This window comes from Rickettsia sp. Tenjiku01 (assembly GCF_001653015.1).
Lineage (GTDB): Bacteria > Pseudomonadota > Alphaproteobacteria > Rickettsiales > Rickettsiaceae > Rickettsia > Rickettsia rickettsii.
In genome coordinates this window covers 1-57671 of sequence record NZ_BCMR01000005.1, presented here as the reverse complement: position 1 = coordinate 57671, position 57671 = coordinate 1, and the positions used below count along the sequence as shown (strand labels likewise).

Here is a 57671-nt window from a genome sequence, read left to right as displayed (position 1 = left end):
AGCCAACGAGAAATAATAGGTGAAGTTCCGCCGAATATTGCTATTGCAAAATTGTAGCTGAAAGCAACACCGGTAAATCTTTGTTCTGCCGTAAACAAGGATATAACGAGTATATAAGCTGTACCTGCTATGCTTCCTGCAAGCATACCAAGCATTGTAAGAGCTATAATTTGTTGCCACATCTCTTCTGTCGACATAAGTAACATGGTCGGTAAAATCAATATCAAGATAGCAATACCAACAAGCATTGCCATTTTAAATTTTCCGATAATATCGGCAGTACCGCCGGCAAGCGGCATCGCTATCATCGCAATAAACGAACTATACGCTAAATATGATAAAGCAATAGTATTACTAAGATGCATTACATTATAATAGAAAACATTTATATATGTTTTTACTAAATACATAACGCTGCTAGCGATGGCACCTATACACATAGTTAAAAACATCGATCTCCAAGCAGTTCTAATTACATTGGAAAAAGGTGCTTTAAGAATTTGTTTCTTTTTCTCAAGCATTTTAAAAATCGGTGTTTCCGATACGCGCAATCGCAAGTAAAATCCTGCAAGACCCATAAATCCGCCAAGCAGAAAAGCAAAACGCCAAGCAAAATCTATATGAGAGAAATAACGTTCTATTATAATACCGATAAATGTTGCAATTAAGGTACCGGCGATATTTGAACCATGTACAAAACCTGCCGTAAAACCCGGTCTTAAATTTTGACGATGTTCAAGGATAAAAATAGCCGCTCCTGTTCCTTCACCGCTAATACATAAACCTTGAATAAGCCGCATTATAACTAGAGTTATAGGGGCATAAATCCCAATACTTGCATATGAGGGTATGAGACCCATAATAAAGGTCGGAATAGTCATACCTAGCATCGAGATTATTAAAGCGATACGTCTACCGTATCTATCACCGATATAACCGAATAATATGCCTCCTATCGGTCTTGTCAGAAAGCCAACCGCAAATACTCCAAGGCTTAGAAGAATTCTAATGAATTCTGATTTGTCTGGAAAAAAAACTTGTCCAATAATCAGCGAAAAAACTGAATATACCGTAAAGTCATAATATTCGAGTACATTACCTGAAATAGCAGATAAAAAAATGAACTTAGACCTATTATTCATCGAGCTTTAAATAACTTAATTACTATAATTAGTTATTATAGACAAGTTACATCATTTATAAAGTGTAATTTATAATATTTAATTGTCGGCATTTTAATTCTTGTGGTGATAGTAATATGTTTTTGTGGTTATAAGTTCTTGTTTAATAAACAACCTGAATCAGTTGCAAATGATTTTGAAAAAGAATTAGCAGAATGTGATAAAGCTATAAAACAAAATCCGAATGATGCATACTGGGACTTAGATTTCTTGAAAAATATGAGTTGGTCCTTGAAGTTTATAACAAAGCAATTGCACTAAACCCTAATCATTTTCAGGCTTATCTTAATAAAGGAGCGGTATTAATTCAGTTGGGAAAATACGATTTAGCTTTAGAAGCTTATAATAAGGTAATCGAAGTAGATCCAAGTCATCCTTATGCTTATAACAATAAAGCAGAAATATTAAGAAAGCTTGAAAAATACGAACTAACACTTGAAGCATACAATAAAGCAATTGAAATTGATCCTAATTATTCCGATGCTTATTTTAATAAGAGTAAATTATTCGATGAACTTGGAAATTACGAAGCAGCTCTTGAGGCATATGATAGAGCACTCACATATAGGCATGATGACGATTTAGATTATTCTGACATATATTATAATATAGGAACAATTTTGAGTAGGCTTCAAAAATATGATTTAGCTGTTAAAATGTATAATAAAACAATACAGCTTAATCCTGATGATTTTAGAGTTTACATGAATAAAGGAATAGTTTTAGGAATTCTTAAAAATATAATTTAGCATTAAAATGATGCAGCACTTAAATTAAATATCAATGATTATAAAGCACTTCTTAATAAAGGCCTTACTTTGAAAAAATTAGGCAAATACGATTGATCTCTTGAATCATACAACAAAGCATTAGAATTAGAGCCAAATGACTTTGAGACACAAGCTCAAATACAAACATTAGACATGCAAAAGGCTAAATAATAGTCATAATTTATTATGACTATTATAACGTACATATTAATTTGGTCATTATTATTATAATATACACGTTATAATGGTCAAGCACTTATAACTAGTTATCCTCTAGTGGTACCGGAATTCCTACTTTTGTAAGTTTAGCTCCTTTTGGCTTTTTAATTCCTGCAAATTTCTGTTCTTCTTGTTGTTTTCGTAGTTTTTTCCTATTTTTGCAGCTTCTCTGCTACCTTTAAGAGCACTTTTTACGGGCTTTGTGTTAATATTCGTAACACCTTTTGAAGTCTTAATACTTCAAATCTTTATCAAAATATTTTACGTCTGTAGCAATACTTAAATGGTAAACTCCGATACCTTTTTGTATAAACTGATTTTGTAAAGCTTTACCTTCTAAATAAAATCACCTACTTCTCCAACTTTTGTACCACTAAGATCATATGCGTAAAGTTTTTCTTCATGGAAATCTAGGTTGTTTAAAAAGTTCTCTATAGAATTCTTATCATTAGTAAAATTGCCTAATTCATGGGTGCCTATAATTTTCTCTTCTTTGCTTACTACTTTTTAATAATTCCAAGATAGGCTAGAGCTTTTTTAAACTTACCCAAATTACGCTTTACCTCAACTTCTACGGGTCTAGAAAATTCTTTTTCTTTTACTTCTTCAACTTCTCCTATAACTAATTGCCCATCTATGGGGCTGCCCAGTTCATCTTTAAAATGAATTAATTTGGCATTTTACTCTATTTAATTCAGTTTCTTCAGTTTAAAAATGTAGATGTTTTTTTCTGGCATAAATTCCTCCTTGAATAAATTGTGGTTTATTTCAAGTGTAAAAGAGTAAATTAAATTTTTGCAAGAAGTTTTTATTGTTTGTTATTTCTCAATAAATAACAAATATTAAGAATTAAAAACTACTGTGCCATCTAGCCGCCATCTATCAAGAGTCCACTACCTGTTATTAATGATGCTTTTTTGTCACATAAGAATATTACTAAGTTTGCTATTTCATTAGCTTCTACTTTTTTCGTAGCTTGAGATTTAAGGATTACATCCCTTAACGCTGATTCTTCACTGATATGTCTAGTTTTAGCAGTATCTGCTATTTGATTCCTTACTAATGGTGTGTTGACGTAACCGGGACAGATAGCATTAACTGTAATATTATTCTCAGCCACTTCTAAAGCAACGGTTTTGGTAAGCCCAAGGATACCGTACTTTACTGCTACATATGCCGACTTGAAAGGTGATGCGACATATGCATGAGTAGAAGCGATATTAACAATTCGCCTGAAGCCGTTTTTTTCATAATCTGTATTGCGTATTTTGTAGTATAGAAAGATGCTATTAAATCTATACGCAAAATTTGCTCCCATTTATCTTCAGGAAATTCATCGATGCATTATTTACTAATATTTCTATTTTACCGAATTCTTTTATTATCCTCTCAAACATAGAATGAATTTCATCAGGTTTTTCCAAATTTATTCCTTGATAAAATACAGCCCTTGCCCCAAGTTCTTTCAATTCTGTTGAAATTGTGGCTACTTCATCTTCTTTTGCAAAACCGTTTTTGCAAAATGTTTTGCTATCTCAAGCCCGATGCCGCTAGTAGAACCGGTAATAACTGCTACTTTGTCTTTCATTTTTATCTCCTTATAAAATATGCACTGTCATACCGTGGCTTGTACCAGCCAGCTAAATCGTCATTGCGAGCAGAGCCATAGGCTGCTTGGCAATCTCAGAACTTTGGCACTAGATTGCTTCGTCAATTACTTACGTAATTTCCTCGCAATGACAAGAAAATTAGAACCATGCAACAAAGCTGATCAAGTCACGGGATGACATATTTAATCAAGTAATATTTGTCTTTTATTTAAAAGTAACTTATATTAGATTACATTTAAAGAAATAATGTATAAATCTATGGAAATTGTTAATAGCGTTGATGCATCTGTATCTTGCCAGGGCAAAGAACCTCCATATGACCATCCGAAAGTTTATTTAGAGATAGATAAAAAAAAAAAGGAAGTTATCTGCCCATATTGTAGTAAGAAATTTAAACTAGTAACAAAATGACTATAAAATTTCTGTCAGAAAGTACTATCAACCAAATTGCTGCCGGTGAGGTTATAGAAAGGCCCGCATCGGTAGTAAAGGAATTAGTTGAAAATGCTGTTGATGCAAGTAGTACTAAAATAGATATTATTTTAGAACGTGCCGGTAAAAATCTAATCATTATTTCCGATGACGGTATCGGTATGACTGATAAGGAATTAGAAATTGCTGTTGAACGTCATACAACTTCTAAGTTTGATGAAAGCGATTTTCTAAATATTAATACTTTTGGTTTTAGGGGTGAAGCACTGCCGTCTATTGCTGCTATTAGCAAAATGCTAATTACTTCTAAAAAACGAGATGCCGACAAAGCATTTCAGATTAAGTTAATCGGTGGCAATGAAAAACAAGTTACTATTTCTGTGCATAATGAAGGTACTAAAATAGAGATACGTGATTTATTTTTTGCAACACCTGCACGTTTAAAATTTCTTAGAGCCGATAAAACAGAACTTGCAGCAACTGTAGATGTGGTTAAGAAAATCGCTCTAGCACATCCTAAAATTTCTTTTAGTTTAACACATGACGGCAAGAATTTATTAAAATTAAAGGGACAAAATAAAGATGCTGAAACTAACCTAAAACAGCGTATAATTGATGTAATAGGTGATGATTTTATCAAAAACACCGCTTATATAGACTTCAAAACACCTGATTTCTCTATTTGCGGCTATACTAGTAGCCCGACATATAATAGAGCTTCAAGTGAAGATCAGTTTTTATTTATTAATAATAGACCAGTAAAAGATAAATTATTACAGGTAGCTTTAAGGGTAGCATATCAAGATTATTTAGCTCGTGATCGTTATCCGCTATGTGCTATATTCTTACAAATCGATCCGCAACTTGTTGACGTTAACGTACATCCGGCAAAAGCAGAGGTTAGGTTTCATGACCCGAATTATGTGCGAAACTTATTAATAGAAGCAATTAAAAATGCTTTAACAAATAAAAGCCATGTTACTTCTACTACTATCGCCTCTGATGCTCTTGAGTTATTTAAAAATCCTTTAGTTAACAAACAATCGCCAGTAAGTAAAGTTATAAATGTTAATAGTAAATCGGCAGATTATAGACCTACTACTCATTCTACACTTAATACAGTTCCTCAAAATCATGTTTGTCAAAAATTAATCGATACATTATCACATGCTAAAATAGAACAAGAAGTAGAAATTTGTATAGAACATGAACAGCAAACCCATAAACAATATAAACTTGGGGTAGCTAAAACACAACTTCATACGACTTATATTATTTCACAAACCGAAGATAGTATAGTGATTACCGACCAACATGCAGTACACGAACGTTTAGGGTATGAAAAAATAAAAGATTACCTTAAAACGGAAGAGTTAATCAAACAGCGTTTGCTTATCCCTGAGATAGTAGAACTGCCAAATGAAAAAAAAGCAGATTGTTTATATGACCATAGAGAAAAACTATATAAACTTGGTTTAACTCTAGAAAAATTCGGCGAAAAATCTATTATAGTAACTGAAATTCCAAATATCCTTGGAGATGTAAACGTACAAAAGTTAATTCAGGATCTCGCCGATCATTTATCGGATTTTGGCAAGAATATAGCTTTGACAGAGTTAATCGAGCATGTAACGGAAACTTATGCCTGTCATTACTCTATTAGAGCAGGACGAAAATTATCGGCAGATGAAATGAATGCCTTACTGCGTCAAATGGAAAATACGCCGCTTTCAGGTCAATGTAATCACGGCAGACCTACTTATATTGAGTTGAAGCTTAAGGATATCGAACGCTTATTTGGACGGTAACTTGTTTAATTTGAAAAATTGGCGTCATTGCGAACGACTAAAAGGAGTGCGGCAATCTCGTGAAATTAAAACTAGATTGCCACGCTCCTTTTAGTCGCTCGCAATGACGTATCTCTCTTTATTTTGCAATGCCTAGTTTTTACTTGACTATTTTTCAATTTCGTTTTATTCTACTTTTCTTAGAATTATAAAATAATATCTTGATTTAAGGTGTCAGCTAATGGCAAAGAAAAATAAAAATGTTTTGGTAAGGCTAGTAAGTACTGCCGGCACAGGTGTTTTTTGGGTAAAGAAACGTAATCCGAAGACCCAAACCGAGAAGCTTTCTTTTCGTAAGTATGATAAAGTAGTTAGAAAACATGTTCTTTTTAAAGAAGAAAAAATAAAATAATTGTAAGTAATATATATGGCAGTAAAAATTCGTTTAGCTAGAGGCGGTGCTAAAAAGCGTCCTTTTTACCGTGTAGTAGTAGCTAACGCAACAGCACCTCGTGACGGTGACTTTTTAGAAAAAGTCGGAACTTATGATCCAATGCTTGCTTCAGATAATAGTGAGCGTGTTGTTTTAAAAAAAGATCGTATAGAATATTGGCTTGGCACCGGTGCTAAACCAACTGAGCGAGTCGCAAAATTTATTGAGCAAGCGGGTGTTACTCTTCCTGAGAAAGTTAAAAAGGAAATGGAAGTGAAAGCAAAAAACCGCAAAGCTAGACTAAGTAAAAAGGAAGCTAAAGAAGCTTAGTTTATAGTGTATTTTCGTCATTGCGAGCAGGCATTGACTGTGTGGATCAATTCAGCCCCTGTCATCTCCCGCTATTTGATTGCGGGATTTAGTAAATTTGACTATTACAAGTTATTTTTCTAGATATTGTGGTCAAGCCACGGGTATGACAGCACATATCTCTTCTCTATAATCATATTAATATGCCGGATTAGCTCAGTGGTAGAGCAACCGCCTTGTAAGCGGTAGGTCATCAGTTCAAATCCGATATCCGGCACCATCAAAATTTTTCTTGTCATACTGGGACTATCTTTAATATAGATACCAAATCGTCATTGCGAGTAGCTGTAGGCTGTGTGGCAATCTCATGAAATAATAACAAACTTCCTGAGATTGCTTTGTCGAATTACTGTGTAATTCTTCTCGCAATGACGATTTACCGATCCATGCAAGCAAGCTTTCACAAGAATTATATAGAAAAAACATACAATAGGTGACATCCTTTAAAATTTTTATATATGATAGTAATCGATAAAACATCTTATAGAGCTGTGGGATTTGATAAACGTATTAAATTCCTAGTGCTACATTATACACAGTGTGATTTTAAGCAGTCTTTAGATTTTCTAACCGGTGAAAAGTTAAGTAGCCATTATTTAATAAACAATGAAAACCCTGAACATATATTTCAATTAGTAGAAGAGCGTGATAGAGCATGGCATGCTGGAGTAAGTTACTGGCAAGGTCATGAGCGTATTAATGATACATCAATCGGTATTGAAATCGTAAATCCTGCTTTTGAAGTAAATGCAAAAAACAATGATATAGTTTGGCTACCCTATTCGGAAAGGCAAATTAATAGTGTTATAAGTTTGTGTAAACAGATTATTGCTAGATATGATATTAAACCTACTAGAGTAGTTGGGCATTCTGATATTGCTCCAGGTAGAAAACAGGACCCTGGCCCGTTATTTCCTTGGAAACTATTATATGATAACGATATTGGAGCTTGGTATGATGAACAGGTGTTTAACGATCTATTGCCGCAAGTCGACATAACCGATATTGCAGCAATTCAGCAAAAATTTATTACATACGGTTATAAACTTGAAGTTACCGAAATTTTAGACTCTAAAATGAAAGATATTATAATTTCGTTTCAAATGCATTTTCGTCCTAGTAATTTTTCTGGCGATTTGGATGCTGAAACCATAGCAATTTTAGATGCATTAATATTGAAATATAAATCTGAATTAATATGATAAGATTTATAACTATACCAGATTTTGCGGATTATCAAGTTACTTTGAAATTAATGGAAGATTACGTTAACAAAGTAATTAGTGATCATGAGCCGGAAATTATTTATTTAGTTGAACATTCGGAAGTATATACAGCCGGTACTAATTATAAACAAGAAGAATTATTAAATTACGGTGATATTCCGGTAATTTACACAGGACGTGGCGGTAAATTTACTTTTCATGGACCGGGTCAGCGTGTTATTTATCCAATTCTTAATTTAGCTTCACCAAATCGACACAAAGATTTAAAGCTATATATAAAAATGCTTGAAGAATGGATTATAAATAGCTTAAATTATTTTGGAATTAAAGCATATATTATTAAAGATAAAGTAGGAATTTGGGTAAAAGTAAGGAAAGATGAATTTGCTAAAATTGCTGCAATAGGTGTTAGAGTAAGAAAATGGGTTACATATCACGGTGTAGCTATAAATATTTCAACAGATTTAAGTAAGTTTAGTGGGATTATTCCTTGTGGACTTGAAAATTCTTTAGTAACATCTTTAAATCAGTTAGGGATTCATATTGAAATGTCTGAATTTGATAAAATTATTCAAATTGAATTTAATAAAATATTTAAATGATCAGAAAATGTTTACTCACAATTTTTGCTCTTTGGGTTGGTGGTTTTGGTTATTATTTATATTTAATAAATTCTTATAAGCTTAATAGTAATACCACTAATGCAATAATAGTATTTGCAGGAGGAGGACATAAAATTGAAACCGGTATTGCTTGGCTTAAGGCAGGTTATGCACCTATATTATTTATTACTGGTATAGAATCTACAGAGCAATTAAAAATTTTGTTAAAGGAACGTAATGTTATAGAACAGCAGGTAATATTTGCTTCAAATAAAATAATGTCTGAAGAAGATAATATTAAGAAAGTGGTTGATTTTATTGTAACTTACAATCTTACTTCAATAATTTTAGTAGAGCATAATTATAATATGCCTTTTATGCTAAATAAGCTTGAAAAAGCGATTCATTCTTCTAATACTATCTATATAGTACCATATCCTGTTTTTTCCAAACAAAAATATGATGTGTTATTAAAATCCTATCATCGTTATTTAATGAGTATACTCGTTTAATTTGCTTCTTTACTCTTTTCCAGTTCAATATTTTAGAACGACTACGCCAAATAATGCAGAAATTAAGAGCCTATTATTACTGCAGCTCTCATAGAGTTTGAAGGGCAGCTGCTCTCAAACGTAAAATACTACCTATAAATAAACTTAGGGTAAATCCAATCCCTTCAAGTATAGCTATAGAATAAAATTTTAACCATGAAGTATCACTTGGTAAATTACAGAGTTTAAATTTTACAAATGGATATGAAAATAGCATAATACCTAATTGCTTACCTACAAATAAACCAAATATTATCCCATAAATTAAAGCAAGTATTGAGTTGGAACAAATGCCTTTAAATGCAAAATATTCTAAAAGGATACCGGAATTCATAAATACAAAAAGCGGTAAAATAAGGTAATTTACAAAAGGACAAGTTAAGTTTTCAAGTTTTTTAAAAGAAGTGTTAAATTCTCCTTTTATATTAACAGGTATAAAAAGTGCTATAATGGCTCTGCATAAGGTATCGTGAATACCTGACTCCACCATACTAATCTATAATAATAAACCTACAATTATATAATAAAATAATTGTTTAACTTGTCGATAATTCAATATAAACAAGATGAATATAATTATAGAGGAAATTAATAGTGCCGGAGTATTGATTGTTTTAGTATAAAACAAAGCTAGTATAATTAACTCAAAAGCATAGTCAATTAATGAGAAACCTATAATAAAAGCTCGTAATTCTAAAGATATATGTCGGCTGAAAAAAGATAACATACCAAGAACAAAAGTAGTATCAGTTGCGATAGGAATAGCCCATCCTTTTATTAATCCCGGTTTATCGTAATTAAAAAACATGTATATTAAGACAGGAATTACCACACCTCCAAGGGTTGCCGCTGCAGGCAATATTATATTTTTATGTTCACCTTCTACTAGGTGAAATTTCATCTCTAAACCTATTAATAAAAGAAGAAAGTCATGAGACCGTCATTAACTAACTCTATAAAAGTTGTTTTTTGTACTTTTATAAGCTTGTATAATAAGTGTAAGAAGATATAATTATTAATTACAAAAAAATATCTAAGCAATTCTTATGTTAGCAGAACAGCAAACCGAATGGATTATCAGCAATAACCTTGTAAATAAGGGATGGCATATAGATAATGATACTAAAAAGAATGTTTATTTCCAAAAACCAAAATCAAAAACAGAACAGAAAGATTAAAAGGAAAAAGACCGGATCATATCTTATATGAAAGTAATAATGATAAACCTATTGCAATAATAGAAGCAAAAAAACAGGAGTGGATTTAAGGCAAGCTTTAGATCAAGCAACGGAATATGCAAAATTGCTTGATGTACCTATAGTGTTCGCAATGAATGGAGCTTACTGCGAAGCTCGTTTTGTTGCTAATAATAAAGAGCTTATATTAAACGGTGATGAAGTAAGGGAATTACTAAATGAAAAAAAATTATTATCTGCTTTTTTAGAAGCAAGCAGTAATGAAATTTGGACTATACCGAAAGAAATTAAAGTATCACGTGAAGAATTAATATCGATATTTAAAAACTTGAATAATCTTTTAAGAAATGAAGGGCTCCGAGCAGAAATAGAAAGGTTTAGCGAATTTGCAAATATATTATTCTTAAAATTATTAAGTGAAAACAACGAAAAATCCTGGTGGAATAATATCAAAGCACAATCAAACGATGATATTATCGGTTACATTAATAGCTATGTTATAGAACAAATTAAGAATAAATACGGTGATGATGTTTTTACGCCTATTTCTCTAGGCAATTACATTACTCTCCGCCACATTATCGATGCAATTGATCCTCTTATTTTATCTACGATAGATACAGATATAAAAGGCGACGTATTCGAGTATTTCTTAGAAAAAACTACATCAACGGAAAAATGATTTAGGCGAATATTTTATACCGAGAAATATCGTTAAAACCATTATTAATTTGGTTGATCCTAAATTTAAAGAAACAATTTATGATCCTTTTTTGGTACCGGTGGGTTCTTAACTGAAGCTTTTAATTATATCAAAGAAAATAATATAATTAATACCGATGAAGATTTAGAAAAATTAAGATTTAATACATTATATGGGCGAGAGTTAACCAAAACCGCTAGAATCGCTAAGATGAATATGATTTTGCATGGTGACGGACATAGCGGAATTCAGTAAATAAATAGTCTTGAGAACCCTAATGATGTTAAACCCTTAACTGATCAGCAGTTAAAGTGTGATGTAATTGTTACTAATTGCCATTTTCTCAAACTTTTACTAAAAAAACTAGCAAAAACGGCAAAACTATAACAGAATATCATATAACTTCTCTTTTTAATAAAGGCATTGCAAAAAATAACGGTGATGCTGCTTGTGTTTTGCATTGCCTGCAAAATTTAAAAGAGGGTGGTAGAATGGCATTGGTAGTACCTGAAGGGTTCCTATTCAGAAAAGACACCGCTGCTGTTCGTCAATTTTTACTATCAAAAGCAAAGCTGTAACTCGTTATCTCTCTACCGCAAGGTACTTTTTTACCTTATACAGGAGTAAAAACGTCAATACTTTATTTTATCGATGTACATAAACCGAATAATCAAAAAGAATATTGGTTTTATGAGGTTAAGAATATCGGCGTTACGTCTAGACAATAAAAAAAGAAAAGTTGTCGGTATAAATGATTTAAACAGGCGCGGATGGAAAATTAAATTTATCTAAAATTCCTTTTATAGATCTCGATTTTTATCAAATAGCTAAAAAAGGATTGGTGAAAAACAATGATATTTTAATGTGTAAAGACGGAGCATTAACGGGTAAAGTGTGTTTTGTAGATGATAAAATTTTACCGCAAATAGAAGTAATGGTTAATGAACATGTTTATATTTTTAGAGGTTATACATCAATCTTATTTATTTTATTGTTTAAATAGCGATATAATTCAAAATCAAATTAATAAGAACTTAGCTTATAATAAAGGTGCTCAGCCTGGTTTAAATAGAGAACATATAAACTCAATTTATATTCCTCTTCTGTCTCTAGGAAAACAACAGAAAATTATTGAAGAATTGAATAGCTATCAAAAGATAATATAGGGGGTAAAACAGATAATAGATAATTGGCATCCTTATTTTGAAATAAATAAACAATGGGAAATTGTTAAATTTGGCGATATCGTTATCAATAAATTAAAAAGTAATATTTTATCTCTTGAGCATAAGGGGTATACAACATTAATAGTAGGTAAAAAAGGTAAAATGATTAACATTAATACTGCAATTAAGCGGGATATTCCAGTAATAGCAGCTGGTCGGGTTAGTCCTTATTCACATAATCAATATAATTTTAACGGTAACATAATCATTATTTCTTCATCGGGAGCATATGCTGGATATATTTGGTATCATAATTCACCAATGTGGACTTCAGATTGTAACGTAATTTATTCAATTAATGAAAAACTATTGTTAACTAAATATCTATATTTTATTTTAAAATCTCAGCAAAATATAATATACCAAAAGCAAGCTGGATCAGGTCAACCTCACGTTTATTTGAAAGATTTAGAGGATTTACAAATTCCTATCCCGCCTCTTGAAGAACAGCAAAAAATGGTAACAGAGCTTGATAATAATCAAAGTAAGATTGACAACCTTAAAAACTATATAAAACAATTTGAAAACAAACTAAAAACCACATTAAATTCTCGGCAATAATTGATGTACATTAACTACTTAAAAGATTTGATTGGTTTTAAGTCTGTAACTCCTAAGAGCGATGGGGCTATTGAGTATATTAATGATTTGCTTAAACAACACGGCTTTAAGACCGAAATAAAAATATTCGGTGATTCTAAAAGTGAGCAAGTCACTAATCTTTATGCTGTTTTCGGTAGCAATGAGCCTAATATTTGCTTTGTTGGTCATGTAGATGTAGTGTTGGCAGGCAATCATGAGCTTTGGCATAATGCGAGGCCATTTAAAGTTAGCCAGCAAGATGGTAAGATATATGGCAGAGGTGCGGTGGATATGAAAGGGGCTATAGCGTGCTTTCTAGCTGCCAGTTTAGATTTTATAAAAAATAATACCGATTTTAAAGGTTCCATTAGTTTCTTACTTACTAGTGATGAAGAGGGAAAAGCAAAGCATGGTACTAAAGAAATGCTGCAATATATTTATGATCAAGGATATAAGATAAATTTTGCTATTGTCGGTGAACCTACTTGTGAAAAAGAAATAGGCGATGCAATTAAGATTGGCAGAAGAGGAAGTGTTAACTTTAAATTAAATATAGAAGGCTTAAGCGGGCATGTAGCTTATCCTCATAAAGCAAATAACCCATTGCCTTGCTTAATAATAATATTGAATGAGTTAACAAATATAAAACTTGATGAAGGTACTGAATTTTTTCAACGTTCAAATCTTGAAGTAACGAATATCGAGGTCAGTAATAATACTTCAAATGTAATTCCGGCAAGTACGGAAGCATCTTTCAATATACGTTTTAATAATTTACATAGTGCAGAAACTTTAGCAAAACAGGTAGAAGAAATTATTAAACAGCATTGTAAAGAATATAAAGTAGATTATAAATTAGAATATAGTAGTTCTGCTGAAAGTTTTATTCAGAACCCTAGCGATAAAATAAAAGAATTTGCTAAAGTAGTAGAGCATACACTTAAAATAAAGCCTGAATTCTCTACAAGTGGCGGTACGTCGGATGCAAGATTCGTCAAAAATTATTGTCCGTTAGTAGAGTTTGGTTTATTATCCGAAACGGCACATAAAATAAACGAATACACAAAAATTAGCGATTTACAAAAATTATATGATGTGTATTATAACTTTTTGATGGAAATACTTTGATGTCATTCCCGCATAGGCAGGAATGACATAGAATCCATGCAACAAGGCCACCCTTTTACAGGAATGGCATTACCATACGCGGATGTGATGGAACTGGTAGACATGCAAGATTTAGGTTCTTGTGCCGTGAGGCGTGGGGGTTCAAGTCCCTTCATCCGTACCACTTAAATTTTCTCATAAAAAATAACATAAAATTTTTATGCAGCAATTTAGTATTTATCAAACAAGCGATGAATTGCTTCTAAAATCGATATTGCTTCTGATAGAAAAATGCTATCACTCTGATCTTAAAAGTGTGATATTAACTGCAGATGCAGATCAACAAGAAATGCTCAATAAAAATCTTTGGACTTATTCACGTAAGCAATTTATACCTCACGGTAGTAAACTTGACCCGCAGCCTGAAAAACAGCCGATTTATATTACCGATGAGTTACAAAATCCTAATAATGCTAGTGTGCTTGTTATTATTTCGCCTACAGATACAGGAAAAATTTTACAAGCAAAAGAGTATATAAGAGTTTTCAAAAGGATAATTATAATAACTGATTTACCGGAAGATTTAAAAGAATTAACAGTTAAAATAAATAAATTTACCGGACAGGAAAACAAAATAGATTGTTTTACTCAAAATCCTCGTGGAGCTTGGAATAAAGTAGTCTAATAAATTTATATTCTTTTACGTACAAATAAATATAATCCTATCGTTAAAGCAATAACCAAATTGAAATAACAAGCAAAAATAAAATCTAGATTTTTTGAAGCAAAATTTTGTAATATAAAATGAATTGAAGTAACTAGCAATACTGTTAAGGTAGAAAATAATACCGGCATAAACGTTGTTTTTTTGCTATAAGGATATCTCAAAAAAACTGCAAGTGCTACAAAAGGTAATACAAAATTGTATAAAGGCCAAATTATTCTTTGATGTGCTTCAGCAATTAATTTAATTTTTTTAGTAATGGCTAAATCATGAGGAGGGGCAAGTAATTCGCTTATATAATATTCGTTTGCTTCTTTATTATGTTTAGTTCTTTGCGATACTAAAGGATTATCATTTTGCAGTTTTATCATTAAAGAATCGAAAGTTAACTGAGTTAAATTACCGTTTACGTCATATTCTTGTCTTATGCCTTTATTAAGTTCAAAAATCGGGCTATTATCATATATATTAAGAGTACCTGAACCCGCAAATACTACTGATGGGTTATCAGCGTTGCGATTATCAAATATTATTACGCCGTTCATAATATTTCCTGCTGATTTTTTATCTATAAAAACAGTGATATCTTTCGTTACTTTATTAAAAGTTTTCTCTTCAATCATACTTGAGATATAATTATTCTTTATAAAGTTTAAACGTGATTTTAAGTTTATATGAGATAACGGCAGGATGTTAGAAGATATATAATAAGCAAGTAGCATAACTATTAATGCGACATATAAAGCAGGCAGTGCTAGCTGTACATTATTAACTCCTGAAGCTTGTAATATAATTAATTGTCGCTCGACTTTTAAATTATTATAGATATAGATCACGGTAATAACGATTATTACCGGTAACAGAATAAATAATAAAGTAGGAAGTACTAAAACTATTAAACTGAAGAAGTCCATAACTTTTATACCTTTATCAAATAAATATAAAAGTTTTAATATTTGCGTTATCCATACTATACTAGTCACTGAAAAAGTAACGACTATAAGCAGCGGTAAGATATTTTTTATAAAGTATTTTTGGTATAGTAGCATAATGTTTGTTTGGTTTTTTGATGTCATTCTCGTTTTTAGCTAGGAGCGATATCAAACGCTTTTCAAAAACTGTCCAGTACTATGGATGGTTAGATGGTTTTTGGGGGAACTCGTTCCCGGTTCATTTCAAAATAATTAAAAACCAAGTGTACTGTGTGAATCTAATTGTATTAACTCCAATGTGTCAGCATCGGGTTTTCTATAAATTAATACTAAATCCGGTTTAATATGACAATCTCTACAATCTTTCCAATTACCTATAAGGGCATGATCTCTCATATGTATAGATCATGTTATATCAGCAACCAAGTATCTAACTGCTTTCAGTAAAATATCATCCAAATTTATTCCACATTTAAACTGTGCAGTACATTTAATCGTTCTCATTTAAATCAGATAACAAATTATTGATATTACCAACATGAACTCATTTGCCGCTTCTTGCAGCTTTCATAGCTTTAATTGTTTCATCATTTGGGATAAGTGGCTCAAACGGCAATGCTTTTTCACGAGCAACACGAAATAACAGCATACGAACAGCATCAGATAAAGTAAGTCCCATAGCAGCAAGCACTAAAGCTGCTTCTTCTTTCACGTCTTCATTAATACGGGCTCGCACAATAGAATCAGCAGACATAAAAATCTTCTTTCAATAATGTAGCTACATTGTAGCGTGCATATTAAAAACTTTCAAGATTAAAAAACAAGTTTTTTATATGTTTTTTCTTAATTACTGCCTCATTAATAGACAATCCCCGATCTTTCTTATTATATGATTTGCAAAGATGTGATAAGTTAACTTACCTATCAGTATTGTTATAAATGCAATAATAATGCCGTAGATTATATCACTTGGGTAATGCATAGCAAGGCTTATGCGAGATAAAGACACGAGCATAATAACACAAATCATTAAGATTTTTAATGGTAATTTTGTATAATTCCAAGCAAAATACGTTACTAACACGCTAAGAGCTGCGTGGCTGCTTGGAAAGCTTGAAAAGCATCTTTCGTTTGCAGTATTTATTATGGTCATGAAACTATCTACAGGAAGACTGCAATAAGGGCGAGGGAAATTAACTGAAAATTTAAGAGCGGTAAAAATTAAACCGAATACCCCATATATTATACCGATTTCAACTAACTTATTATAATTGTGCCAGAATTTATTTTGCCGCTTCTTATCATTTTTGGTTTTCTTTAATTGAATATAAAAATATATACAGTATAAAATATATATTAAAGCGAAATTAGCGATATTAAAACAAAACGAAATTATTTTAAAAAAATAAGGTATAAAGCCGATATTAGTAATTTTATTCAAAAATAAGAATATTTCTTGATTTAAGCCGCAAAAATTATAAAAAACTTCAAACATTATTTTAAATATTTATGTTACAAGTAACAATACTTGGGTGTGGAGCATCTATAGGCGTACCGGTGATCGGGTGCGATTGTAGTACTTGCACATCTCCTTCAAAGTACAATAAAAGGACTAGATCAGCAATATATATTAACGATGAAAATAGTCAAATATTAGTTGATTTCGGTTTTGATATTAGAAATCAACTATTACGAGAAAAGATAAATAAGCTCGATTGTGCTATATTAACACATTATCATTCCGATCACGTTAACGGCATCGATGATTTACGAGTATTTACTTTTATGCAAGGCAAGCCATTTGAAATCTATACAGATCACGATAGTACGGCAAAGCTCTATACAAAATTTGATTATCTATTTAACAATAATTTATTTAAGCTTGGGCGACTGTTCACAACTCAATCTGTTAGTTTTTTTGATAAAATTAAGATTAATACTATCGAAATACAATTTTTTAGACAGCATCACGGTCCTATAGATAGCTTGGGCTTACGTATAGGTGATTTCGTTTATTCGCCCGATTTAATCGATTTTCCTCCTGAATCAGATAAATTTTTAAAAGATATAAAAATATGGATATTAGATTGTATGGATTATAAATCAAATCCGAATCATGCAGGGCTTGATAAAGTTCTAGAATGGCGTGAAAAATATAAACCTGAGCAGATATTATTAACCAATATGAGACACACAATAGATTATCATGAGATTACGAAAATACTTCCAAATAACGTTAAGCCGCTTTATGACGGTTATAAATTTACGGTCTAGTTTATGATTATTTTAGAAAAAGTTTGTAAGCGTTATGGCAAGAATTACGCAATTAAGAATATTGATTTAAGTTTTACTACTAAGGAAACTACTGTAATAATCGGTCCTTCGGGAAGCGGTAAAACTACTCTGCTTAGAATTTTAAATAATTTAGAAGAACCAAGTAGCGGTACTTTTTTGGTAGACGGGAAGAAGCTACTGCTTAAAGATAGAAGAAAGCTTCTTTTAAAAGTTGGTATGGTTTTTCAAAATTTTAATCTATTTCCGCATTTAACGGTAGGAGAAAACCTAATCTATACGCCGGTAAATGTTTTAAATTTGCCAAAAGAACAGGCAATTTCTATGGCAAAGGAATTGCTTGCAAAATTTAAGCTAACGCAAAAATTTGACTCATATCCGGCAAGCCTATCAGGAGGGCAAAAGCAACGCACCGCAATAGCAAGGGCTTTAATGATGAAGCCGAAAATTTTGTTATTCGACGAACCGACTTCGGCACTCGATCCTGAAAATATTAAAGATGTTATAGAGAATATAAATTTATTAAAAGCTCAAATGAGCATGGTAGTGGTCACGCACCATTTGAAGTTTGCAAAATTAATAGCGGATCGTGTTATTTTTATGGATCAAGGACAGATTTTAGCAAATCAGCCTGCCGAGGATTTTTTTAATAAACCGGCATCGCATCGAGCTAGGTTGTTTTTAGAGAATATCGGCGATTTAAGGTGATTTTCTTGATAAAGATAAAATGATAGCCTATAATTAGTATTAATTATAGGTATCCTCAATGAACTTAAAAAACTGGCTACGTCGTCTAAATAAGTTCGCAGGTAGCCACGTATTAAGGATACGCTCCGTTCCTAGTCTTGCAGACTCCTTGCTCTTTTCCAAGTTGATCTTCGTATAACTTTCTTCGTTTACTTGGAGTCAATAATGGAACATATTTATGCAAATCTAGCAGTTAGTATATCAGAATTTAAAAAAAGCCCTACTGCATTATTGGATAAGGCAAGTGGTGAGCCTGTTGCCTTATTAAATCATAATAAACCGACTGCTTATCTAATTCCAGCTGAATTATATGAGCAAATTATTGAAGCTTTAGATGACTAATATTTATTAGAGCTTGCTACTATTAGATTAAAAGATAAAGAAAAGGCAATAGCGGTTAATTAGTATATAATTTGTTTAGAAAGCTGGATTCCTGCTTTCGCAGGAATGACATAGAATCAATAAATAATATCGCCATATGAATAAAAAGCTTATCCTATTTTTTAGTATAATGTTACTATTATCACATCGTACATTTTTGGCATAGACATGAGTAGAATGACCGCAAAAACTAAAAAGCTTGAATTACAAGGAGGAGCAATTGCAATTTTATACACAGGTGAAGTTATTTATAAAACAACGTTTGGAAATCAGAAAGGTAATAGTGGAGTTATTTATGGATAAAACTTTATTTCCTTTAGCATCGGTTTCAAAAGCTGTTTCAGCAACGGCAATTGCATTAATGGTAGATCAAGAAAGTTGAGATTTTGATGAAAAATTCAAATTACCATACCTAAAAATGCTATTAGTCTTAATAATATTTTAAGCCATACAACAGGTTATCAATTCTCAGGAAATATTGAAATTGAGCAACGTTGCTAAAAAAACAACAAGCTAGTTGTAAACCCGGGCAATGCTATAAGTATAGTAACATATTTTAGTTTACTTGAAGAAGTTTTAAATTGTAAAAAATCAAGTTTAAATGCTGCAATAGATAATTTGCGTACAACGCTTAAAACGCAAGATATATAAATATTACCGCTAGGGCCAAATGTACAACTTATCCGCATTCTAAAGCAATAATAGACGGACAGGAGGTAATAACATTGCTGCCGTTTCCGCCTTATTACCCAAAGACGGTACCTGCATCTGTCGGTATTTTTGCATCGATAGATGGAATGATTGAAATATTCACACTTAGTTTTGGTTATAAACCGAATCTTATTGCTAAAAGTACTTTAGATCGTATGTGTAAAATAGTAAAATCAAACAAAGATGTTTTTGGATTTAAAATGGTAACCGATTTGGCCTATTGATCAAAAAATGATTGAGTCATATTATGTTCTTGGATGGCGTATTCTTAAAGTAAAAGGATGCTCAAATAAGGATTTAATTTTTCACTCAGGCTATATAATTAACGGTATTAATTCTTTTATTGGCTTTATACCGTCAGAAGAACTTGGAATTATTATTCTAGTGAACCAAGAAGGTAGTTTTCCACTTAAAAATGGGCTGGGACTTTGGTTTGATTATATAGATTTAAATTTATATACTCAGATAGAACTTCGTATACCTATTCTTTATTTACTTGTAGTATATTATATGAATAAAAAACTCATAAAACTTATTTTTATCATTTGTAGCACCGTAATTGTAACCGGTTTATTATACAAATATATCAATCAACATTATCCAAAATTTTTTAAAGCACCACAAAATATAGGGAGTTTTTGTGCGTCATTATTAATATTATTTAGTATAATTTACAGTACTATTAGCCAAAATGAAATACGCAGATTTTGTTTGCAATTAGCAATGTGGGCAGTAATTTTCTTAGTTATAATAACCGGTTATGCTTTTAGGTTTGAGCTGAACTACGCTTATCATAGAGTAATGTCTGCTTTAATTCCATCATATAAATGGTCTACTGAAGTCGGAGAAATTATTATAGCCCGTAGCAGAGACGGGCATTTTTATATCAATGCTTTTGTAAATAACGTTAAAATAAAATTTATGGTAGATACAGGGGCAAGTGATATAGCTTTAACTAAAGAAGATGCTCAAAAATTAGGCTTTGACTTAACTAAATTAAAATATACTAGAACTTATCTAACAGCTAACGGCGAAAATAAAGCCGCCCCTATAACCTTAAATAGTGTAGTAATCGGTACGGAATTTAAGAACATCAAAGGACATGTAGGTCTTGGTGACCTTGATATTTCGCTTCTTGGTATGTCGCTACTTGAGCGTTTCAAAGGTTTCAGGATTGATAAGGATTTATTGATCTTGAATTATTAAACTTCTTGCATAACTTGCTTCTAAAGGCAATTTGTACGTCGATCCTAATCCCTAATCTTCACGTATGTCTATATATGCTGCAGCGGCCAGTGCTTCCGTGTATCCTTTAAATTCCTCTCTATAAACTGCTTTGGAAAGATGTCTATTTTTTACAAATTTCCTTTTTATTAAGAAGTAGTTAAATTATTAATTATTTCTTGGCCTTTATATCAAAAAGTGCTAACATGCCTTTTTTTAATAAAAGGGGTTTTGTGTATAAATCTAAATATGACGAAATCAATTTGTTTAATGCTATTTACAATGAAGACATTAAGAAGATCAAAGAACTTGTCAATAATAAGATTATAATATTGATTTTGTTAAACTTTATCTACAAGATGCTTGTAATTTGAAAAAATTTTTAGAAACCGGTAAAAAAGAGCTAACAGAAGAGCAAAAAGAAAAATTAGAGCAAAAATTAGATAAACTAAACGATATGATTATCCCTTCTCTTAAGGATAAAATAGGGATAAAACGCTATTGAAATATAAAGAAATATATAATGATGACAACAATGAAGAATATCAAATATTAAAAGAGAAACTTAAAGTTTTGCCTGAGATAGTGCAAACAGAGCTTAATGAGATGTTGGGGATAATACATCTTATTGTGATGATATTTTGTGAATAAATATGGATACCAAATCGTCACGAGCTAAGCGACTAAAGACGTTGTTGCGTGGAGCAGTTTTTCCGTCATTGCGAGGAATTTTACAATAGTAAATTAACTAAGCAATCTTGGGAAGAATTCCTGAGATTGCCACGCTCACTAACGTTCGTGTGTAATGACGACTTGTATCCACTCAACACGATCTTTGCAAGAATGACATAAGAGCAGTGTTAAAACGGCATTTTAAAGCCTGGTGGTAATCTCATACCGTTTAAAGCTCCTGATAAAGAATTTTGAGAATCTTCATCACATTTTTGTTGAGCATCATTAAAGGCAACTTTAATTAAATCCTCAAGCATTTCTTTTTCTTCTGCTTTTAATAAAGATTCATCAATTGAAATCTTTTCAACTTCGCCTTTACCGGTTGCAATAACCTCAACAAGTCCGCCGCCGGCTTTACCGGTATATCTTGCATTTGCCATTTGTTCTTGAGCTTCTTGCATTTTCTGTTGCATTGATTGGGCTTGTTTTAAAAACTGATTAAAATTTACCATAATTCTATCCTATATATTTTTAGCTTTTAAGTAAAATATCCGAAATTGTTATATTTGGGAAATGTTTTTTAATTAAACCAAAATCGTTACTTGCTTCAATCTTACCAATTAACTGATTCTTTAAGGTTTGCTTGTTCTGCTCTTTTATTATTACTATCTCAAACTTTTCATTAGTAAAAGCAGATAACAAATCATCTATTTGTCTTTTTATTTTGCTTGTAACTTCAAGACTTACGAACTCTAATCTATTATTACTGAGATTTTTAAGTTCCGTATGATTGAGCAGGAAATAATATATATCTATCTCATTATTTTTATATAAATATTCAAGAAAATCTACAATTTCAAAATTTTTTTTTATTTCCGGATTAATTGATTGATTTAAATTTTGATTATTACCGTCAAAATCTGTAAGCAAGGGTAGCGACGTCGAATATATAGATTTTATAACTAACATTTCCGTTTCTGTTAGTTGGTTATAGGAAATTTTTATTTCCCCTACTCCCTTATTATATATTTGCCATAAGATTGATAAGTGCGGCAAGCTGGTTTTATCTAATATGTTTTTAGTTCTATCATTAAATGATTCATATATAGGCAAACTATAATTAGGTAATATTTTTACTTTATTAAGATAAGCAATAAAATCTGATGCCGATTCTATAAAAATCTCAAGATTAACCGAAGAACCGTAAAGTTTATTTATTAAATTTATAGCGTTTTCCGTCTCTCTGTGGATAATACATTCGACAAATTCTATTATAACCGAACTATCGACAAGCCCAAGCATTTGATTAATTACTTGAGGACTAATTATATTGTCAGATTTCACCGACATACTAGCTGCTTGATCTAAAATAGAGACTGCATCACGTGCCGATCCTTCCGATTTGTAAGCTATAATTCTTAGTGCTTCTATATCGGTTTTTAAATTTTCTTGCTTAGTTATATATTCAAGTAGCTTAAAAATCTCTTCAAAACTCAACCGCCTTAAATCATAACGTTGACATCTTGAGATAATAGTTGCAGGTATCTTTTGTACTTCCGTCGTTGCAAAGATAAATATTATATGAGGTGGTGGTTCTTCCAGTGTCTTAAGAAGTGCATTAAATGCCCCTTTAGAGAGCATATGCACCTCATCAATAATGAAGATTTTATGCTTACCTTGTAGGGGCTTATACTCGGCAGATTCTATAATTCTACGTATGTCATCTACGCTAGTTTTACTTGCCGCATCAATTTCGATTATATCAGGGTGATTATGATTATTAAAGCTGATGCAATTCGTACATTCCTCGCATGTTTTAATAGTCGTATTTTCGGTAATTAAAGCAGAACAGTTGACGGCTTTAGCAATAATTCGGGCGGAAGTAGTTTTACCGACTCCTCTAATACCTGTTAAAAGATAGCCTCCGGCGAGCCTATCGTTTAAAATAGTATAGCTTAAAACTTTGACTAATACCTCTTGCCCCTGAAGCTCGGCAAAGTTACTAGGACGATATTTCCTTGCAAAAGGAATATATTGATTTGATGAATTTATATCTAGCACGATAGTTATAAGACTTTATATAAAATTTATTTTGTATATGTTTTACTGAGAATTCCTACTTTCGCGGGAATGACATAAAACGAGCCGCCTTGCTGTAGAAATGACATCAAAATTAGAATAATGCTAGTAATGACCCATCGAATCCCACTCTGGCTGCTTCCTTTCAGACCTGACCGACTAAACAGGTACAATGCCCACTACTAGCATAATTAACATAACCTGTTTATTGTCAAGAAACAATATATTTTTTTTCTATTTCCGATTTTGTTAATCTTTTAGGAGGACCGAATATTTCAGGGTTTTTTATTTTAAACAAATCATCGGAAAATTTTTGTACTTTAGCTATTTTATCAAAAGTAATAGTGACTATATTATTATCTTCAAATATTTTTAATGCTTCAATTTGTTGAGTAGCTTTATTAAAAGTAATTTCGCTACGTTTTTCCGTTAGAGTATGATAGATAGTAATTTTAGAAATATTTCTTGCGTTAATTACCGCTTCAAAAACAAAATCCTTGTCAAAATGCTCATTATCTTCTAATAAAAAATTAAATGTATTTTCGCTTCTATTAATACGGCTTACTTGCTCCATATCATAATCATACATCGATACGAAATTTTTAGTACCTATTATAACTAAAGGGAAAGGAGGATAATAATTACATCTAAAATTATAAGGTTTATGGATCAGTAATTTTCCTTTAACTATTTTACCGTACGAATCTTCTTGAGTAAAATCTATCGCAACCGATTTTATCGTACGTAGATAAGTTTTTAGCTCCGAAATAGCTGTTTTATCATCTGCCCCAAATGCTAAGCTTGAATTCACAAAAAGATAAATAATGATTAGAAAAAATATTTTTTTCATTTTCGTTGTTTTATATTTTAAATTATGTTTAAAATACCTTATGTATTCAGTTAATGCAAAATATAATTAGTATTTATGAAAATCGTTGCTTTAAAAGAAAAAGCCAAGCATGAAACACGAGCCGTGATAACTCCTGAAGTAGCAGGATTGCTAGTCAAAAAAGGCTATACGGTTATGGTAGAAAAAGATATAGGGCTTCATGCCGGTTTTCTTGATGAAGAATATGTTGCTCTAGGTGCTAAAATATCTTCGGTACCACTCGAAATTATTTCTGATGCTGATATTATATTAAAGGTGCAACCTTCATCCGTTACGGATAAATATAGTGAGCTTGAACTTGCAAAAAAAGGAGCAATTATTGTAGGATTATTATCGCCTTATTTAAATCATGAATATATAAAAGCGGCAGCTAAAAAAAACCTTACGACTTTTGCTATGGAGTTTGTGCCGAGAATTACTAAAGCTCAAAATATGGACGCTTTATCTTCTCAAAGTAACTTAGTAGGCTATAGAGCGGTAATTGAAGCAAGCTATCATTATACAAGGGCTTTTCCTATGATGATGACGGCAGCAGGGACGATTTCACCGTGTAAAACTTTAGTGCTTGGTATCGGTGTTGCCGGTCTTCAAGCTATTGCAACGGCAAAAAGGCTTGGTAGCATTGTTGCAGGATATGATGTAAGAGCTGCTACCAAAGAGCAGGTAGAAAGCTTAGGAGCTAAGTTTGTTTCACCGGAATTACAGGAGGATTTACAAGATAAATCAGGCTATGCTCACGAGAGTTCGGAAGATTATAAAGCTAAACAAGAAGAATTTTTAGCAAAAATTATTAAAGGATATGATATAGTGATTACTACTGCACAAATTCCGGGAAAAAAAGCACCTCTGCTTGTTACGGAAAAAATGCTAGAATCTATGAAGCGCGGCTCAGTGATTGTTGATATAGCGACTAGTACAGGCGGGAACGTGGAAGATTCAGAACCGGATAAGATCGTTACTAAGCACGGAGTTACCATAATAGGTTTATCAAACCTTGCTACTAAAATTGCTACCGACAGCTCAAAATTATATGCTAAGAATTTGTATAATTTTCTAACCTATGCATTGCAAGATGGTAAGTTTAATATGGATGATGCGTTAGTACGTGAGATGTTGATTACTAAAGACGGAAAAATTGTGAGTGAGAAATTAATATATGAATCAATTACCGACGATGGCTAAACAGGCTGCTGAAATTGCCCATAATACTCAAGAATTATCAGATAAATTAAAAGATTTGGTAATAGATACTAGTTGGCAAACAAACACAAGTACTATAGATCCGCTAGTATTTGCTATAACTATTTTTGTATTAGCTTCTTTTGTGGGCTATTATGTTGTGTGGAAAGTAACTCCTGCACTTCATACTCCGCTTATGTCTATTACTAACGCTATTTCAGGTATTATAGTTCTTAGTTCTATGATTGCTGCAAGTAGCTCTGCTTTTGGGTTTCCCGGTCTACTAGGGTATTTTGCAACGCTGCTTGCTTCTATAAATATCTTCGGCGGATTTATAGTAACAAAAAGAATGCTCGAGATGTTTAAGAAGAAGTAATTAATAATGTCGTACCTGCGTTGTTGATACCCAAATCGTCATTGTGCAGGGGTTGTTGCATGGATCGAAAAACCTACTCGATGTTGTCCCTGCGTAGGCGGAAATGACATAACGAGCCATACGGTTAACGTTTATAGTGACAAAAAAATCAAATTAAAGTTCTAGTTCTTTATATTCAACGGTAACTACTTCGTATGATTTAGATCCTTTCGGTGTTGTAACTTCTACAAAATCACCTACCGATTTTCCAATCAAAGCTTTTGCTATAGGAGAAGCGATTGAAACTCTTTTTCTAGTTATATCGGCTTCATATTCTCCTACAATAATATATGTTACTTCTTCTTCAGTATCGTCGTCGATCAAAGTAACCATAGCCCCGAATTTTATGTTATCTCCCGATAATTTACCAATATCAATAATTTCCGCTCTTGCCGTCATATCTTCAAGCTCTTTAATACGCCCTTCTATAAATGCTTGTTTCTCACGTGCCGCTTCATATTCCGCATTCTCGGATAAATCGCCGTGTTCTCGTGCTTCGGCTATATCTGCACTAATTTTTTTACGTTCTACATGTTTTAAATGTTTAAGCTCGTGTTCTAATTTTTCAAAACCTTTAGCGGTGATAGGAAATTTTGTATTCATAATTATATTGTATAGATTTAGTAATTTTAGTATACTATTTTCAATAATATAGATTTCAGCAAGTATATTTGTAATAGTGAAATTTGTCAAATAAGCCTTTTTAATTATTTGGCATTGCTTAAATATCGTCATTGCAAGTAGTCCTTGTCTAAGCGGATTCTGTTATGTCATTCCTGCTTTTACAGGAATGACATCGAATACTGCTCGCAATGATGTTGGCATTATTTCTCATATAACAATAGCAACAAATTAGTAATCTTATGGAAATTAAAGATTTTGACTTTGAGAAAAAGCGTAAAATTTTCCACTTATCGGCTATAATATTTCCGCTGCTTTATTTATTTATTCCAAGAACCGCTATTACGTTATTATTATTTATAATAACGGCTATTACATTATATTTAGATGTATCACGTCATAATAATGCAAAAATTAGCGAATTTGTAACTAGATTTTTTTCAAAAGTTATAAGGCTTGAAGAAAATAACGGTTCTTTTGCTTTAAGCGGCGTTAGCTTTATGATGCTCGGTTTTTTCTTAACTGCTCTTCTTTTTCCTAAAAATTTAGTGATTTGTTCGTGGTTGATTTTAATTATTTCAGATTGTTTAGCGGCTCTTGTCGGCGTTAAAATAGGAAATAGCTTAGGTAACGGTAAATCTATAGCCGGTTCTATTACCTTTTTAGCTTCTGCAATTTTTATAAGTATATTAGTGTATTTCTATTTAGGATATAATACAAGTTTTATTATTATTATTATAAGCTGCATAGGGGCTTCAGTAGCTGAATTTTATTCAAAAGATTTAAGAATTAACGATAATTTGTCTATACCGCTTTCTTATTGTCTTTCTACAGCTATTCTTTCCTACATATTGTAATATAATGAGAGTTGCACCGGAATTTTATGAGTTCTTAAGAAACCGTATTAACATATCGGATGTAGTGCGGCAAAAAGTAGCTTTAACTAGAAAATCCGGTAACTATGTAGGTTTATGTCCCTTCCATCAAGAAAAGACCCCATCTTTTACGGTTAGTAATAGTAAGAGATTTTTCTATTGTTTTGGTTGTAAAGCAGCCGGTGACGTTATAAAATTTACTTCTAATATTAGCGGTTTATCTTATAATGAGTCTGCTATAAAGCTTGCAATCGATTACGGTATAGAGATACCGAAATTAACTGCAAAACAGAAAGAATTTTATGAAGAATCCGATGAAATTCTAAATATTTTAGAACTCGCCAATAAGTTTTTCAGGACACAATTAACACCTGAAATATTACATTATCTACACGAAAGGGGTATTACCGAAGAAACAGTAAAAGAGTTTTCAATAGGCTTTGCCCCGAAGAATAATAAATTTGAAAAATTTTTTCACGATAAAAATATAGATATTATAAAGCTTGGTAAAGCAGGGCTAATCGGCAAGCGAGAAAACGGTGAAATATATAATTTATTTTCTAACCGTATTACTATTCCAATTAGAAATATTTACAATAAAATTGTAGGCTTTGGCGGTAGAGTACTAGGGGAGGGGCTGCCTAAATACTTAAATTCACCTGAAACTACAGTATTTCAGAAAAGTGAAACTCTATACGGTGAGCATAAAGCGATAAGCAGTAGCTATAAAAAAAATCATTCGATTTTAGTAGAAGGTTATTTTGATGTTATAGCACTACATCAAGCAGGTTTTAGTGAAACGGTTGCGAGTCTCGGTACTAGCGTTACCGAGAATCACTTACATAAATTATGGCGTGCTGGCGATGAAATTATATTATGTCTTGACGGAGATAATGCAGGCATAAAAGCTAGCATAAGAACTATTAACTTAGCATTACCGCTTATTAATAGTGAAAAGAAAATTTCTTTTATTAGGTTACCAAGTGGACTTGATCCCGACGATGCAGTAAATAAAAACGGTACTAATTTTTTTGCAAAGCTTATAGATAAAAGAATAAGCTTATCAGAAATGATTTGGCATATTGAGTATAGCGGCAAGAGTTTTAAAACTGCCGAAGAAAAAGCTAATTTAGAAAAAAATTTAAAAAATTATTGCAGCAAAATATCGGATAGTGATTTAAAAGCAAGTTATTACAGGTTTTTTAAAGATCAAATATGGCAAAATTTAGTTACAACGCAGAAGAAAGCTACAACTAAAAACTTAAATTTGGCTCCTATAATTTCAAGTCACGGCTATTCGGAGCTTGAAATACTAGAACACGCTTTTTGTGCTTTGTTGGTTAAATTTCCTATAATTCTTGAAGAAAAAGAGATTAGAGATTTCATCTTAAATTTAAATTTTAATAATAAATCGCTTGAAGAATTCCGTAATTGGTATTTAAACGAGATTATAGATAATAACGTAGAAGCAAGTGAAATTACTGCAATTGTGGAAAAAACTAGCTTTTTTGATATTTTTTTATTATTATCAAAAACGGATAATTTGTTTTTAGATAGCTCATTTAATAAAAATAATATCAGACTGGATTTATTATGGCAGTGGCTACATAAGAAATATTATCTAATAAATTTACAACAAGAATATGCTATTACCATAAACAGTAATGACAATCACGACTTTGAAAAAGTTTTACTATATAAAAAAGAAATTCTGAAGATTGCAAATGAACTGCAAGTTTTAAACGAATCTTTTATTAATCACACGATAACTTAATTATTTCAAACTTCTTTTAAAAGAAAAAAGCATATAGGTATTTAATGAGCAATAGCAATATAGACAATGATCTAGATAAAATAGATAGTTTACTTAAAAAAGCTAAATCTAAAAAGATACCGGTCACTTATGATGATATAAACAACGCTCTTCCTCTTAATAAAAATCCTTCAATAAGACAATTAGAGGAAGCTATATTAAAATTTTCCGATGCAGGAGTAGATATTTTAGAATCTAATGAAGATGATGAAATTAAGCTTGATATCGGAATGGATGAAGAATTTAAGCTATCTACCAATGTTGATAATGAACCTGAGGATGAGGTAGAAGAAGAAAATATAGGTATTACCGATGATCCTGTAAGATTATATCTTAAGGATATGGGGGGAGTCGATCTTTTAACTCGTGAACATGAAGTAGAAATAGCAAAAAGGATTGAGGAAGGACATAAAACAATGACTGCTTCCTTATGTAAAAGCCCTATTGCTATGCGTTGTTTTATAGTATGGTATGAAGATTTAGTTAATGAAAAAATGTTACTACGTGATCTGATAGATTTAGAAGCTAACATGTTACATGACGAAACACCCGAAAATGATGAAGAACATAGTAGTGAGACCGAAGGAGAAGAGCATGAGGATAATCATTTATCTATGTCTAGAGTAGAAACGCAGATATTACCTAATATTATAGAGCGTATGAAAAAGATTGCTTTTATCTGCGAAGAGCTACTCATTGAAGCTAAAAAATGTTATGAGAAATCTTTTGAGCCGAAGGTTTTACAAAATAGCAAAAAATATAATAATTTGGAATTATTAATAAATGAAGTTTCGGAAATACATTTTAATTCTAAAAGAACGGAAGAAATTTTAGGTAAGATGTATGGAATAAATCGTGATTTAATTAATAAAGAAACAGCTTTTTTAAAACTTGCTGAAAAATATGGGGTAACTCGCCAAAATTTCCTTGATGAATATATAGGATCGGTTATCAATGCAGCATGGAAAGAAAAAATGCTGAAAAATAAAAAAGTCGCTTGGAAAGAGTTAATGACTAAAGAATCGGATTATATAGATCAAATGATTGCTGAATTATCGGTTATAGAATCTAAAACCGGTCTTTTAGTTAATGATTTTAAAAAACTAGTGAATACTATACAAAAAAGCGAGAGACAAACGCTACAAGCAAAAAAAGATATGATAGAAGCGAATTTACGTTTAGTTATATCTATCGCTAAAAAATACGCTAATAGAGGATTGCAGTTTTTAGATTTAATTCAAGAAGGTAATATAGGACTTATGAAAGCGGTGGATAAATTTGAATATCGCCGTGGTTATAAATTCTCTACCTATGCTACGTGGTGGATTAGACAAGCTATAACAAGAGCTATTGCCGATCAAGCAAGGACTATACGTATTCCTGTGCATATGATTGAAACAATTAATAAGATACTACGTACTTCAAGACAAATGCTTAATGAACTCGGATACGAACCAACAGCAACGGAAATCGCTAACCGTCTTTCAATGCCGCTTGATAAAGTGCGTAAAGTCATGAAAATAGCTAAAGAACCTATAAGTCTTGAGAATCCCGTAGGTGATGATAGTGACGGCGGTCAATTAGGCGATTTTATCGAAGATAAGAATGCAGTAGCACCGATTGATGCGGCAATTCAGTCAAATTTACGAGAAGTTACCACTAGAGTACTTGCAACCCTTACGCCTCGTGAAGAAAGAGTGCTTAGAATGCGTTTCGGTATAGGTATGAATACTGACCATACATTAGAAGAAGTAGGGCAGCAATTTAAAGTAACTAGAGAACGTATAAGACAAATCGAATCAAAAGCTTTAAGAAAGTTACAACATCCTATTAGATCGAAAAAACTTAATAGCTTTAGAAGCGGAGGAAAGCGTGGTGACGGTAATCCATCGGATTTACTAGAAGCATGATAATACTTATACTGTCATCCCGTGATTTGGGATCTCAGGACACGGACTGTGATACAAGATCCCGTGGTCAAGCCACGGGATGACAGTGGATTATTATGTATCGATATAAAATTACCATTGAATATTTAGGCACGGATCTTGCAGGTTGGCAAAGACAAGCAGGAGTAATGTCGGTACAGCAGATATTAGAAGAAGCGATTTATAAATTTTCCGGTGAACAGGTAATATTGTTTGGGTCAGGAAGGACAGATGCCGGTGTTCATGCTATAGGTCAAGTAGCACATTTTGATCTTGCAAAATATTTAGAACCTCACAAAATTATTACAGCTATCAACTATTTTGCAAGACCGTATGCCGTAGGGGTATGGAATTGTGAATTAGCCCCCAATAATTTTCATGCTAGGTTTTCGGCTACCTCTCGTTATTATATATATAGAATTATTAATAGACCTTATCCATCGGTGATTGATTTAAATAGAGCATGGTGGATTAGTTCACCTTTAGATGTGCCGGCTATGCAACAAGCTGCCGCCTATCTATTAGGCAAACATGATTTTACTTCATTTAGGGCTAGCTCATGTCAATCAAAATCACCGATTAAAACTTTAACTGAACTTAATATTATTAAAGAAGACGAAGAAATAAAATTATATCTTTCAGCCCCGTCATTTTTGCATCATATGGTACGTAATATTGTCGGCAGTTTAGTACTTGTTGGTAAAAATATTTGGCAGGCAGAACAAATTAAAGATGTTTTAGAAGCCAAAGATAGAAAAGCCGCTGGTCCTACTGCTCCCGCCTCCGGTCTTTATTTTGTGAAAGCAGCGTATTAACAACCATAAATTTTGTCATTACAATGCCTCCCTTGCATAGGCATTGTTATGTGGATACCACCTTGTCATTGCAATCTTAGGATATTTGACGAGATTGCCACGCAAGTACTACGGTTGCTCACAATGACAACCGGGTATCCATCTACAAAGCACACTCGTAATGACGTCCTAAATTAGTACACTACGACACTGTCAATAAACTGTATAATTTTTCATGGATGTTAGTTAGCTTACCTATATCATTTCCACCGGCTTGAGCAAGGCTTGCTTGTCCACCTCCGCCGCTGCCACCTAAGAATAAAGAAAGTTTTTTTGCAATTATATCTGCATTGTATTTGTCTGTTATAGCTTTACTTACCGCAACCGTAATAGATAATTTACCAATTCCTTCGGCAATATATACCATTATCAAATCTTCTACTTTTTTTGTTAAATTTTCGGCAGCTTGACGTAATATTTTATTGTCTATATTTCCTACTTTTTTATATAATAGTTTTATTCCTGTTATTTGTGCAGCTTGCTTTTCAATTTGCTCTATACTTAAATCTAAACTAGCTAAATGAGTTTTTTCTAACTCTTTCTCAACTTCCTTGTTACGCTCTAAGATATTATTAACCTTAGTAATAAGTTCATTTTTATTAGTTTTGAAACTGCTTTCTATCGATTTAAGTAAACTATCCTTTTCTCTCATTAATGTAATTACGAATTCACCGCAAACTGCTTCAATTCTACGAACACCTGCTGCTATAGCACTTTCGCTTGTGATTTTAAAGCAACCGATGTCACCTGTACGTCTGACATGCGTACCGCCGCATAATTCTAAAGAAGTCTCACCCATCTTAACTACTCTTACTTCAGAGTCGTATTTCTCGCCAAAAAGTGCCATAGCTCCTTGTTTAACTGCATCTTCAGTTGCCATTAATGTAGTAGTTACTTCATGATTATCTCTAATAATCTCATTTACCTTATCTTCGATTAAAGTGATTTCTTCATTAGTCACAGCTTTAGAATGGCTAATATCAAAGCGTAAATAAGTCGGAGCGACTAACGAACCTTTTTGAGTAACATGTTTCCCAAGTACCTCATGCAATACTGCATGTAATATATGCGTTGCCGAGTGATGAATTCTTAAATTTTGCCTATATCTTATGTCTATACTAAAATTAGCATTCTCGCCTACGTTAATCTGCCCCTTTTTCAAAATACATTTGTGGACTATAATAGAACCTAAATATTTTAAAGTATCTATTACTTCTACTTCAGAATCTTTTGCAAATATCGTTCCGATGTCACCTATTTGACCGCCTGATTCACCGTAGAAAGGAGTTTGGTTGCTGATTAGTAGGAATTGTGTATCTATTTCTTTTATATCATTAACTAAATTATTATTTTTGATTAATGCAATTATTTTACATTTTGCTTCATTAAGTGTATATCCTAAAAACTCCGTGCTACCATGTTGCTCTTTGATATCAAACCACAACTGATCGGTTTTTGATTCACCGGAGCCAAGCCAAGATTTTCTAGCACGTTCTTTTTGCATAAGCATTTGCTCTTCAAACCCTTTGTGATCAACGGCAATATCACGGTTTTTTAGAATATCTTCGGTTAAATCAAGCGGAAATCCGTAAGTATCGTATAGTTTAAATGCTACTTCTCCTGATAATTCATTACCTTTTGTTAGCGTTTCTGTTTCTTCGGTAAGAAGTTTGAGACCACGTTCTAATGTGGCTTTAAATCTAATTTCTTCTTGTTCTAAGATACTGCTTATAAAGCTTTCTGCTCTTTTAAGTTCAGGATAAACATTCCCCATTAAATCAACAAGTTTTGGCAGTAATTTATACATTAACGGCTCTTTTGACCCAAGCATATGAGCATGCCTCATGGATCTTCGCATAATGCGGCGAAGTACGTAACCACGCCCCTCATTTGAAGGAATAACGCCGTCAGCTATTAAAAAGCTACTTGCTCGTAAGTGGTCGGCAATAACTCGGTAAGAAAATTTAGCTTCTCCCTCTACTTTCACTTTTACTATATTTTCGGTAAAATTAATTATTTCCTGAAATAAATCTATATCATAATTGTTGTTAACATGCTGTAATACTGCCGTCATACGCTCAAGACCCATACCGGTATCGATAGATTTTTGCGATAATTCTATGCTAGTATCTTTATCGATTTGTTCATATTGCATAAATACCATATTCCAAATCTCGATAAATCTATCACCGTCTTCATCTTTAGTACCAGGAAGTCCGCCATATATTTGTTCACCGTGGTCGTAAAAAATTTCGGAACAAGGACCGCAAGGGCCAGTATCACCCATTGACCAAAAATTATCGTTTGTTTTGATCTTTATGATGCGATCATCCCCAAAACCTGCTATTTTTTTCCAATAAGCAGCTGCTTCGTCATCAGTATGATAAATTGTTGCATAAAGCTTGTCTTTTGGGAGTTCAAATTCTTTAGTCAATAAATTCCAAGCGTAATATATGGCTTGTTCTTTAAAATAGTCACCAAATGAAAAATTACCTAGCATTTCAAAAAAGGTATGATGTCTTGCCGTATAACCGACATTCTCAAGGTCGTTATGCTTGCCGCCGGCTCTAAGAGACTTTTGACTAGTTACCGCTTTGTTATAAGGTCTTTTTCCTTGTCCGGTAAAAACATTTTTAAATTGTACCATTCCGGAATTAACAAACATTAAGCTAGGGTCATTGTGTGGAATTAACGAGCTGGCCGGTACATGTGTATGATTATTTGCTTTAAAATAAGTTATAAATTTACTTCTAACTTCTTCGGTGGTAAATTTAGTCATGGTAAGATATATTATTTAATGTTATGTCATTCCGGAGAGGATCATTTTTCGTCATGGCGAGGAAAATTACGTAGTAATTGTACGTACGCAATCTCGTGCCAAAGTCCTGAGATTGCCAGGCTCCTTATCAGTCGTTTGCAATGACGGTTCGGGTATCCACGCAGAAATAACGTCCAGTATAGTAAAATACACTGAATTATGATTAAAATAAATTTATTTATGAAAAATATTTTTGATGCGATCAAATTACATTTTGTTCAATTTGCTACAAAATTAAAAATATTTTCTTTCAAAAGAAAAAAGATTGTGGTGTTACTAGGTAATAAAGGTGTATTTCTTAGTACTTTTCTCGATAATAAATTATTAGATAAATTATTTATCCCTACTCGGGAACAGATAGACTTAAATCTTTATAAAAACTTTTTTAGTAAATTTCCAAAAAGCGATATTTATTTTTTACTTGACGGCAGTGAATGTAAAACACGGCACGATCAAATACCTATATTACAGTCAATAGTTAAACTTGATCCTATTGAACAATTTATTGAAGGTTATTTTAATAAAGAAGACATTATAGCACATTGTGTTTACGAAGTTACTACTACCCCAAGTGAAATTTGGTCGACTTTAATTATGTCGTGTCCATTTGAAACACCTTTAAGTGATATAATTTCATGCATTATAGATAAAAGATCTCTTGATTTAAAAGGAATTTACTTTTTAACGTTAGAGCTAAAAGTTATTATAAATAAAATAGTGCAGAATATAGAAAATGATAAATATAACGATTATTTTCAAATTTGTGTATATGCATCACAAGCTAGCGGTATAAAATTTATTATCAAACATAAAAATAATATAATAATAATTAGAAATCTTGAGTATCCATTTGATAAAACAACCGGCTATGTTCAAGGTATTATAGAACAAGAAATTAATGATTGTTTGATATTATTTAAAAACTATATAAGTAATCTTGACCAAAGAGCCTGTATAATTCTTATAGTAGATGAAGAGTTAAAATCTTTATTAGAATCAACAAACTTTGAAGAACGCCCTGTAATCTTTATACCGGTTGATAATATACTAAATAAGCAAACTCTAGAAAAAGAAAGATTTATAGATACGAATATTAGTAGACTGTTTCTAGAATATAAGAGTTTTCCCGCTTATAATAATAATTTAAAATCAATAAAAAAACTAGTTACTATAAAGGATCTGACATTTAAATTATATAGTGCATTACTTATAATATTAATATTAGTGGTCGGTGTTATCAAATATAATACAAAACAAAATTACAAAGACATAAACTCTATTAATGAAAAATATTATGCAACAAATCAAGAATATGATGATATCAAATATAAATATCCTTATATTAAAAATACTACTAGCCTAGCTGATTTATATGTAATAGAAAAATTACTAGAAGCACCGGTACCACTGCCGTTTGATTTACTTAAAAGGCTAATAATTACTTTAAATCCGGCTTTTAAATTAGAAGAAATTAAATGGGAATTAACAAATATAGATAATATTTTGTTAGTTTCTAAGAGACAATTAATAATCAAGTTAATACTTAAATATCATACTAATAATCTATCGGTAGATGAATCTCTAAAGATGCTAGATGATCGTATGACAAACGTAAAAAATCAATTATCTAATTTGCAGATAGATTATGTTATATATAAGGATAAAATACTTGATATATTCGGTAAGGTAGTAATTCCTTTATCGGTTAATATAGTTGATAATAAAACGTAATATTCCATGTCATTCCCGCCTACGCGGGCATGACATAAACCATGCAACGGCACTAATAACCCAAGGTAAAAATAATGTTTGAAAAATATATTATGTATTTAAAGAATCTTATATTTTTTCAATTTATTATATATTTCTTCTTTATTTCCTTAACTATTTGGATAATAAAAATTTTCCAGCAAGAATACAGTAAATCTATTCTTGATAAACAAGTTTTACAAGAAAATCTAACAGAGGAAGTTTTAAAGCTTTATTCTGTCATTAACTCTAAAGAAGAAATATTAGAATCGTACAAAAAATATGTAGATTTAAGCGTGCCAAGTAGTGTGAGTTGCTTAAATTATCAAGAACTAATTCCTAAAATAAAAAGCTTAAGCAATAAATATGATTTAGTAGAACCTATAGATGTATTTATAAATTCAGTATTTTTTAAAAATAATGTTCAGGCGATTGAAGGAGAAGGTGAATCGATTCATGTAAATAATTATAGCATAAATATAAAATATGCATGTGCAGATTTTTTGACTTTTCTAAAAATATTCTCTGAAATTTATTCTTATATGCCTCCTAATACTCTTATATCTTTTGTACGAGTACGTAATGAAGAAGTGTTAACACCTAAGAATATATATAAACTTTCAGTAAATCATGCTCCTAATCTTATTTATGCTAAATTGATATTATATATCAGAGAATTAGCCTCAAAATAAATTACCAAAATGAATAATGCAATAGTACTTAATAACGTAAATACTAATTTATTTAAAAAAGATATTGTTAATAATTTTGTCAATAATCTTATGAAATCTACTTGCTCTACTATTGCAAATATGCTTGCTATAGATTATACGCTAAGGCTTAATTCTAAACCAGAGGCTGAAAAATATATTAATAAATGTATTTCTAGACTCAAAAATTATTTAGGTATGCGGGTTATTAACGATGATAATTTTTCCGTAGCATTAGAGTTATTTGCAATAATGATTACTTCTGAAGACGAAAATGAGCAAAATAAGAATAATATTTTAGAGCAATCACAAGATATAATAGCAGAAAATCTTGTAGAAGTTTATTTTGGAGATGAAATAAATAGTACCGAAAAAGAAAAAATTAAAAATATATTTAAAACTCTTTTAAAAGAGAAGAATTTTGATAAAATAATAAATTATGCGGAGTCTCACAAAAAATTATTTAAGGCTTCTGTAATGTATGCCATGAAGAAATATAATAATATTGATGAAGCAACCATCTATATAAAGAAAGAATTTAATAAAATATTAGAGATGTCTTTAGTATTTACACAAAAAAGTAATATATTTAAACAAGCAACTGGAAAAATTGCCGGTGCTGTGTGTGCTTTATTAGTCGGAGCAATCAGTGTTGCGACTGCAGGAGCAGCTTTTTCTATCATAGTTGTACCGGCATCAATTTTTGCCGTCAGATATGCACCTGAACTTGGTGAAAAAATTGGAGGATTAATTTTGAATAATGATAATGCAATAAAACTAGAACAAAGCAATATAGATAAGTTTATGAAAACATTACAAAATGATAAAGAAATTCTTCTATCTCAAGAAAAAACAAAAAACATCAAACAAAATATTAAAGTTTCTCCTTCTCAAATCAATGTTAAATTAACTAAGAAAGTGGTTAATGAAAAACATAGATAGGGTATAGTCATTGCGAGAAGAATTACGCAGTAATTCGACGAAGCAATCCAGTAAAAATTCAATCAGAATTTTTTAATTATTTTTCTAGATTGCCACATCTCTACGCTCCTCGCAATGACGACTACGGTATCAACGCAAGCAAAGCTATTCGCATGAAATAAAGCTATTTTTACTTGAGAATATAAAATATTACTCTTATTATCTTTTTTTAAATCAATAAAATAACTTAATGGGAAAAGTAGTAATATCCGGCATGATCGGCAACGCTTTAGAATGGTATGATGATGCATTATATGCGCAATTTGCTTATATTATAGGGCAGCATTTTTGCCGGATCCAGAAATGCAAGAGACGTTAACTTTTGCGGTATTTGCTGCAGGTTTTGTAGTACGACCGCTAGGCGGTATTATTTTCGGTAATATAGGTGATAGATTCGGTAGACGTACTGCTTTGGTGATGAGTATTATAGCTATGGCAATACCGACTGCCGGGATAGGGCTCTTACCAAGTTATAAAACTATTGGAATTGCCGCTCCTATTATTTTAACTATTATCAGACTCATACAAGGTTTTTCTTTAGGAGGGGAATTTAGCGGTTGTATTTCGTATATTGTAGAACATGCTTCGTTCGAGCAGCGAGGACTTGCGGGGAGTAGCTCATTTGTTAGTATGTGCGTCGGTATGCTGTTTGGACTTGGTACAGCAGCCGGTTTTTCTTATTTTATGCCTGCTGATATGCTATTTGAATGGGGTTGGAGGATACCTTTTATTGCCGGTTTATTTATTAGCTCCGTAGGTTTATATATTAGAAAAAACCTAGCAGAAAGTCCTATTTATAAAAAAGCTAAGGGAACAAGGCGGTTAGCACGTTTTCCTTTACGAGAAACATTAACAAAATACCCAAAAGAACTAATTATCGCACTTGGTCTTTATATTACCGTAACTGCTCCTTTTTATACTTCTACGGTTTTTATTGGTAATTTTATGCAAACACTCGGTTATACTAATCAGCAAAGCACAATTGTTAGTAGTATAATATTAATCGTAATGATGATAGTATTTCCTATATCTGCGTATGTTTCGGATAAGGTGGGGCGACGTCCTGTACTAATATGGGGGGATTATCTTGTTAATTTTATCAGTCTATCCTATTTTTGTAGCCTTAGGGTCGATGAATTTTACTTTAGCTATAATAATCTCAAGTAATATTTGCTGGAGTTATTAGCAATCTATAGGGGCCTATTCCAACGGTTTTAGTAGAGATATTTCCGACTAGCATAAGATTTACCGGTGTTGCACTTTCATACAACATTGCAGCTGCTATATTTGGCGGTACTGCTCCAATGTTAGCAATGATATTAACGAAAGTTACCGGAGACAATTATGCTATTGCATATTATTTAATTGCACTTACCTTGTTATCTTCTATAATTCTAAAATTCTATAAAGAAACCTATAAAAAGAATCTAATAAATTAATATGAGCGAAGTTTTTGAAATACCAAACGGTGAAAGCAAGGTTTTACTCCATTGTTGTTGTGCTCCTTGTGTTGGCCCTTTAATGGAAAAAATGATCGATACCGGAATTAAGTTTATGCTTTTTTTCTATAATCCTAATATTCATCCTAAAAAAGAATATGAGCTTCGTAAAAACGAAAATATTAAATTTGCCGAGAAACATAATATAGAATTTATCGATGCAGATTATGATCCACAAAATTGGTTTAGGCGTGCTAAAGGGATGGAGCTTGAGCCTGAGAGAGGTATACGCTGTACAATGTGTTTTGATATGCGTTTCGAGCGTACGGCTTTATATGCTTATGAGAACGGCTTTAAAGTTATAACTAGCTCGCTTGGTATTTCTAGATGGAAAGATATGAACCAAATTAATGAATCAGGAACTAGGGCGGCATCTCATTATGAAGGGGTGACCTATTGGACTTATAATTGGCGTAAAGATGGCGGTGCTAGCAGAATGTACGAAATTGCAAAAGAAGAGAACTTTTATAAACAAGAATTTTGCGGTTGTGTTTATTCTTTCCGTGATACTAACGATTGGCGAGTAGCAAACAATCGTCCTAAAATCGAGATCGGCAAGGAGTATTATTAAGACCTCAAATTAATAAAAAAATATTTTATTTTTTTGCATCTTTATATTATAATAATCTAGACAATCTAGCTATATGAGGATTTTATATGAATAAATGGCAGTTACACGAAGCAAAGAATAAGTTAAGTAATATTATTGATATTGCAATGCATGGTACCCCTCAATGTATTACAAAAAGGGGTGAAGAAGCAGTTGTAATTATTAGTATAAAAGACTATAAACAACTTACTAAACAAAAACCTGATTTCAAAGAATATTTATTGAGCATACCTAAGACAGATAATTTGGATATTCAGAGAGCAAAAGGATATGCTAGAGATTTTGAATTATGAAATATTTATTAGATACTAATGTTGTATCTGAAATTCAAAAGAAAAAATCCACTTCTCAAGTAGCAGCATGGTTTTCAATTATTCATTCTAGCCAGTTATACTTAAGTTGTATTACTATCGGCGAAATAAGAAAGGGAATATCAAAATTAGCAAAGAAAGATAAAATAGCAAGTTTGAAATTAGAAAAATGGTTAGAAAGAATAATAATAGATTATAATGAAAGAATTCTTAATATTGACAAAGAAATATGTGAGGAGTGGGGTGAATTAATGAGTATTGATAGTACGAATGCAATCGATGCTTTAATAGCTGCACAGGCAAAACAAAGTAATATGATACTAGTTACTAGAAATATTAAACATTATAATATGTTTAATATAAAAATATTTGATCCTTTTAACTGATCAAAATTTTCTTTCCCAATAATAATACCCTATGAAAAAACTATCATTTCAGCAAATTATTCTGACATTACAAAATTATTGGCAGGATTATGGCTGTGCAATATTGCAGCCTTACGATGCCCATGTTGGAGCCGGTACGTTTCACCCTGCAACTGTACTTCGCTGCCTTGGTACTAAACCTTGGTTTGTTGCATATGTTCAGCCATCAAGAAGACCAGGGGATAGCAGGTATGGCATGCATCCTAATAGAATGCAGCATTATTATCAGTTTCAAGTTATCTTAAAGCCGTCGCCGGATAATATTCAAGAGTTATATCTTAAAAGCTTAGAATGTTTAGGCATAGATTTAAAAATTCATGATATCAGATTTGTTGAAGATGATTGGGAGTCGCCAACCTTAGGTGCTGCTGGGCTCGGCTGGGAAGTATGGTGTAACGGTATGGAAGTATCGCAATTTACTTATATGCAGCAAATCGGTGGTATTGAATGCCGTCCCGTTGCCGGTGAAATCACTTATGGACTCGAGAGGCTTGCTTTATATATTCAAGGTGTTGATGAAGTAAGAGAGCTTGATTGGAACGGGCAAGTAGGCGAAAAAGCTTTAAAATACGGTGAAGTGGATTTCGAAGCTGAATGGCAATTTTCAAAATATAATTTAGAGCTTGCCGATAGTGAAATATTACTGCGACATTTCAAGGATAGCGAAGACCAGTGTGAGAGATTAATCAAAGCTAAATTACCTATGCCGGCTTATGATGAATGCCTTAAGGCAAGTCATGCATTTAATCAACTAAATGCACTTGGAGTAATCAGCGTCACTGAGCGTGCTTCTTATGTTTTAAGAGTGCGTCATTTAGCTAGAATTTGTTGTACAAAATGGTTGGAGATGAACAAGTGAGCGAGTTATTATTAGAACTATTTAGCGAAGAAATTCCGGCTTTTATGCAAAAAAATGCTGAAGAGGGTTATTTAAATATATTCACGAAAATTTTTGAAGAAAACGAAATATTTGCAAAAGTACAAGTATTCGTGGGACCTCGCAGGATAACGCTGCATGCTACCCATTTGCCAAAGATAACTTTGCCAAAAGAGGAAGAAATTAAAGGACCAAGCATAGAAGCTCCGGAAGCCGCTATTAACGGCTTTTGTAAAGCTCATAATGTTAGTAAATTAGAGCTTCCTACTAAATTAATTAGTAATCAGCTATATTATTTCTTTGTCAAAAAAACAGAAGAAAGAGAAATAAAAGAGATTTTGCCGGAGATTATTATAGAGGCTGTTAATAAATATAGCTGGGCAAAATCGATGTTTTGGGGTGATTACAAAATAAAATGGATTAGACCTCTGCGAAATATTTTATGCATATTTGACGGCGAAATATTACCGATGCAATTTGGGCATTTAACCGCTAATAATATTACGTATGGGCATCGTCTTACTGATAATAAAAAATTAGAAGTAACAGATTTTGAAGATTATAGAAATAAGCTTTTGGAAAATCATGTTATTTTAGAAAGAGCAAAGAGAGAGACAATAATTAAAACCGGTTTACTGGAACTAGCAAATTCTCATGAGTTAATTATAAAAGAAGATAATCGTTTAGTAGAAGAAGTAGTAGGGCTTAGCGAATTTCCTGTTGTGCTGCTTGGAAAAATACCGCAAAAATTTTTAGAGTTACCTAAAGAAGTACTTATTTCTTCGATGCGTACGCATCAGAAATATTTTTGTTTATTTGATAAAACAGGAAATTTCACACCGTATTTTCTCTTTGTCAGTAATGGCAGATTTACAAATGCTGAACTAGTTATTCAAGGTAACGAGAAAGTTCTATCGGCACGTCTTTCGGATGCTTTATATTTTTGTAAGCAGGATATAGCTAAAACTTTAGAATCAAGATTAGGCCAATTAGAAGCTGTAACATTTCATGCAAAGCTTGGTAATTTAAGAGAAAAAATTGAACGCATAACCGATATTTGTAATTATATAGCTCCAAATAATAAGGATTTGATTACAGCAGCTAGACTTTGCAAAAGTGATCTTGTTTCTGAGATGGTCGGGGAATTTCCTGATTTACAGGGGATTATGGGTTATTATTATGCAAAACATGAAGGGCTAAATGCAGAAATAGCCGCTGCAATTAGAGACCATTATAAACCGCAAGGTTTGAGCGACAATGTACCAAGTGGAAATGCGGCTTTACTTGCTTTAGCCGATAAGCTAGATAGTTTAGTAGGTTTGATGATAGCAGGGGAAACACCAACAGGCTCAGGTGATCCATATGCCTTAAGACGTCAAGCTCTTGGTATTATAAGAATAATACTTGAAAATAAATTAGAGCTAAATTTTAATAATTTAATTAATTTTTCTATAAACTTATATAAAGATTCATCTGACGAAAATAAGAATTTAATAATATCTTTTTTTGAAGAAAGAGCAAAATTTTACTTTAAAAATGACTATGATATTGCGTTAATTAATGCAGTTCTTGACTTAAATTTAGTAGATACACACTTTAAGCTTGATGCGTTAAAAGAATTTTTAATAAAAGACGCAGGCAAGCAATTATTAAATGCTTACAAACGAGCTAGCAATATAATTGGTGATCAGAAAATTACCGGCTTAGTTGATGCGAGTCTCTTTAGTACACAACCTGAAAAAGAATTATTTGAAGTAATCCAAAAAATTTCTCCGCAAATTATAGATAGTATAGCTGATAAAGATTATAAGAAAGCCTTAAATTTATTATCGTCTCTATTAACTCCCATTACTAGCTTTTTTGATAATGTACTCGTTAATGACTTTGATCCAAAGATCGCTCAAAATCGTTTGTCGTTATTACAGAATATTTGTGAATTATTTGATAAACTAGCTAAGTTTAACCCCTTATGATAAACAAAGCAGTTCGATTTATAAAATCAGGTAAAGTGGTTGTTTTTCCGACTGAAACAGTCTATGGGATTGGTGCGGATGCCACAAGTAATGAGGCGTGTTTAAAGATTTTTCAGTTTAAAGAGCGTCCTGCTATCAATCCGCTTATCGTGCATGTCTCCTCCATAGAGCAAGCAAAGGAAATAGGGGAGTTTGACGATTTAGCTACAAAAATAGCAGAAAATTTTTGGTCTGGACCATTATCTATAGTTGTCCCTTTAAAAGAGAATGCAAATATTGCCCCTAGCGTAACAGCAGGACTAAATACCATAGCACTTCGGATACCATCTTATCCTATAGCGTTAGAGCTTATCAGACAATCAGGCATACCTATAGCTGCCCCAAGTGCTAACCCTTCAAACTATATTAGCCCGACTAACGCTGAGCATGTCACAAAACATTTTAAGGATAATCAGGAAATTTTTATTTTAGCACCTGAAATCTATCAATCTAAATATGGGCTAGAGTCAACGATAATTGATACAACAACTGTTACTCCTACTATTCTTAGAGAAGGGTTTATAACTGCTGAAATTTTAGGAGAAATACTAGGGATAGAAGTTTTAAAAGCATCAGAGACAAGTACTATAAAAGCTTCGGGAATGCTTGCAAAACACTATTCACCAAAAGTACCGGTTAGGCTAAATGCTATAAATTTAGAGGATAAAGAAATCGGATTAAATTTTGGCAATAGCAATCTTACAGGAAGATTTTCATTAAACTTAAGTGTAAAAGGTGACTTTATAGAAGCCGCTGCAAATCTTTATGCTTATTTAAGAATACTTGACGATTATGCTGCATCTCATGATGTAAGAGGTATAGCAGTTAGCCCTATACCTCAAGTGAATATAGGGGCTGCAATTAATGATCGCCTAAAACGTGCCGCAAAATCATAAATTTCGGCGTTCTATTCGCCTTAATAGCTTTTTGATGATATTTGGTAATTACATAGTTATCGTGCGGTTTTAAATAATCATTTTTATTTATAATTTCAAAATTACCGTTCTGCTTTATTAACTCTATTGCTTCATAAAAATAATTTTCGATATCGGAAGCAAATACTAAATTACCATTGTCTTTTAGCTTATCTTGTAAAATCTTAAGTCGTTCTTTATTGAAAATACGTTTCTTTTTTTGCTTATTTTTTATCCATGGATCGGGAAATAAAATATAAATTCCATCAAGGCTATTACTTGGTATCTCATTTAATATTAAATCCAAATTATTAGGGAATAATAAAAAATTCGTGATATTTTGTTCGCCTGCAAGCTTTAAAACATTTGCAACTCCGTTTAAATATACCTCTACCCCAATAAAAAGTGCATTAGGATTCATTTTAGCTTGATTAATGAAATGCTCACCCATACCAAAGCCTATCTCAAGAAATACTTTACGTTTTTCATTTACAAGCTTTTCTTTAGAAAATAAATATTTTGGTAGTTTGTTATCTAATAAATTCTTTTGCACTCCTGATAAGCTTTTACCGATACGTCTTGCATATGACCGATTGAGATTAATAGGAGTAAATAATATTACCCTACTGTGACCTTGTAGATCCTTATAAACGCTTTCAATATTATAACCATGATCTAAGAAAATTTGGGTTACCGCTTCTTCCTGTTTAAACCCTATTTCTAATATAATCTTACCGTTTGGTTTTAAGAATTGTTTGGCATTTTCGGCGATGAGAAAGTAAGCTTGCAGTCCGTCTTTTTCAGCAAATAAAGCAATAGACGGTTCATAATTGATTGTTTCAATTGCCATCTCTGATTTTTCGCTGTGAGCTATATATGGCGGGTTGCTAACGATAAAATCAAATTTCTGAGTTTCAATATTCTCAAACCAATTACTGTGAATAATCTGAATGCGATCCGTTACCTCATATTTTGCTGCATTACTTTTGATAATGTCTAGAGCATCAAAACTTATATCGGTTGCAATTACATTAGCATTCGGTAACTCACATAATAGACTGATAGCAATGCAGCCGCTACCTGTGCCAAGTTCTAGGATATTTAAGAATTTGTCATTGCAGTTTTCGCTTATGTCATTCCCGCGAAAGCAGGGATCCGGTTGCTTTTTTTCTGGATTCCCGCTTTCGCGGGAATGACATTGAAATACTACAACATCCACCAAAACTTCAGTATCGCTTCTTGGAATTAATACATGTTTATTAACAATAAATTCACGTGAGTAAAATTCTGTAACACCTGTAATATATACTATCGGTTCATACTTTAATCTTCTCGCTAACAGTTTTTCAAAAGCTTCTATCTCGGCTTCATTTAACTGTTCATCAAGATTAATAAGTAAATACTCAATAGGTTTATTTATAACATGCTGTAGTAAAATTCGTGCTTCTAATTGCGGCGAACTAATACCTATTTTATTTAATTTATCTGTAGCGTCACTAAGAATTTGCTTTATAGAACACTGCATGGAAAGTTTTATTTTCTGCCAAAATTTTTCATTTCTAAAATCTCATCTACACTACCTAGCGGTGCTCGTTTTTTAAGTTCAGTAAATTCACGAAATATATTATTACCAAATTTATTCTTATAATATTCGGGTTCTAGAGTTATAATATCTATTTTAAGATAATTTTTGGTTTTAGGTATTTTATTTTCATAAACCGTTTTATGTTATTATATCACCAATTATTTCTGAATAACTATTTTTAAAGCTAAGATTTGCTAATGTTTCTAAATCACAAGTGATTCAAGGTTCTTGTTCGTGTTGATTTTTTAATAAATAAGGACTGGTACAAAACCAAGCGAACTCTCCTTTTATCTGGTCAGCAGTTAGTTTATTTAGTACTTCACCATTTTCCCCATACAAAATCAAGTCAGAAAAAGCACCATATCTTGCTTCGGTAAATTTTATGGGAGCTTTCTTCTTACCTAAAATTTGTTTTTTCTCATATTCTTTAATAATAATATGAGTTATATTTTTTGTTGGAACAGTAATCATATATTCTTTTTTGTTAGGATAAATAATCTCTGCACATTTAGCAATAAAATTATGAAGTTTAAGCGAAAGATTAGAATGTTTTTTAGTATTATTATAGTCATATATTGGAGCTTTAAATAAAATTTGCGTTCTGGAAGTTGCCATAGTTATAATCATTTCTGCCGATGGTATATCAATACTACTTTTCTGTTCCCATGCTTTATTATAGGTAAAAACTACATATACATCTGTTAAATCTTGGTCTGATATTCTATGCTAGAGTCAAAAGCATCTAGGCCCATAAAAGCTTTTCTATATTCTTTTTCCCGGACTGGTTTATAAACTCCCCCTGTTTCTTTGAGAAATTTTGCCAAGTAGTTACATTTACTCCATTAACTTTTACCATATAAAAATGTAAATCATCTTCTACTTCATAATGATAAATTTCTGATTTTACTTCTTGTGCTTTATATAGCTTTGTAAAAAGATGTTGTAAATTAGAATATTTTTCATCTATTTTACTGAAATCAAATTCAGAGAAAATCCGCAGAGCTTGCATATATTGCATGTCTATATTATCAGGTGCTTTTGCTTCTTTGCATGCAACTTTTATAAATTTATTTAATTGTTCTTATTGCTCATTAAAATCATTTTTTTTAAATTCTTCTAAAAATTTTTTTAATAAAAGTTCTTTCCTATAATTTGCATCATCAATATACGTACTATTATTAATATCTATGCCTGTTTTTAATCTTAGAGAAAGAATTTCATTGACGAATTCAGAAATTTTAATTTCATGTTCTGTACTATATTGGGAAGAGCTAGCACTTTTTATAGATTGCGGTTTAAAAGATAAATTATTACCTTTTTTTAAAATAAAATCTTTTACTTTTGGCCAATCTCTATAATTTGATATGTCTAAGGAAATAATTTTGTCTGTGGCGGTACTTAAATCTTGCAGAAAAGTAAAAATCTTTTCTAAGCTCGCTTTTTGTTTTTAAGGTTTAAAATACCCTCTTCCATAGAATATAAGGCTTCTTCTAATTTAGCATTAGCTTTTTTCATATTTTATAAATAAATATTAATCCTTAACATTATATTAAAAATTAATATTTTGTTAATTATAAACTAATTATCTCTTCCAGATCCCTTGGCAACTCACAAGAAAATTCCATAATCTCATTACTAGTCGGATGAGTAAAACTTAAATACCAAGAATGCAGGGCTTGACGTTTAAAATCAATTAATTTTGCTTTTAATTCAGGCGGAGAATGAGCAATTTTTCGGTCGTTATTGCCGTAAGTTTGGTCGCCGACTACCGAATGCTTTAAATGGCTTAGCTGTACTCTAATTTGGTGAGTTCTACCCGTACTAAGCTTGCACTCCACCATACTAATACTACCTTTATAAAATAATTCTAGAGTCTTATAATGTGTAACGGCTTCTTTGCCGCCATATTTTAATATGGTCATTTTTTGGCGATCGCTTCGGCTGCGACCTATATTATTCTTAATGACTCCTTCTAGCGGATTTATTACTCCCCACACTAACACTTTATATTTCCGTATTACCTGCCTTTGTTCTATCTGATTTGCAAGTAGCATATGTGCTTTATTATTTTTAGCAACTACCATCAAGCCTGTAGTGTCTTTATCTAAACGATGTACTATCCCGGGTCTTTCTGATGAGCCGATATCCGATAAGTTTTTTGTATGATGTAATAAAGCATTAACAAGCGTATCGTTATGATGCCCTGCTCCTGGGTGTACCGTCATACCTGCAGCTTTGTTAATTACTATCAAATCATCGTCTTCATATATTATATCAAGTGCTACATTTGCTGCTGCAATTTTTAGCTCTTCAGGTTCTTTAAAAGAAAATAATATAATATCATTCTCCTTGACCAAAACATCAGGATCAGAAATAATTACATTATTAACTAGTACTTGCGAATCTTTAATAGCTTTTTGGATTTGATTCCTTGAAACATTTTCAAGAAGCGATGATAGAGCTTTATCAAGCCTTATGCCATTTAGTTCGTGTGGTACGGAATATTTTAACATATTTTATTTTAAGATAATGAATAATACGCTTAAATGGTTAAGTGCAATCGGTGTTGAATATTATTGCCATGAACATCCACCGCAATTAAAGGTACGTAATAATACTGAACTAACTGAAAAGCCACAAGTAAAACTTATGTCTACAAAAGAAACTGCATTCAATATGAATGATAAAGTTTATGATAATATAACCCTAGCAAGATCTCTTGCCGATAAAGCTAATAATATCGAAGAACTAAAAGAATCTCTAATAAATTTTAATGGTTGTGAACTTAAGAAATTTGCTACTAATACGGTTTTCGGTGATGGTAATTTGGAAGCTAAAATTATGTTAATAGGCGAAGCCCCGGGAAGTACCGAAGATTTGAAAGGAATACCTTTTTACGGCGAAAGTGGTAATTTACTTGATAATATGCTACATGCTATCGGAATTTCACGAAAAAATAACGCTTATATTACTAATACGGTATTTTGGCGTCCTCCTGCTAATAGACAGCCGACGTTCGAAGAAGTCGATATTTGTAGACCTTTTGTCGAGAAGCATATTGCTCTTATTAACCCGCAGCTAATTATTCTAGTCGGTAGCACGGCTGCAACTAGTTTACTTGGAAAAAATTCGGGTATTACTAAAATTAGACAAGAATATTATTTTTATACCAATAAATATCTATCCGCTCCTATTCAAACTACGGCAATCTTCCACCCTGCCTATTTACTCCGCCAACCTATGCAAAAACGCACCTCTTGGTATGATTTGCTCAAGATTAAGGAGTATTTAGTCAATAATAGACTTCTTGCATAACTTGTACATTAATCTAGTACTAACAGTTTCACGTACTTTTCAAAATAATTTTCTACTGGACAATTAGTCGTATATATGCGACAGTGTAATCATCTCTAGTTAAGCTTAATATGCAAAACACTAAACAAATACAATTTTTATAATAGATATTCTGCTATTAAATGCAGGTAATAAAGATACTCAAGGTAAAGATATTAAAAAAGCCTTAGAAATAATAGAAGAAGTTTATAAACGAAATTGAGGGTGTTATATGGAAAGTTTACAGATTATTTAAAAGAAAAATTACAAAATGAGGAAATATTAGTAGGGTATATTAATGAAGCGTTAGAGCAATATTTCGTGGATCATAATAATGAGCTATAATGGCTACTTTAAAAGAAGCCATTATAGCAAGAGGAAGTATAGCAAAAATCTCTAAAGAAGCTCATATAAATAGGCAACATATATATAGAGAATATTATCTAGCAAAGGTAATCCAAGTGTCGACAATATAGAATCTTTATTAAACCCTTTAGACTTGCAGTTGAAAGTAGAAGCATGTGCGTTTTAAATTTTCATTAACCTTGCAAGTTGAGCAAGATATCAAAGAAATTTTTTAAATCCTAATAAATCATAATTCATTTCTAATTTCATTAAATTAGGGTTATACTTACTGATGTATAAAAATAAGGTATATCCATATGACCAATGAAAATAATAATGATTCAGAATTTGCTGAATTAAAAATCAGAGGAAAAATATTTAAATTACCTATACTTAAAGCAAGTATCGGTGAGGATGTAATCGATATAAGTAGGGTATCTGCGGAAGCCGATTGTTTTACTTACGACCCGGGTTTTATGTCTACTGCTTCTTGTCAGTCTACTATCACCTATATAGACGGTGATAAAGGAATCTTGCGGCATCGAGGATATGATATTAAAGACTTAGCTGAGAAAAGTGATTTTTTAGAAGTGGCATATTTACTGATTTATGGGGAACTACCAAGTGGCGAGCAGTATAATAATTTCACTAAACAGGTTGCTCATCATTCATTAGTGAATGAAAGATTACACTATTTATTTCAAACCTTTTGTAGCTCTTCTCATCCTATGGCTATTATGCTTGCGGCTGTCGGTTCTCTTTCGGCATTTTATCCTGATTTATTGAATTTTAAGGAAGCAGATTACGAACTTACCGCTATTAGAATGATTGCTAAGATACCTACCATCGCTGCAATGTCTTATAAATATTCTATAGGACAACCGTTTATTTATCCTGATAATTCGTTAGATTTTACCGAAAATTTTCTGCATATGATGTTTGCAACGCCTTGTATGAAATATACAGTAAATCCAATAATAAAAAATGCTCTTAATAAGATATTTATCCTACATGCCGATCATGAGCAGAATGCTTCTACTTCAACAGTCCGAATTGCCGGCTCATCCGGAGCTAACCCTTTTGCTTGTATTAGCACGGGTATTGCCTCACTTTGGGGACCTGCTCACGGCGGGGCTAATGAAGCGGTAATAAATATGCTTAAAGAAATCGGTAGTTCAGAGTATATTCCTAAATATATAGCTAAAGCTAAGGATAAAAATGATCCATTTAGATTAATGGGTTTTGGTCATCGTGTATATAAAAACTATGACCCGCGTGCCGCAGTACTTAAAGAAACGTGCAAAGAAGTATTAAAGGAACTCGGGCAGCTAGACAACAATCCGCTCTTACAAATAGCAATAGAACTTGAAGCTATCGCTCTTAAAGATGAATATTTTATTGAGAGAAAATTATATCCAAATGTTGATTTTTATTCGGGTATTATCTATAAAGCTATGGGTATACCGTCGCAAATGTTCACGGTACTTTTTGCAATAGCAAGAACCGTAGGCTGGATGGCACAATGGAAAGAAATGCACGAAGACCCTGAACAAAAAATCAGCAGACCTAGACAGCTTTACACCGGTTATGTACATAGAGAGTATAAGGGTATTCGGGAGAGGTAAACATTTTCGTCATTGCGAGCGACTGTAAGGAGCGTAGCAATCTCAAGAGATTTGATGAGATTGCCACGTCGCTTCGCGCCTTGCAATGACGTTGAAAATATAAATCATATGCATTTTATTGATGAAGTTAAAATATATATAAAAGGTGGGAACGGTGGCAATGGTTGTGTTAGTTTCCATCGTGAGAGATTTATTGACAGAGGCGGACCGGACGGTGGTGATGGTGGACGTGGCGGTAGTGTTATTTTCAGGAGTAAGCACCATCTTAATACGCTAGTAAATTATCGATATAAACAGCATTTTACCGCAGAAAACGGCAAAAATGGTAAAGATTCAAATAGAAGCGGTAAATCAGGAAAATCATTAGTTCTTGATGTTCCGATCGGTACTCAAATCTTTTCCGAGGACGGCAATATATTATTGTATGATTTCACTGTGGATGATCAAAGCTTTGAAATAATTAAAGGAGGAAGTGGTGGTCTTGGTAACAGCCATTTCAAATCGTCGGTTAATCAAGCTCCAAGAAAGCGTACGGAAGGAGAAATTGCCGAAGAAATGTGGATTCATTTAAGTTTAAAACTTCTCTCTGATGTTGGGCTTGTGGGGCTTCCAAATGCCGGTAAATCTACTTTTTTATCCGTTGTAACGGCAGCCAAGCCTAAAATTGCCGATTATCCCTTTACTACTTTAGTGCCGAATCTTGGAGTGGTATATGTTGATGACGAAGAGTTTGTCATAGCCGATATTCCTGGTTTAATTGAGGGGGCTCATCAAGGTCACGGACTTGGCGATAAATTCTTAAAGCATATAGAAAGATGTAATGTATTAATACATTTAATAGATGGCTCTAGTAATGATGTAGTTGCAGATTATAATACGGTACGTCTTGAGCTTGAGTCATATTCCGATTATCTAAAAAATAAAATCGAAACCATATGTCTTAATAAATGCGATGTTCTCACAGATGAGGAAATACAGGAAAAAATAAATAAGCTGCAGAAAGTTACTAATAAAGAAGTGTTTCCTATCTCTACCTGCACTAATGCTGGAGTAAATAAAATAGTTAAACTTGCTTTAGAGACTATAAAAAATCAGGAGTAATACTACTAGGTATTGCCTGCGTGGATACTGAGGATTGTCATTACGAGGATTCCTGAGATTGCCAAGTTCACTAACGTTCGCTTGCAATGACAATGAATAAGCTTTAAATTAAAGTAATACGTTGCTCTTCTGCTTCTAGATATTTCTCTAGCTCTTCCTTAGTATATTTCTTTTCTTTAAGCTTTATTTCGTGATTAAATATATATTGTACAGCTTTATCTTCTAAGGCAGGACCTTTAAGTCCTTCAATTGCTCTAGGATTATTTTTATAAAAATCAAATATCATATTTTCCTGCCCAGGAAAATTACGTGCTTGCTGCATAATAACTTTTCTTAAATCATCAGGCTCTAATTGCAAATTTTTAGATTTTGCATATTCAGCAAGTAATAAGCCTATTCGCACACGGCGTAGGGCTAATTTATTATAATATGCTGTTATTTCTTTAGAGGATTTATCTTTCAATAATGATTCATCTTGTTCATTTTTATCGGTTCCGGACTTTAGAATATTTTTTTCTTGCTCTAATAAAGATTCCGGTACATCAAAATCTAACAATTTTTCTAACTTATCAAATAAGTTCATTTTCATTATAGTATTAATAGCTTCTTCCGACTCATTTTCTATTTGTTTAGTAAAATGTGTACGTAATTCTTCAAGGCTATTACTTTGGAATTTTTTAGCAAATTCGTCATCGATAACGGTAGGTTCTGCAGTATGTACTGCTTTAATTTGTACTACAAAACGAGCATCCTTACCTGCTAAATCTTTAGCATGGTAATTTTCAGGAAAAGTAACATTAACATCTACTTCACTACCTGTTTTAGAACCTATTAATTGTTTCTCAAAACCGGGAATAAGTGCATTACTACCTATTATTACCTTAAAATCATTTAATTTACCGTCCTCAAAAGCTTTCTCCTTGATGTACCCGATTGCATCAATAGTAACCTGATCTCCGTCTTTTATTTTTGCTTTACTTTCTTTAGTATAATTTTTTGTTAATGCAGCAAGTTTTTCTAGTTGTTCTTCAACATCTTTAGAGTTTACTTCTAATTTTGGACGATCTAGTGAGATCTTTTTTAAATCCGGAATAGTAATTTTAGGTAATAGCTCTATTTTTACGGTAAATTCTAAAGCTTTATCGGATTCGTTTTGTAATTCTTCAATTTTGGGTCTACCGATTATATTTAGATTATGCTCTTTAATAACATGATTTACTGAATGGTTAATTCTTCTTTCTATTATATCATTCCTGATGGAAGTACCGTATTTTTTCTTAACAATTGAAACCGGTACTTTACCGGCTCTAAAACCTGCTATTTTAACTTTTTTGGTTAAATCAAGTAATTCTTTTTGAATATCGTCATCTATCTCACTTAAAGGAGTAGAAATTCTTGCATGAAAATCCAATCCTTCGTTTTTTAATACGGTAATTCCCATTTTAATAATCCATTAATTCTGTATATAGTTTGCTAATCAAAATAAACTAAAGAGCTGCAATATGCAATAGTTTTTGTAAAATCCCATTAGGATTAGGCATTGCTAACTGTGAGTTTCGCAGAACTCACCTTTGCTGGCATATAGTCGTCTATTTTTGCAATCACTAACTATTTCGCGTTAGCACTTAACAGCAATTGAGCCATTTCCATAGCAGTAAGCTCCTGCTTCTTATAATTTTCAAGGGCTTTAATAATTTGGGATATATCAAATATCTTATCGGTATTATTAATATAACAATATTTAGCCCGATTTCCCTTTTTTATTGTATTAATGTTCGGTTCGATGTTTGATATAGTACGTAATAACCTTAATTTGTGTCTATAAATCATTATGATAATTTTTTTCTGCTACTTTATTCTTAGTGCTAAGTAATCGTTTGCCGTTGCTTGTTTGTACTTTTCGTTTTGTTTCATCAGGATAAGTATTAAGCAATCCATGTAGGCTATTTGAGCATTACTAAATTCTTTCCCTGGATGAGCTTTAAGGAACTCAATAACTGTCAAATTTTTTATTATAATATACCTCATTATAATTAACCGCTCTATTAGTATTATTAACATAACAATATTTAGTCAAAAGCCCTTTTTTTATTATCTTAATGTTCGGTTCTATTTTTTGTATAGCGTTCAATAGCTTATTCAATTCATTTCTATAAATCAGGATAATAATTTTTCTCTTTCTTACTTCGCTTTTAGCATTAAGTAATCGTTTATCATTGCTTGCTTCCTCTTTTTTCTTTGCTTCTTCAGGATAAGTATCAACTAGCCAGGTTGCTATTTTAGAAGCAGTAAATTCTTTGCCGGCATGAGTTTTAAGAGTTTAATAATTGCAGTTTTGCGGTCAAAAAAAGACATATTCGGTAATTATATTAAGTTATAATTCATATTACTTTATTTTTTAGACATTGCTAAATTAAAGATGGATATTGTCATGAGCTAAGCGACTAGCCGTAGTCGATTTTGTAGAAGTACTTTTTTCTTTTTTGTTATTGCTCGTTTGTTCTTTATCTGAGTTAACTTTAAAAGCTCAATAATTACAGCTTTGTATTGAAATTTTGCAGAAAAAATAAATTATAAATTCTTCAAAGTAAACAAATTAATTATATAGAAATAAAAAATTAATATTATAGTGGTATAAAAATACAACTATTTTTTAAATTTTATAAAGATAAGGTATTTATGGGGTAACCCTTTATTTTTTAAAAAGAATTTAAAGGGTTATATCTTACTTTTTTAGAGTATATTGCAATAAACTAGATGATTTAGGAGCAAAAGCAAGTAAATAAATTGGGTATAAGATTTGTGGCATTGTTAACCAAAGATAGATATTATTATGAGCTAAATAACTGAAAGTGTTGTTGTGTGGAGGCCAAATCGTCATTGCGAGGCGCGAAGCGACGTGGCAATCCAAAAAAATAATTAAAAAAATTCTGATTTACAGAATTTTTTACTGGATTGCTTCGTCGAATTACTACGTAATTCTTCTCGCAATGACGGAAAACCAATCCACGCAACAATGCCACGCAGGAATGACATTAAGAGCATTTTTTATTAGACTGCTGAGTCAATTACTGAGTAATTTTCCTCACAATGGCGTTAAGCAATAAGATTTAAGCGTACTTCTTCGTTCAGTTCTTTAGCAGAAGATAATTCTATATCAAGTTCGGCAAATATCTGCACTAAAGCTACAGATAAATCATTGATCATTTTGTCGGTATGGGCAGGGGTTGGGATGATGCGGAGGCGTTCCGTACCTCTCGGTACGGTTGGAAAATTGATATGTTGAACGTAAATACCGTATTCATTAAGGAGCATATTTGAGGCTTTCGCCGTTTTAATCGGATCACCAATAATGATCGGCACTATATGACTTTCATTTTTCAAATAAGGTATATTAAAACGTTCAAAAGAATTTTTAAGTTTTGTAACTACTTCTTGATGTTTTATTCGTTCTTCATTCGATTCTTTAAGATGTCTAATACTATGCGTTGCAGCGGTAGAAATTACCGGCGGCAATGAAGTAGTGAAAATAAACCCTGGAGCGGTTAGTCTTATAGCGTCGACTAAATTATGGTTGCTAGTGATATAACCGCCGATAGTACCATATGCTTTGGCAAGTGTCCCTTGAATAATATCGATTTGATCACTACAATTAAGAAGCTCGGCAATACCACCACCCTGTTTACCGTATAAACCGACCGTATGAACTTCATCGATAAAGGTTAAAGCATTATATTTTTTGGCTAAGTTGATTATATCTTTGATAGGTGAGAAAAAACCGTCCATAGAGTAAGCCGATTCAAAAACAACAATTTTCGGTCTATTAATATCGACTGATTGTAAAAGCTCTTCTAGATGCTTAACGTCTAAATGTCTATATATATATTTCTCGGCTCTTGAACTTGTAATCCCTGCAATTATTGATGCATGATTTAGCTCATCGGAGAAAAATACTATATCCGGTATGATTTTAGCAAGACTTGCAAGCGTTGTATCATTTGCAACAAAACCGGATGTAAAAACTAAAGCTGCTTGCTTTTTGTGTAAATTTGCAAGTTCTTTTTCAAGCTCAAGAATGGCGATATTATTACCGCCGATATTGCGAGTTCCACCTGACCCAACACCGTATTTTAGCAAGGCATCTATAGAAGCGTGCATTACTTTTGCATGTTTACTCATACCCAAATAGTCATTAATGCACCACATAACTATTTGTTTATTAGCGTGTTCTGCAAAAGGAAAATTATCGGCTTGTCTTTTTAAGGCCTTAAATTTTCGATATCTTCCTTCGTTTTTTATCTTTTCTATATTTTTTCTAAATATAATATCGTAATAAGACATTTTTTTGATTTTTTTTCCGCGTAGGCGGGGATTCCTTTTTTTTATTTTTAAAATTTTTTATCTAAATATTTTTAATGTTTTTTTTTTTTTTTCGCCTTTGTGGGG

General features: G+C 32.1%; 61 protein-coding genes, 2 tRNA genes, 1 other RNA gene and 7 pseudogenes (1 of these 71 running past the window's edge). 47 read left to right on the top strand and 24 right to left on the bottom strand.

The annotated features are described in order from the left end of the window. Positions 1-1142, bottom strand: the 5' portion of a protein-coding gene (locus TENJIKU01_RS01825) for an MFS transporter (RefSeq protein ID WP_064428984.1). Its footprint begins 133 nt before the window's first position; only the first 1142 of its 1275 coding nucleotides appear in the window; the start codon lies at positions 1140-1142; the stop codon falls past the left edge of the window. Positions 1143-1405: 263 nt separating this feature from the next. Here TENJIKU01_RS01825 and TENJIKU01_RS01820 point away from each other — a divergent pair, with 263 nt between their 5' ends. Further along, positions 1406-1930 carry a tetratricopeptide repeat protein gene (locus TENJIKU01_RS01820; RefSeq protein WP_082894462.1) on the top strand — a complete coding sequence of 175 codons (525 nt, stop codon included), beginning with the start codon at positions 1406-1408 and terminating at the stop codon, positions 1928-1930. Positions 1931-3038: 1108 nt separating this feature from the next. Here TENJIKU01_RS01820 and TENJIKU01_RS09450 read toward each other — a convergent pair. Both TENJIKU01_RS09450 and TENJIKU01_RS09445 read right to left on the bottom strand, forming a co-directional pair. Beyond that, positions 3039-3488: an SDR family oxidoreductase gene (locus tag TENJIKU01_RS09450; RefSeq protein ID WP_227779841.1), complete on the bottom strand. Its 450-nt coding sequence runs from the start codon at positions 3486-3488 to the stop codon at positions 3039-3041. Then, complete coding sequence (locus TENJIKU01_RS09445) at positions 3466-3639, bottom strand: SDR family NAD(P)-dependent oxidoreductase (RefSeq protein ID WP_255374165.1); 174 nt, start codon at positions 3637-3639, stop codon at positions 3466-3468. The genes TENJIKU01_RS09450 and TENJIKU01_RS09445 overlap by 23 nt, the downstream gene beginning before the upstream one ends. A 387-nt stretch (positions 3640-4026) precedes the next feature. Between TENJIKU01_RS09445 and TENJIKU01_RS07150 the strand changes: the two genes are divergently transcribed. From TENJIKU01_RS07150 to TENJIKU01_RS01775, 8 genes are all read left to right on the top strand, one after another. Then, on the top strand, positions 4027-4191 hold the full coding sequence (locus TENJIKU01_RS07150) for a zinc-finger domain-containing protein (protein WP_010977913.1): 165 nt from the start codon (positions 4027-4029) through the stop codon (positions 4189-4191). Beyond that, positions 4188-6020, top strand: a complete 1833-nt coding sequence (gene mutL, locus TENJIKU01_RS01805; RefSeq protein ID WP_064428982.1) for a DNA mismatch repair endonuclease MutL — start codon at positions 4188-4190, stop codon at positions 6018-6020. Before TENJIKU01_RS07150 ends, mutL begins: the two co-directional genes overlap by 4 nt. 220 nt (positions 6021-6240) lie before the next feature. Further along, positions 6241-6411 carry a 50S ribosomal protein L33 gene (rpmG, locus tag TENJIKU01_RS01800; RefSeq protein WP_004997072.1) on the top strand — a complete coding sequence of 57 codons (171 nt, stop codon included), beginning with the start codon at positions 6241-6243 and terminating at the stop codon, positions 6409-6411. Positions 6412-6426: 15 nt separating this feature from the next. Further along, positions 6427-6762: a 30S ribosomal protein S16 gene (rpsP, locus tag TENJIKU01_RS01795; protein WP_004997078.1), complete on the top strand. Its 336-nt coding sequence runs from the start codon at positions 6427-6429 to the stop codon at positions 6760-6762. Positions 6763-6946: 184 nt separating this feature from the next. Beyond that, a tRNA-Thr gene (locus TENJIKU01_RS01790) sits at positions 6947-7021 on the top strand. A gap of 238 nt (positions 7022-7259) precedes the next feature. After that, a complete protein-coding gene (locus TENJIKU01_RS01785; RefSeq protein ID WP_064428981.1) occupies positions 7260-8003 on the top strand; it encodes an N-acetylmuramoyl-L-alanine amidase in 744 nt (247 codons plus the stop codon). Further along, positions 8000-8629, top strand: coding sequence for a lipoyl(octanoyl) transferase LipB (gene lipB / locus TENJIKU01_RS01780; protein WP_064428980.1), 630 nt, complete (start codon positions 8000-8002; stop codon positions 8627-8629). Before TENJIKU01_RS01785 ends, lipB begins: the two co-directional genes overlap by 4 nt. Next, positions 8626-9141, top strand: coding sequence for a YdcF family protein (locus TENJIKU01_RS01775; protein ID WP_064428979.1), 516 nt, complete (start codon positions 8626-8628; stop codon positions 9139-9141). Before lipB ends, TENJIKU01_RS01775 begins: the two co-directional genes overlap by 4 nt. An 88-nt stretch (positions 9142-9229) precedes the next feature. Here the strand turns inward: TENJIKU01_RS01775 and TENJIKU01_RS07145 are convergent. Continuing rightward, positions 9230-10081 (bottom strand): annotated as a pseudogene (locus TENJIKU01_RS07145) (Na+/H+ antiporter NhaA). A 145-nt stretch (positions 10082-10226) separates the two neighbouring features. On the opposite strand from TENJIKU01_RS07145, the gene TENJIKU01_RS10110 reads away from it, so the two are divergent. From TENJIKU01_RS10110 to TENJIKU01_RS01725, 10 genes and pseudogenes are all read left to right on the top strand, one after another. After that, on the top strand, positions 10227-10358 hold the full coding sequence (locus TENJIKU01_RS10110) for a hypothetical protein (RefSeq protein ID WP_255374164.1): 132 nt from the start codon (positions 10227-10229) through the stop codon (positions 10356-10358). Between the two features lie 79 nt (positions 10359-10437). Next, complete coding sequence (locus tag TENJIKU01_RS09440; protein ID WP_227779839.1) at positions 10438-11058, top strand: hypothetical protein; 621 nt, start codon at positions 10438-10440, stop codon at positions 11056-11058. Between the two features lie 16 nt (positions 11059-11074). Further along, on the top strand, positions 11075-11170 hold the full coding sequence (locus tag TENJIKU01_RS10105) for a hypothetical protein (RefSeq protein ID WP_153019850.1): 96 nt from the start codon (positions 11075-11077) through the stop codon (positions 11168-11170). Positions 11171-11187: 17 nt separating this feature from the next. Next, positions 11188-11334 carry a hypothetical protein gene (locus tag TENJIKU01_RS10100; protein ID WP_153019849.1) on the top strand — a complete coding sequence of 49 codons (147 nt, stop codon included), beginning with the start codon at positions 11188-11190 and terminating at the stop codon, positions 11332-11334. A gap of 77 nt (positions 11335-11411) precedes the next feature. Continuing rightward, positions 11412-11657 carry an N-6 DNA methylase gene (locus tag TENJIKU01_RS10095; protein ID WP_255374163.1) on the top strand — a complete coding sequence of 82 codons (246 nt, stop codon included), beginning with the start codon at positions 11412-11414 and terminating at the stop codon, positions 11655-11657. Between the two features lie 263 nt (positions 11658-11920). Continuing rightward, a pseudogene (locus tag TENJIKU01_RS09095) lies at positions 11921-12104 on the top strand (hypothetical protein); the annotation flags it as partial. Between the two features lie 153 nt (positions 12105-12257). Then, positions 12258-12866, top strand: coding sequence for a restriction endonuclease subunit S (locus TENJIKU01_RS09430; RefSeq protein ID WP_371440155.1), 609 nt, complete (start codon positions 12258-12260; stop codon positions 12864-12866). A 3-nt stretch (positions 12867-12869) separates the two neighbouring features. Further along, positions 12870-14015: a succinyl-diaminopimelate desuccinylase gene (gene dapE, locus TENJIKU01_RS01735; RefSeq protein ID WP_064428976.1), complete on the top strand. Its 1146-nt coding sequence runs from the start codon at positions 12870-12872 to the stop codon at positions 14013-14015. Positions 14016-14093: 78 nt separating this feature from the next. Beyond that, a tRNA-Leu gene (locus TENJIKU01_RS01730) sits at positions 14094-14178 on the top strand. 36 nt (positions 14179-14214) lie between these two features. Next, positions 14215-14679: a DNA polymerase III subunit chi gene (locus TENJIKU01_RS01725; protein WP_064428975.1), complete on the top strand. Its 465-nt coding sequence runs from the start codon at positions 14215-14217 to the stop codon at positions 14677-14679. 5 nt (positions 14680-14684) lie between these two features. Here the strand turns inward: TENJIKU01_RS01725 and TENJIKU01_RS01720 are convergent, their stop codons facing one another. The 4 genes and pseudogenes from TENJIKU01_RS01720 to TENJIKU01_RS01710 form a co-directional block, all read right to left on the bottom strand. After that, complete coding sequence (locus TENJIKU01_RS01720) at positions 14685-15767, bottom strand: LptF/LptG family permease (protein WP_064428989.1); 1083 nt, start codon at positions 15765-15767, stop codon at positions 14685-14687. Positions 15768-15902: 135 nt separating this feature from the next. Beyond that, positions 15903-16154, bottom strand: a pseudogene (locus tag TENJIKU01_RS10545) (type II toxin-antitoxin system YafQ family toxin). Positions 16155-16194: 40 nt separating this feature from the next. Beyond that, positions 16195-16404 (bottom strand): type II toxin-antitoxin system RelB/DinJ family antitoxin, encoded by a 210-nt coding sequence (locus TENJIKU01_RS01715; RefSeq protein WP_064428974.1) that lies wholly within the window; start codon positions 16402-16404, stop codon positions 16195-16197. A 93-nt stretch (positions 16405-16497) separates the two neighbouring features. Further along, positions 16498-17145, bottom strand: coding sequence for a phosphatase PAP2 family protein (locus TENJIKU01_RS01710; RefSeq protein ID WP_064428973.1), 648 nt, complete (start codon positions 17143-17145; stop codon positions 16498-16500). A 14-nt stretch (positions 17146-17159) separates the two neighbouring features. Between TENJIKU01_RS01710 and TENJIKU01_RS01705 the strand changes: the two genes are divergently transcribed. From TENJIKU01_RS01705 to TENJIKU01_RS01670, 6 genes and pseudogenes are all read left to right on the top strand, one after another. Further along, the gene (locus TENJIKU01_RS01705; protein WP_064428972.1) at positions 17160-17924 is read left to right on the top strand and encodes an MBL fold metallo-hydrolase; all 765 of its coding nucleotides are present in this window, start codon (positions 17160-17162) and stop codon (positions 17922-17924) included. A gap of 3 nt (positions 17925-17927) precedes the next feature. Further along, a complete protein-coding gene (locus tag TENJIKU01_RS01700; RefSeq protein ID WP_064428971.1) occupies positions 17928-18650 on the top strand; it encodes an amino acid ABC transporter ATP-binding protein in 723 nt (240 codons plus the stop codon). A 204-nt stretch (positions 18651-18854) separates the two neighbouring features. Then, positions 18855-19094 (top strand): annotated as a pseudogene (locus TENJIKU01_RS01695) (type II toxin-antitoxin system Phd/YefM family antitoxin). A gap of 196 nt (positions 19095-19290) precedes the next feature. Continuing rightward, positions 19291-19452, top strand: coding sequence for a hypothetical protein (locus TENJIKU01_RS08215; RefSeq protein ID WP_172795010.1), 162 nt, complete (start codon positions 19291-19293; stop codon positions 19450-19452). Positions 19453-19795: 343 nt separating this feature from the next. Beyond that, the gene (locus TENJIKU01_RS01680; RefSeq protein WP_064428969.1) at positions 19796-20005 is read left to right on the top strand and encodes a hypothetical protein; all 210 of its coding nucleotides are present in this window, start codon (positions 19796-19798) and stop codon (positions 20003-20005) included. A gap of 286 nt (positions 20006-20291) precedes the next feature. Further along, positions 20292-20987 carry a TIGR02281 family clan AA aspartic protease gene (locus TENJIKU01_RS01670; protein WP_064428988.1) on the top strand — a complete coding sequence of 232 codons (696 nt, stop codon included), beginning with the start codon at positions 20292-20294 and terminating at the stop codon, positions 20985-20987. A gap of 54 nt (positions 20988-21041) precedes the next feature. Here TENJIKU01_RS01670 and TENJIKU01_RS07125 read toward each other — a convergent pair. Next, a pseudogene (locus TENJIKU01_RS07125) lies at positions 21042-21155 on the bottom strand (palindromic element RPE1 domain-containing protein); the annotation flags it as partial. Between the two features lie 220 nt (positions 21156-21375). Between TENJIKU01_RS07125 and TENJIKU01_RS10090 the strand changes: the two are divergent. Both TENJIKU01_RS10090 and TENJIKU01_RS08795 read left to right on the top strand, forming a co-directional pair. Next, entirely contained in the window at positions 21376-21510 is a 135-nt protein-coding gene (locus TENJIKU01_RS10090) for a hypothetical protein (RefSeq protein WP_255374161.1), read from the top strand. Then, positions 21507-21656, top strand: coding sequence for a hypothetical protein (locus tag TENJIKU01_RS08795; RefSeq protein WP_014273875.1), 150 nt, complete (start codon positions 21507-21509; stop codon positions 21654-21656). Before TENJIKU01_RS10090 ends, TENJIKU01_RS08795 begins: the two co-directional genes overlap by 4 nt. Before the next feature lie 209 nt (positions 21657-21865). Here the strand turns inward: TENJIKU01_RS08795 and TENJIKU01_RS01665 are convergent, their stop codons facing one another. The 4 genes from TENJIKU01_RS01665 to TENJIKU01_RS01650 all read right to left on the bottom strand — a co-directional run bounded on the left by TENJIKU01_RS01665 (position 21866) and on the right by TENJIKU01_RS01650 (position 24606). After that, positions 21866-22189 carry a YbaB/EbfC family nucleoid-associated protein gene (locus tag TENJIKU01_RS01665; RefSeq protein ID WP_064428968.1) on the bottom strand — a complete coding sequence of 108 codons (324 nt, stop codon included), beginning with the start codon at positions 22187-22189 and terminating at the stop codon, positions 21866-21868. A 19-nt stretch (positions 22190-22208) separates the two neighbouring features. Beyond that, positions 22209-23738 (bottom strand): DNA polymerase III subunit gamma/tau, encoded by a 1530-nt coding sequence (gene dnaX, locus TENJIKU01_RS01660; protein ID WP_064428967.1) that lies wholly within the window; start codon positions 23736-23738, stop codon positions 22209-22211. A 115-nt stretch (positions 23739-23853) separates the two neighbouring features. Further along, an RNA gene (ffs, locus tag TENJIKU01_RS01655) (signal recognition particle sRNA small type) lies at positions 23854-23947 on the bottom strand. Positions 23948-23967: 20 nt separating this feature from the next. Then, positions 23968-24606: an outer-membrane lipoprotein carrier protein LolA gene (locus TENJIKU01_RS01650; protein WP_064428966.1), complete on the bottom strand. Its 639-nt coding sequence runs from the start codon at positions 24604-24606 to the stop codon at positions 23968-23970. A 75-nt stretch (positions 24607-24681) separates the two neighbouring features. Here TENJIKU01_RS01650 and TENJIKU01_RS01645 point away from each other — a divergent pair, with 75 nt between their 5' ends. Continuing rightward, positions 24682-25827 carry an NAD(P) transhydrogenase subunit alpha gene (locus TENJIKU01_RS01645; RefSeq protein ID WP_064428965.1) on the top strand — a complete coding sequence of 382 codons (1146 nt, stop codon included), beginning with the start codon at positions 24682-24684 and terminating at the stop codon, positions 25825-25827. Further along, a complete protein-coding gene (locus TENJIKU01_RS01640; RefSeq protein WP_010977888.1) occupies positions 25802-26200 on the top strand; it encodes an NAD(P) transhydrogenase subunit alpha in 399 nt (132 codons plus the stop codon). The genes TENJIKU01_RS01645 and TENJIKU01_RS01640 overlap by 26 nt, the downstream gene beginning before the upstream one ends. 153 nt (positions 26201-26353) lie before the next feature. Here the strand turns inward: TENJIKU01_RS01640 and greA are convergent, their stop codons facing one another. Continuing rightward, positions 26354-26842 (bottom strand): transcription elongation factor GreA, encoded by a 489-nt coding sequence (gene greA / locus TENJIKU01_RS01635; RefSeq protein ID WP_064428987.1) that lies wholly within the window; start codon positions 26840-26842, stop codon positions 26354-26356. Positions 26843-27102: 260 nt separating this feature from the next. On the opposite strand from greA, the gene TENJIKU01_RS01630 reads away from it, so the two are divergent. From TENJIKU01_RS01630 to truA, 4 genes are all read left to right on the top strand, one after another. Next, entirely contained in the window at positions 27103-27717 is a 615-nt protein-coding gene (locus TENJIKU01_RS01630; RefSeq protein ID WP_064428964.1) for a diacylglycerol/polyprenol kinase family protein, read from the top strand. 4 nt (positions 27718-27721) lie between these two features. Then, a complete protein-coding gene (gene dnaG / locus TENJIKU01_RS01625; RefSeq protein WP_064428963.1) occupies positions 27722-29509 on the top strand; it encodes a DNA primase in 1788 nt (595 codons plus the stop codon). Positions 29510-29553: 44 nt separating this feature from the next. Further along, on the top strand, positions 29554-31458 hold the full coding sequence (gene rpoD, locus TENJIKU01_RS01620) for an RNA polymerase sigma factor RpoD (protein ID WP_064428962.1): 1905 nt from the start codon (positions 29554-29556) through the stop codon (positions 31456-31458). Positions 31459-31553: 95 nt separating this feature from the next. After that, the gene (gene truA / locus TENJIKU01_RS01615; RefSeq protein ID WP_064428961.1) at positions 31554-32291 is read left to right on the top strand and encodes a tRNA pseudouridine(38-40) synthase TruA; all 738 of its coding nucleotides are present in this window, start codon (positions 31554-31556) and stop codon (positions 32289-32291) included. A 181-nt stretch (positions 32292-32472) separates the two neighbouring features. On the opposite strand, the gene alaS is transcribed toward truA, so the two are convergent. Next, complete coding sequence (alaS, locus tag TENJIKU01_RS01610) at positions 32473-35109, bottom strand: alanine--tRNA ligase (protein ID WP_064428960.1); 2637 nt, start codon at positions 35107-35109, stop codon at positions 32473-32475. 198 nt (positions 35110-35307) lie between these two features. Here alaS and TENJIKU01_RS01605 point away from each other — a divergent pair, with 198 nt between their 5' ends. The 10 genes and pseudogenes from TENJIKU01_RS01605 (at position 35308) to TENJIKU01_RS01560 (ending at position 45218) form a co-directional block, all read left to right on the top strand. After that, on the top strand, positions 35308-36879 hold the full coding sequence (locus tag TENJIKU01_RS01605; protein WP_064428959.1) for a hypothetical protein: 1572 nt from the start codon (positions 35308-35310) through the stop codon (positions 36877-36879). Between the two features lie 74 nt (positions 36880-36953). Further along, a complete protein-coding gene (locus TENJIKU01_RS01600) occupies positions 36954-37589 on the top strand; it encodes a hypothetical protein (protein WP_064428958.1) in 636 nt (211 codons plus the stop codon). A 9-nt stretch (positions 37590-37598) separates the two neighbouring features. Beyond that, positions 37599-38549 carry an RP853 family protein gene (locus TENJIKU01_RS01595; RefSeq protein WP_064428957.1) on the top strand — a complete coding sequence of 317 codons (951 nt, stop codon included), beginning with the start codon at positions 37599-37601 and terminating at the stop codon, positions 38547-38549. Positions 38550-38778: 229 nt separating this feature from the next. After that, positions 38779-40027: pseudogene (locus TENJIKU01_RS01590) on the top strand (MFS transporter). Between the two features lies 1 nt (position 40028). After that, the gene (locus tag TENJIKU01_RS01585; RefSeq protein WP_012151426.1) at positions 40029-40658 is read left to right on the top strand and encodes an epoxyqueuosine reductase QueH; all 630 of its coding nucleotides are present in this window, start codon (positions 40029-40031) and stop codon (positions 40656-40658) included. 86 nt (positions 40659-40744) lie between these two features. Further along, the gene (locus tag TENJIKU01_RS01580) at positions 40745-40990 is read left to right on the top strand and encodes a type II toxin-antitoxin system Phd/YefM family antitoxin (protein ID WP_004997145.1); all 246 of its coding nucleotides are present in this window, start codon (positions 40745-40747) and stop codon (positions 40988-40990) included. Further along, positions 40987-41394: a type II toxin-antitoxin system VapC family toxin gene (locus TENJIKU01_RS01575; protein WP_016926646.1), complete on the top strand. Its 408-nt coding sequence runs from the start codon at positions 40987-40989 to the stop codon at positions 41392-41394. Before TENJIKU01_RS01580 ends, TENJIKU01_RS01575 begins: the two co-directional genes overlap by 4 nt. Before the next feature lie 31 nt (positions 41395-41425). Continuing rightward, on the top strand, positions 41426-42292 hold the full coding sequence (locus TENJIKU01_RS01570; protein WP_064428956.1) for a glycine--tRNA ligase subunit alpha: 867 nt from the start codon (positions 41426-41428) through the stop codon (positions 42290-42292). Continuing rightward, positions 42289-44283: a glycine--tRNA ligase subunit beta gene (gene glyS / locus TENJIKU01_RS01565; RefSeq protein WP_064428986.1), complete on the top strand. Its 1995-nt coding sequence runs from the start codon at positions 42289-42291 to the stop codon at positions 44281-44283. The genes TENJIKU01_RS01570 and glyS overlap by 4 nt, the downstream gene beginning before the upstream one ends. Further along, a complete protein-coding gene (locus tag TENJIKU01_RS01560) occupies positions 44280-45218 on the top strand; it encodes an L-threonylcarbamoyladenylate synthase (RefSeq protein WP_064428955.1) in 939 nt (312 codons plus the stop codon). The genes glyS and TENJIKU01_RS01560 overlap by 4 nt, the downstream gene beginning before the upstream one ends. On the opposite strand, the gene trmB is transcribed toward TENJIKU01_RS01560, so the two are convergent. From trmB to TENJIKU01_RS01540, 4 genes are all read right to left on the bottom strand, one after another. Next, positions 45184-46761 carry a bifunctional peptide chain release factor N(5)-glutamine methyltransferase PrmC/tRNA (guanosine(46)-N7)-methyltransferase TrmB gene (gene trmB, locus TENJIKU01_RS01555; protein WP_064428954.1) on the bottom strand — a complete coding sequence of 526 codons (1578 nt, stop codon included), beginning with the start codon at positions 46759-46761 and terminating at the stop codon, positions 45184-45186. The two genes, TENJIKU01_RS01560 and trmB, sit on opposite strands and share 35 nt — an antisense overlap. Before the next feature lie 279 nt (positions 46762-47040). Further along, positions 47041-47436 carry a hypothetical protein gene (locus TENJIKU01_RS09420; protein ID WP_227779835.1) on the bottom strand — a complete coding sequence of 132 codons (396 nt, stop codon included), beginning with the start codon at positions 47434-47436 and terminating at the stop codon, positions 47041-47043. A 127-nt stretch (positions 47437-47563) separates the two neighbouring features. Next, on the bottom strand, positions 47564-47839 hold the full coding sequence (locus TENJIKU01_RS01545; protein WP_010977869.1) for a hypothetical protein: 276 nt from the start codon (positions 47837-47839) through the stop codon (positions 47564-47566). 553 nt (positions 47840-48392) lie between these two features. Further along, entirely contained in the window at positions 48393-49334 is a 942-nt protein-coding gene (locus TENJIKU01_RS01540; protein WP_064428953.1) for an RluA family pseudouridine synthase, read from the bottom strand. A gap of 16 nt (positions 49335-49350) precedes the next feature. On the opposite strand from TENJIKU01_RS01540, the gene TENJIKU01_RS01535 reads away from it, so the two are divergent. From TENJIKU01_RS01535 to obgE, 4 genes are all read left to right on the top strand, one after another. Further along, entirely contained in the window at positions 49351-50136 is a 786-nt protein-coding gene (locus tag TENJIKU01_RS01535; protein ID WP_064428952.1) for a uracil-DNA glycosylase family protein, read from the top strand. Between the two features lie 362 nt (positions 50137-50498). After that, a complete protein-coding gene (locus TENJIKU01_RS01530; RefSeq protein WP_064428951.1) occupies positions 50499-50630 on the top strand; it encodes a hypothetical protein in 132 nt (43 codons plus the stop codon). 186 nt (positions 50631-50816) lie between these two features. After that, positions 50817-52124 (top strand): citrate synthase, encoded by a 1308-nt coding sequence (locus TENJIKU01_RS01525; protein WP_064428950.1) that lies wholly within the window; start codon positions 50817-50819, stop codon positions 52122-52124. Positions 52125-52232: 108 nt separating this feature from the next. After that, positions 52233-53225 (top strand): GTPase ObgE, encoded by a 993-nt coding sequence (gene obgE / locus TENJIKU01_RS01520; protein ID WP_064428949.1) that lies wholly within the window; start codon positions 52233-52235, stop codon positions 53223-53225. 103 nt (positions 53226-53328) lie between these two features. Here obgE and tig read toward each other — a convergent pair whose 3' ends face one another. The 5 genes and pseudogenes from tig to hemA all read right to left on the bottom strand — a co-directional run bounded on the left by tig (position 53329) and on the right by hemA (position 57566). Continuing rightward, positions 53329-54666, bottom strand: a complete 1338-nt coding sequence (gene tig, locus TENJIKU01_RS01515; protein ID WP_064428948.1) for a trigger factor — start codon at positions 54664-54666, stop codon at positions 53329-53331. Positions 54667-54833: 167 nt separating this feature from the next. Continuing rightward, positions 54834-55055, bottom strand: coding sequence for a hypothetical protein (locus tag TENJIKU01_RS10540; protein ID WP_064428947.1), 222 nt, complete (start codon positions 55053-55055; stop codon positions 54834-54836). 18 nt (positions 55056-55073) lie between these two features. Beyond that, positions 55074-55356: pseudogene (locus tag TENJIKU01_RS10535) on the bottom strand (hypothetical protein). A 788-nt stretch (positions 55357-56144) separates the two neighbouring features. Beyond that, positions 56145-56270: a hypothetical protein gene (locus TENJIKU01_RS10085; protein WP_255374160.1), complete on the bottom strand. Its 126-nt coding sequence runs from the start codon at positions 56268-56270 to the stop codon at positions 56145-56147. Between the two features lie 51 nt (positions 56271-56321). Further along, positions 56322-57566 (bottom strand): 5-aminolevulinate synthase, encoded by a 1245-nt coding sequence (hemA, locus tag TENJIKU01_RS01500; RefSeq protein WP_064428946.1) that lies wholly within the window; start codon positions 57564-57566, stop codon positions 56322-56324. Positions 57567-57671 lie beyond the last annotated feature (105 nt).

Excerpts from the sequence above, each read along its gene's own strand:
- TENJIKU01_RS10540 (WP_064428947.1), bottom strand. The coding sequence starts at position 55,055 with ATGATTTATAGACACAAATTAAGGTTATTACGTACTATATCAAACATC.
- TENJIKU01_RS01585 (WP_012151426.1), top strand. The coding sequence starts at position 40,029 with ATGAGCGAAGTTTTTGAAATACCAAACGGTGAAAGCAAGGTTTTACTC.
- truA (WP_064428961.1), top strand. The coding sequence starts at position 31,554 with ATGTATCGATATAAAATTACCATTGAATATTTAGGCACGGATCTTGCA.
- TENJIKU01_RS01720 (WP_064428989.1), bottom strand. The coding sequence starts at position 15,767 with ATGCTACTATACCAAAAATACTTTATAAAAAATATCTTACCGCTGCTT.
- TENJIKU01_RS01535 (WP_064428952.1), top strand. The coding sequence starts at position 49,351 with ATGAATAATACGCTTAAATGGTTAAGTGCAATCGGTGTTGAATATTAT.
- TENJIKU01_RS01725 (WP_064428975.1), top strand. The coding sequence starts at position 14,215 with ATGCAGCAATTTAGTATTTATCAAACAAGCGATGAATTGCTTCTAAAA.
- TENJIKU01_RS01575 (WP_016926646.1), top strand. The coding sequence starts at position 40,987 with ATGAAATATTTATTAGATACTAATGTTGTATCTGAAATTCAAAAGAAA.
- TENJIKU01_RS01530 (WP_064428951.1), top strand. The coding sequence starts at position 50,499 with ATGGCTACTTTAAAAGAAGCCATTATAGCAAGAGGAAGTATAGCAAAA.
- TENJIKU01_RS01710 (WP_064428973.1), bottom strand. The coding sequence starts at position 17,145 with ATGTTTGAAGTTTTTTATAATTTTTGCGGCTTAAATCAAGAAATATTC.
- TENJIKU01_RS01630 (WP_064428964.1), top strand. The coding sequence starts at position 27,103 with ATGGAAATTAAAGATTTTGACTTTGAGAAAAAGCGTAAAATTTTCCAC.
- TENJIKU01_RS01700 (WP_064428971.1), top strand. The coding sequence starts at position 17,928 with ATGATTATTTTAGAAAAAGTTTGTAAGCGTTATGGCAAGAATTACGCA.
- TENJIKU01_RS01560 (WP_064428955.1), top strand. The coding sequence starts at position 44,280 with ATGATAAACAAAGCAGTTCGATTTATAAAATCAGGTAAAGTGGTTGTT.
- TENJIKU01_RS01705 (WP_064428972.1), top strand. The coding sequence starts at position 17,160 with ATGTTACAAGTAACAATACTTGGGTGTGGAGCATCTATAGGCGTACCG.
- tig (WP_064428948.1), bottom strand. The coding sequence starts at position 54,666 with ATGGGAATTACCGTATTAAAAAACGAAGGATTGGATTTTCATGCAAGA.
- TENJIKU01_RS01785 (WP_064428981.1), top strand. The coding sequence starts at position 7,260 with ATGATAGTAATCGATAAAACATCTTATAGAGCTGTGGGATTTGATAAA.
- TENJIKU01_RS01540 (WP_064428953.1), bottom strand. The coding sequence starts at position 49,334 with ATGTTAAAATATTCCGTACCACACGAACTAAATGGCATAAGGCTTGAT.
- TENJIKU01_RS01525 (WP_064428950.1), top strand. The coding sequence starts at position 50,817 with ATGACCAATGAAAATAATAATGATTCAGAATTTGCTGAATTAAAAATC.
- rpmG (WP_004997072.1), top strand. The coding sequence starts at position 6,241 with ATGGCAAAGAAAAATAAAAATGTTTTGGTAAGGCTAGTAAGTACTGCC.
- TENJIKU01_RS01595 (WP_064428957.1), top strand. The coding sequence starts at position 37,599 with ATGAATAATGCAATAGTACTTAATAACGTAAATACTAATTTATTTAAA.
- greA (WP_064428987.1), bottom strand. The coding sequence starts at position 26,842 with ATGAATACAAAATTTCCTATCACCGCTAAAGGTTTTGAAAAATTAGAA.
- TENJIKU01_RS01605 (WP_064428959.1), top strand. The coding sequence starts at position 35,308 with ATGATTAAAATAAATTTATTTATGAAAAATATTTTTGATGCGATCAAA.
- TENJIKU01_RS01670 (WP_064428988.1), top strand. The coding sequence starts at position 20,292 with ATGAATAAAAAACTCATAAAACTTATTTTTATCATTTGTAGCACCGTA.
- obgE (WP_064428949.1), top strand. The coding sequence starts at position 52,233 with ATGCATTTTATTGATGAAGTTAAAATATATATAAAAGGTGGGAACGGT.
- dnaG (WP_064428963.1), top strand. The coding sequence starts at position 27,722 with ATGAGAGTTGCACCGGAATTTTATGAGTTCTTAAGAAACCGTATTAAC.
- trmB (WP_064428954.1), bottom strand. The coding sequence starts at position 46,761 with ATGCAGTGTTCTATAAAGCAAATTCTTAGTGACGCTACAGATAAATTA.
- TENJIKU01_RS01645 (WP_064428965.1), top strand. The coding sequence starts at position 24,682 with ATGAAAATCGTTGCTTTAAAAGAAAAAGCCAAGCATGAAACACGAGCC.
- TENJIKU01_RS09450 (WP_227779841.1), bottom strand. The coding sequence starts at position 3,488 with ATGGGAGCAAATTTTGCGTATAGATTTAATAGCATCTTTCTATACTAC.
- hemA (WP_064428946.1), bottom strand. The coding sequence starts at position 57,566 with ATGTCTTATTACGATATTATATTTAGAAAAAATATAGAAAAGATAAAA.
- TENJIKU01_RS01545 (WP_010977869.1), bottom strand. The coding sequence starts at position 47,839 with ATGCAATATATGCAAGCTCTGCGGATTTTCTCTGAATTTGATTTCAGT.
- TENJIKU01_RS01580 (WP_004997145.1), top strand. The coding sequence starts at position 40,745 with ATGAATAAATGGCAGTTACACGAAGCAAAGAATAAGTTAAGTAATATT.
- TENJIKU01_RS01650 (WP_064428966.1), bottom strand. The coding sequence starts at position 24,606 with ATGAAAAAAATATTTTTTCTAATCATTATTTATCTTTTTGTGAATTCA.
- TENJIKU01_RS09420 (WP_227779835.1), bottom strand. The coding sequence starts at position 47,436 with ATGGCAACTTCCAGAACGCAAATTTTATTTAAAGCTCCAATATATGAC.
- TENJIKU01_RS10110 (WP_255374164.1), top strand. The coding sequence starts at position 10,227 with ATGTTAGCAGAACAGCAAACCGAATGGATTATCAGCAATAACCTTGTA.
- rpsP (WP_004997078.1), top strand. The coding sequence starts at position 6,427 with ATGGCAGTAAAAATTCGTTTAGCTAGAGGCGGTGCTAAAAAGCGTCCT.
- TENJIKU01_RS07150 (WP_010977913.1), top strand. The coding sequence starts at position 4,027 with ATGTATAAATCTATGGAAATTGTTAATAGCGTTGATGCATCTGTATCT.
- TENJIKU01_RS01600 (WP_064428958.1), top strand. The coding sequence starts at position 36,954 with ATGTTTGAAAAATATATTATGTATTTAAAGAATCTTATATTTTTTCAA.
- TENJIKU01_RS01570 (WP_064428956.1), top strand. The coding sequence starts at position 41,426 with ATGAAAAAACTATCATTTCAGCAAATTATTCTGACATTACAAAATTAT.
- rpoD (WP_064428962.1), top strand. The coding sequence starts at position 29,554 with ATGAGCAATAGCAATATAGACAATGATCTAGATAAAATAGATAGTTTA.
- TENJIKU01_RS10085 (WP_255374160.1), bottom strand. The coding sequence starts at position 56,270 with ATGCTCTTAATGTCATTCCTGCGTGGCATTGTTGCGTGGATTGGTTTT.
- TENJIKU01_RS01715 (WP_064428974.1), bottom strand. The coding sequence starts at position 16,404 with ATGTCTGCTGATTCTATTGTGCGAGCCCGTATTAATGAAGACGTGAAA.
- TENJIKU01_RS01775 (WP_064428979.1), top strand. The coding sequence starts at position 8,626 with ATGATCAGAAAATGTTTACTCACAATTTTTGCTCTTTGGGTTGGTGGT.
- mutL (WP_064428982.1), top strand. The coding sequence starts at position 4,188 with ATGACTATAAAATTTCTGTCAGAAAGTACTATCAACCAAATTGCTGCC.
- alaS (WP_064428960.1), bottom strand. The coding sequence starts at position 35,109 with ATGACTAAATTTACCACCGAAGAAGTTAGAAGTAAATTTATAACTTAT.
- TENJIKU01_RS01640 (WP_010977888.1), top strand. The coding sequence starts at position 25,802 with ATGAATCAATTACCGACGATGGCTAAACAGGCTGCTGAAATTGCCCAT.
- TENJIKU01_RS01665 (WP_064428968.1), bottom strand. The coding sequence starts at position 22,189 with ATGGTAAATTTTAATCAGTTTTTAAAACAAGCCCAATCAATGCAACAG.
- dapE (WP_064428976.1), top strand. The coding sequence starts at position 12,870 with ATGTACATTAACTACTTAAAAGATTTGATTGGTTTTAAGTCTGTAACT.
- lipB (WP_064428980.1), top strand. The coding sequence starts at position 8,000 with ATGATAAGATTTATAACTATACCAGATTTTGCGGATTATCAAGTTACT.